Source organism: Mycobacterium sp. 852013-51886_SCH5428379 (assembly GCF_001665575.1).
GTDB lineage: Bacteria > Actinomycetota > Actinomycetes > Mycobacteriales > Mycobacteriaceae > Mycobacterium.
This window is the reverse complement of sequence record NZ_LZSU01000020.1, coordinates 1-48,070: the sequence shown is the minus strand read 5'-3', so window position 1 is coordinate 48,070 and position 48,070 is coordinate 1. Positions and strand designations below refer to the sequence as shown.

44 protein-coding genes are annotated in these 48,070 nt (G+C 69.5%); 24 read left to right on the top strand and 20 right to left on the bottom strand.

All coding sequences use genetic code 11. The features are described 5' to 3' along the window. Positions 1 to 424 (top strand): HNH endonuclease signature motif containing protein (locus A5757_RS09580; RefSeq protein ID WP_082929386.1); only part of this gene is annotated, 424 nt, incomplete at its 5' end. On the opposite strand, the gene A5757_RS09575 is transcribed toward A5757_RS09580, so the two are convergent. After that, positions 391 to 804 (bottom strand): nitrite reductase (NAD(P)H) small subunit, encoded by a 414-nt coding sequence (locus A5757_RS09575; RefSeq protein ID WP_066832423.1) that lies wholly within the window; start codon positions 802 to 804, stop codon positions 391 to 393. The two genes, A5757_RS09580 and A5757_RS09575, sit on opposite strands and share 34 nt — an antisense overlap. Continuing rightward, positions 801 to 3,371 (bottom strand): nitrite reductase large subunit NirB, encoded by a 2,571-nt coding sequence (gene nirB / locus A5757_RS09570; protein WP_066832420.1) that lies wholly within the window; start codon positions 3,369 to 3,371, stop codon positions 801 to 803. Before nirB ends, A5757_RS09575 begins: the two co-directional genes overlap by 4 nt. A gap of 150 nt (positions 3,372 to 3,521) precedes the next feature. On the opposite strand from nirB, the gene A5757_RS09565 reads away from it, so the two are divergent. Next, positions 3,522 to 4,442 carry an alpha/beta fold hydrolase gene (locus tag A5757_RS09565; RefSeq protein ID WP_082929385.1) on the top strand — a complete coding sequence of 307 codons (921 nt, stop codon included), beginning with the start codon at positions 3,522 to 3,524 and terminating at the stop codon, positions 4,440 to 4,442. Positions 4,443 to 4,445: 3 nt separating this feature from the next. Here A5757_RS09565 and A5757_RS09560 read toward each other — a convergent pair whose 3' ends face one another. Beyond that, complete coding sequence (locus A5757_RS09560; RefSeq protein ID WP_066832418.1) at positions 4,446 to 5,204, bottom strand: isocitrate lyase/phosphoenolpyruvate mutase family protein; 759 nt, start codon at positions 5,202 to 5,204, stop codon at positions 4,446 to 4,448. Between the two features lie 112 nt (positions 5,205 to 5,316). Here A5757_RS09560 and A5757_RS09555 point away from each other — a divergent pair, with 112 nt between their 5' ends. The 5 genes from A5757_RS09555 to A5757_RS23410 all read left to right on the top strand — a co-directional run bounded on the left by A5757_RS09555 (position 5,317) and on the right by A5757_RS23410 (position 9,532). Continuing rightward, positions 5,317 to 5,613 (top strand): hypothetical protein, encoded by a 297-nt coding sequence (locus A5757_RS09555; RefSeq protein ID WP_066832449.1) that lies wholly within the window; start codon positions 5,317 to 5,319, stop codon positions 5,611 to 5,613. A gap of 90 nt (positions 5,614 to 5,703) precedes the next feature. Then, the gene (locus A5757_RS09550; protein ID WP_066832416.1) at positions 5,704 to 6,543 is read left to right on the top strand and encodes a hypothetical protein; all 840 of its coding nucleotides are present in this window, start codon (positions 5,704 to 5,706) and stop codon (positions 6,541 to 6,543) included. A 73-nt stretch (positions 6,544 to 6,616) separates the two neighbouring features. Beyond that, positions 6,617 to 8,545 carry a fumarate reductase/succinate dehydrogenase flavoprotein subunit gene (locus A5757_RS09545; protein ID WP_066832414.1) on the top strand — a complete coding sequence of 643 codons (1,929 nt, stop codon included), beginning with the start codon at positions 6,617 to 6,619 and terminating at the stop codon, positions 8,543 to 8,545. Continuing rightward, on the top strand, positions 8,545 to 9,300 hold the full coding sequence (locus A5757_RS09540; RefSeq protein WP_066832446.1) for a succinate dehydrogenase/fumarate reductase iron-sulfur subunit: 756 nt from the start codon (positions 8,545 to 8,547) through the stop codon (positions 9,298 to 9,300). Before A5757_RS09545 ends, A5757_RS09540 begins: the two co-directional genes overlap by 1 nt. 61 nt (positions 9,301 to 9,361) lie before the next feature. Then, the gene (locus A5757_RS23410) at positions 9,362 to 9,532 is read left to right on the top strand and encodes a hypothetical protein (protein WP_197497304.1); all 171 of its coding nucleotides are present in this window, start codon (positions 9,362 to 9,364) and stop codon (positions 9,530 to 9,532) included. Positions 9,533 to 9,534: 2 nt separating this feature from the next. On the opposite strand, the gene A5757_RS09535 is transcribed toward A5757_RS23410, so the two are convergent. After that, positions 9,535 to 10,020 (bottom strand): flavin reductase family protein, encoded by a 486-nt coding sequence (locus tag A5757_RS09535; RefSeq protein WP_066832411.1) that lies wholly within the window; start codon positions 10,018 to 10,020, stop codon positions 9,535 to 9,537. A gap of 122 nt (positions 10,021 to 10,142) precedes the next feature. On the opposite strand from A5757_RS09535, the gene A5757_RS09530 reads away from it, so the two are divergent. Continuing rightward, the gene (locus A5757_RS09530) at positions 10,143 to 10,802 is read left to right on the top strand and encodes a GAP family protein (RefSeq protein ID WP_066832409.1); all 660 of its coding nucleotides are present in this window, start codon (positions 10,143 to 10,145) and stop codon (positions 10,800 to 10,802) included. Between the two features lies 1 nt (position 10,803). On the opposite strand, the gene A5757_RS09525 is transcribed toward A5757_RS09530, so the two are convergent. Continuing rightward, a complete protein-coding gene (locus tag A5757_RS09525; RefSeq protein WP_066832406.1) occupies positions 10,804 to 11,883 on the bottom strand; it encodes a dihydrodipicolinate reductase in 1,080 nt (359 codons plus the stop codon). 239 nt (positions 11,884 to 12,122) lie between these two features. Here A5757_RS09525 and A5757_RS09520 point away from each other — a divergent pair, with 239 nt between their 5' ends. Continuing rightward, entirely contained in the window at positions 12,123 to 13,958 is a 1,836-nt protein-coding gene (locus A5757_RS09520; RefSeq protein ID WP_066832404.1) for an acyl-CoA dehydrogenase, read from the top strand. Positions 13,959 to 14,189: 231 nt separating this feature from the next. Here the strand turns inward: A5757_RS09520 and A5757_RS09515 are convergent, their stop codons facing one another. Further along, positions 14,190 to 15,491 carry an acetyl-CoA C-acetyltransferase gene (locus A5757_RS09515; protein WP_066832444.1) on the bottom strand — a complete coding sequence of 434 codons (1,302 nt, stop codon included), beginning with the start codon at positions 15,489 to 15,491 and terminating at the stop codon, positions 14,190 to 14,192. Positions 15,492 to 15,601: 110 nt separating this feature from the next. On the opposite strand from A5757_RS09515, the gene A5757_RS09510 reads away from it, so the two are divergent. After that, complete coding sequence (locus tag A5757_RS09510; RefSeq protein WP_066832402.1) at positions 15,602 to 16,966, top strand: 3-oxoacyl-ACP reductase; 1,365 nt, start codon at positions 15,602 to 15,604, stop codon at positions 16,964 to 16,966. A 4-nt stretch (positions 16,967 to 16,970) separates the two neighbouring features. After that, entirely contained in the window at positions 16,971 to 17,816 is an 846-nt protein-coding gene (locus A5757_RS09505) for a MaoC/PaaZ C-terminal domain-containing protein (RefSeq protein WP_066832400.1), read from the top strand. 69 nt (positions 17,817 to 17,885) lie between these two features. Here A5757_RS09505 and A5757_RS09500 read toward each other — a convergent pair whose 3' ends face one another. Next, positions 17,886 to 18,491 carry a TetR/AcrR family transcriptional regulator gene (locus tag A5757_RS09500; protein WP_066832399.1) on the bottom strand — a complete coding sequence of 202 codons (606 nt, stop codon included), beginning with the start codon at positions 18,489 to 18,491 and terminating at the stop codon, positions 17,886 to 17,888. 18 nt (positions 18,492 to 18,509) lie between these two features. Beyond that, positions 18,510 to 19,709 (bottom strand): glycoside hydrolase family 3 N-terminal domain-containing protein, encoded by a 1,200-nt coding sequence (locus A5757_RS09495; RefSeq protein ID WP_197497303.1) that lies wholly within the window; start codon positions 19,707 to 19,709, stop codon positions 18,510 to 18,512. Between the two features lie 95 nt (positions 19,710 to 19,804). Between A5757_RS09495 and A5757_RS09490 the strand changes: the two genes are divergently transcribed. From A5757_RS09490 to A5757_RS09480, 3 genes are read left to right on the top strand one after another with little or no spacing between them, the layout of a single operon-like run. Continuing rightward, the gene (locus A5757_RS09490; RefSeq protein WP_066832395.1) at positions 19,805 to 20,293 is read left to right on the top strand and encodes a universal stress protein; all 489 of its coding nucleotides are present in this window, start codon (positions 19,805 to 19,807) and stop codon (positions 20,291 to 20,293) included. A 25-nt stretch (positions 20,294 to 20,318) separates the two neighbouring features. After that, positions 20,319 to 20,492: a DUF2613 domain-containing protein gene (locus A5757_RS09485; RefSeq protein ID WP_066832392.1), complete on the top strand. Its 174-nt coding sequence runs from the start codon at positions 20,319 to 20,321 to the stop codon at positions 20,490 to 20,492. A gap of 16 nt (positions 20,493 to 20,508) precedes the next feature. Next, a complete protein-coding gene (locus tag A5757_RS09480; RefSeq protein WP_197497305.1) occupies positions 20,509 to 24,813 on the top strand; it encodes an alpha-(1->3)-arabinofuranosyltransferase in 4,305 nt (1,434 codons plus the stop codon). Here A5757_RS09480 and A5757_RS09475 read toward each other — a convergent pair. Further along, complete coding sequence (locus A5757_RS09475) at positions 24,695 to 26,311, bottom strand: MFS transporter (protein WP_066832389.1); 1,617 nt, start codon at positions 26,309 to 26,311, stop codon at positions 24,695 to 24,697. The genes A5757_RS09480 and A5757_RS09475 overlap by 119 nt on opposite strands. Before the next feature lie 63 nt (positions 26,312 to 26,374). Further along, positions 26,375 to 27,508 carry an acyltransferase gene (locus A5757_RS09470; RefSeq protein WP_156618280.1) on the bottom strand — a complete coding sequence of 378 codons (1,134 nt, stop codon included), beginning with the start codon at positions 27,506 to 27,508 and terminating at the stop codon, positions 26,375 to 26,377. 225 nt (positions 27,509 to 27,733) lie between these two features. Here A5757_RS09470 and A5757_RS09465 point away from each other — a divergent pair, with 225 nt between their 5' ends. Both A5757_RS09465 and A5757_RS09460 read left to right on the top strand, forming a co-directional pair. After that, the gene (locus A5757_RS09465) at positions 27,734 to 28,936 is read left to right on the top strand and encodes a DUF3068 domain-containing protein (protein WP_066832384.1); all 1,203 of its coding nucleotides are present in this window, start codon (positions 27,734 to 27,736) and stop codon (positions 28,934 to 28,936) included. An 11-nt stretch (positions 28,937 to 28,947) separates the two neighbouring features. Continuing rightward, positions 28,948 to 30,645, top strand: a complete 1,698-nt coding sequence (locus A5757_RS09460; protein ID WP_231983937.1) for a hypothetical protein — start codon at positions 28,948 to 28,950, stop codon at positions 30,643 to 30,645. On the opposite strand, the gene A5757_RS09455 is transcribed toward A5757_RS09460, so the two are convergent. Continuing rightward, positions 30,607 to 31,803 carry a glycosyltransferase family 4 protein gene (locus A5757_RS09455; protein WP_066832379.1) on the bottom strand — a complete coding sequence of 399 codons (1,197 nt, stop codon included), beginning with the start codon at positions 31,801 to 31,803 and terminating at the stop codon, positions 30,607 to 30,609. The genes A5757_RS09460 and A5757_RS09455 overlap by 39 nt on opposite strands. Before the next feature lie 35 nt (positions 31,804 to 31,838). On the opposite strand from A5757_RS09455, the gene A5757_RS09450 reads away from it, so the two are divergent. From A5757_RS09450 to A5757_RS09440, 3 genes are all read left to right on the top strand, one after another. Beyond that, positions 31,839 to 32,654, top strand: coding sequence for a class I SAM-dependent methyltransferase (locus A5757_RS09450; RefSeq protein WP_066832376.1), 816 nt, complete (start codon positions 31,839 to 31,841; stop codon positions 32,652 to 32,654). A gap of 5 nt (positions 32,655 to 32,659) precedes the next feature. Beyond that, positions 32,660 to 34,138 (top strand): aldehyde dehydrogenase, encoded by a 1,479-nt coding sequence (locus A5757_RS09445; RefSeq protein WP_066832442.1) that lies wholly within the window; start codon positions 32,660 to 32,662, stop codon positions 34,136 to 34,138. A gap of 352 nt (positions 34,139 to 34,490) precedes the next feature. Beyond that, positions 34,491 to 35,108, top strand: coding sequence for a TetR/AcrR family transcriptional regulator (locus A5757_RS09440; RefSeq protein ID WP_231983936.1), 618 nt, complete (start codon positions 34,491 to 34,493; stop codon positions 35,106 to 35,108). Here the strand turns inward: A5757_RS09440 and A5757_RS09435 are convergent. The 7 genes from A5757_RS09435 to A5757_RS09405 form a co-directional block, all read right to left on the bottom strand. Next, entirely contained in the window at positions 35,098 to 35,634 is a 537-nt protein-coding gene (locus A5757_RS09435; RefSeq protein ID WP_066832373.1) for a dihydrofolate reductase family protein, read from the bottom strand. The two genes, A5757_RS09440 and A5757_RS09435, sit on opposite strands and share 11 nt — an antisense overlap. A gap of 1 nt (position 35,635) precedes the next feature. After that, positions 35,636 to 36,583, bottom strand: coding sequence for a helix-turn-helix domain-containing protein (locus A5757_RS09430; protein WP_066832370.1), 948 nt, complete (start codon positions 36,581 to 36,583; stop codon positions 35,636 to 35,638). A 66-nt stretch (positions 36,584 to 36,649) separates the two neighbouring features. After that, the gene (locus tag A5757_RS09425) at positions 36,650 to 37,480 is read right to left on the bottom strand and encodes an arylamine N-acetyltransferase (RefSeq protein WP_197497302.1); all 831 of its coding nucleotides are present in this window, start codon (positions 37,478 to 37,480) and stop codon (positions 36,650 to 36,652) included. A gap of 33 nt (positions 37,481 to 37,513) precedes the next feature. After that, positions 37,514 to 37,774, bottom strand: a complete 261-nt coding sequence (locus A5757_RS09420) for a hypothetical protein (RefSeq protein WP_066832364.1) — start codon at positions 37,772 to 37,774, stop codon at positions 37,514 to 37,516. A gap of 4 nt (positions 37,775 to 37,778) precedes the next feature. Further along, positions 37,779 to 38,423, bottom strand: a complete 645-nt coding sequence (locus A5757_RS09415) for a hypothetical protein (protein WP_231983935.1) — start codon at positions 38,421 to 38,423, stop codon at positions 37,779 to 37,781. Next, entirely contained in the window at positions 38,408 to 39,196 is a 789-nt protein-coding gene (locus tag A5757_RS09410; protein WP_156618278.1) for a crotonase/enoyl-CoA hydratase family protein, read from the bottom strand. Before A5757_RS09410 ends, A5757_RS09415 begins: the two co-directional genes overlap by 16 nt. A gap of 34 nt (positions 39,197 to 39,230) precedes the next feature. Then, positions 39,231 to 39,566, bottom strand: coding sequence for a hypothetical protein (locus A5757_RS09405; RefSeq protein ID WP_066832358.1), 336 nt, complete (start codon positions 39,564 to 39,566; stop codon positions 39,231 to 39,233). Between the two features lie 173 nt (positions 39,567 to 39,739). On the opposite strand from A5757_RS09405, the gene A5757_RS09400 reads away from it, so the two are divergent. Both A5757_RS09400 and A5757_RS09395 read left to right on the top strand, forming a co-directional pair. Further along, on the top strand, positions 39,740 to 40,483 hold the full coding sequence (locus A5757_RS09400) for a 1-acyl-sn-glycerol-3-phosphate acyltransferase (protein WP_082929387.1): 744 nt from the start codon (positions 39,740 to 39,742) through the stop codon (positions 40,481 to 40,483). A gap of 128 nt (positions 40,484 to 40,611) precedes the next feature. Continuing rightward, on the top strand, positions 40,612 to 41,850 hold the full coding sequence (locus A5757_RS09395; RefSeq protein ID WP_066832433.1) for an alpha/beta hydrolase: 1,239 nt from the start codon (positions 40,612 to 40,614) through the stop codon (positions 41,848 to 41,850). Here the strand turns inward: A5757_RS09395 and A5757_RS09390 are convergent. Both A5757_RS09390 and A5757_RS09385 read right to left on the bottom strand, forming a co-directional pair. Further along, positions 41,847 to 43,265: a wax ester/triacylglycerol synthase family O-acyltransferase gene (locus A5757_RS09390; protein WP_066832345.1), complete on the bottom strand. Its 1,419-nt coding sequence runs from the start codon at positions 43,263 to 43,265 to the stop codon at positions 41,847 to 41,849. The genes A5757_RS09395 and A5757_RS09390 overlap by 4 nt on opposite strands. A 27-nt stretch (positions 43,266 to 43,292) precedes the next feature. After that, complete coding sequence (locus A5757_RS09385; RefSeq protein WP_066832342.1) at positions 43,293 to 44,516, bottom strand: alpha/beta hydrolase; 1,224 nt, start codon at positions 44,514 to 44,516, stop codon at positions 43,293 to 43,295. Positions 44,517 to 44,683: 167 nt separating this feature from the next. Between A5757_RS09385 and A5757_RS09380 the strand changes: the two genes are divergently transcribed. From A5757_RS09380 to A5757_RS09370, 3 genes are all read left to right on the top strand, one after another. Then, positions 44,684 to 46,855, top strand: a complete 2,172-nt coding sequence (locus tag A5757_RS09380; protein ID WP_066832338.1) for an acyl-CoA dehydrogenase — start codon at positions 44,684 to 44,686, stop codon at positions 46,853 to 46,855. Between the two features lie 76 nt (positions 46,856 to 46,931). After that, positions 46,932 to 47,780: an alpha/beta hydrolase gene (locus A5757_RS09375; protein WP_066832430.1), complete on the top strand. Its 849-nt coding sequence runs from the start codon at positions 46,932 to 46,934 to the stop codon at positions 47,778 to 47,780. Positions 47,781 to 47,815: 35 nt separating this feature from the next. Further along, on the top strand, positions 47,816 to 48,070 hold a 255-nt coding region (locus tag A5757_RS09370; RefSeq protein ID WP_066832427.1), incomplete at its 3' end, for a DUF222 domain-containing protein.

Sequence of the window (48,070 nt, the reverse complement as noted above, 5' to 3'; positions counted from 1 at the left end):
GCAGCGCCACGGCCAACCCATCGGTGCGGCCCGCTCCACCCGCACCATCAACCGCCGCCTACGCCGCGCCCTGGAACACCGCGACCAGTCCTGTGTCGTGCCCGGCTGCGGGGCCACCCGCGGCCTACACGCCCACCACCTGCAGCACTGGGAAGACGGCGGACCCACCGAACTGAGGAACCTGGCCCTGCTCTGCCCGTTCCACCACCGCGCCCATCACCGCGGCGACATCACCCTCACCGGACCCGCCCACCGCCTCGCCATCACCGACGCCACCGGAAAACCCATGACCAACCGCGCCCTCACCCGGCCACCCACCAAGCCCCCACCGGAGGTCAAACCCTGCCCCGGACCGACCGGGGAACGCGCCGACTGGTGGTGGTACACCCCCTACGAGCCAAAACCACCACCGGCCGCCGCGTAGCCAGGCGCGATCTCCGCGTAGCCGTCGACGATGCGGGTGCGGTAAACCGGCAGCGACACCGCCGGATCGTCGAGGCAGCTGCCGTCGTCGAAGGCGAAGGCCTGCTTCTTGATCGGCGACTGTACGGTCGCCCGCCCGCCCCGGTCACCGGTGATACCCCGCGACATCACCGCTGCACCGGAGAAGGGATCGATATTGCCGATCGCACACAGCGATCCGTCGTCGAGGCGGAACAGCGCGGCCTGCGCACCATCGGGAAGCAGCACGCCCACCCCCCGGCCGGGGATCAGGAAGTCGTACCGGCACGCGCGCGTCCACCCCGAAACCTGGGACGAAGACTGCACGGACGCATCCTCGGTGCGGCTGTCGACAAGGGTCATGACGTCTCCTGGAGGGGTCGCACGGTGGGCATACCGATCGGCGTCGGGACCTTCCGCCCGGCGTTCTCGGTGAAGGTGACGGTCGGATCGGGCACATCAGGGGCGTTGACGAACGACACGAAGCGCGACAGCTTGTCGGGATCCTGCAGCACCCCCTTCCACTCGCACGCGTAGCCCTCGACGTGCCGCTCCATCGCCGCCTCGAATTCGCCTGCCAGGCCGAGGGAGTCGCCGCAGACGACCTCACGCAGATGGTCCAGGCCGCCCTGCAGCGCCTCCAGCCACGGCGCGGTGCGCTGCAATCGATCGGCGGTGCGGATGTAGAACATCAGGAACCGATCGATGTAGCGGATCAGCGTCTCGTCGTCGAGATCGCCCGCCAGCAGCTGCGCGTGCTTCGGGGTCATTCCGCCGTTGCCGGCGACGTAGAGATTCCAGCCGGTCTCGGTGGCGATCACGCCGACGTCCTTGCTGCGGGCCTCCGCGCATTCACGCGCACACCCGGACACCCCCATCTTGACCTTGTGCGGGGCGCGCAATCCGCGGTACCGCAGTTCCAGGTTGATCGCCATCTGCACCGAATCCTGCTGACCGTAACGGCACCAGTCGCTGCCGACGCAACTCTTGACCGTGCGCAGCGATTTGCCGTATGCCTGACCGGATTCCATACCGCCCTCGACCAGTCTGCGCCAGATCTCGGGCAGCTGATCGACGGTGGCGCCGAACATGTCGATGCGCTGACCGCCGGTGATCTTCGTGTACAGCCCGAAGTCCTTGGCGATCTCGCCGATCAGGATGAGGTGCTCGGGTTTGATGTCGCCGCCCGGCACCCGTGGCACGACCGAATAGCTGCCGTTGCGCTGGATGTTGGCCAGGAAGTGATCGTTGCTGTCCTGCAGCGCAGCCTGCTCGCCGTCGAGAATGTGGTCCGAACTCGTCGAAGCCAGGATCGACGCGACGACAGGTTTGCAGATGTCACATCCGCGGCCCTTGCCGAATCGCTCCAGCAGCCCGGAGAACGTCCGGATCTCGGTGGCGGAGACGATCTCGAACAACTCGGCGCGCGACTGAGAGAAGTGCTCGCACAACGACTTCGACTGTTCGACGCCCTCGGATTCCAGCAGCTGCTTGAGCAGCGGCACACACGATCCACACGACGTACCGGCCAGCGTGCACTTCTTCAGACCCGGCACGTCCGTGCAGCCGCCGCAGATGGCTTCCTTGAGATCCCCCTTGGTGACGTTGTTGCACGAGCAGATCTGCGCGATGTCCGGCAGCGCACCGACACCCAGCGCACTGGCCCCGCTTCCCTCGGGTGCCGGGGCGATGAGCGACAGCGGGTCACCGGGCAGCTCGCTGGCCACCATCGGACGCAGCACACCGTAGGCCGAGGCATCGCCGACCAGGATTCCGCCGAGCAGCGTCTTGGCGTCATCCGAGAGGACCAGCTTGGCGTAGGTCTGCTTGACCGGATCGTTGACCACGACTTCGAGGCTGTTGGGCGTATGTCCCTTGGCGTCACCGAAACTGGCAACGTCCACGCCCAGCAGTTTGAGCTTGGTGGACATGTCGGCCTCGGGGAACTCAGCCGAGCCGCCGAGCAACCGGTCGGCGACCACCTCGGCGCTGGTGTACCCCGGACCGACCAGGCCGTAGCAGCGGCCTTCGATCGCCGCGACCTCGCCGACCGCGTAGATGCTGGGATCGCTTGTCACACAGCTCAGATCGGTCAGCACGCCGCCCCGCTGGGCGACATCCAGACCCGCCTCGCGGGCCAGTTCGTCGCGCGGCCGCACCCCGGCGGCGAAGACGACGACCCCGGCGTCGATGCTGGTTCCGTCGTTCAGCGTCACCCGCACCGCATCGTTGGCGCGAGACCTGCGCAGCGGCTGGTTCCTCTGGGCGGGTTTGATGCTCTCGGTGCTGACCCCCGTGTGCACATTGATACCCAGACCCCTGACCATGCGGTTCAACACGGCGCCGCCGGCTTCGTCGAGTTGAGCAGCCATCAGATGGGGTGACATCTCCAGGATATGGGTGTCCAGACCGAAGGCGCGCAACGCATTCGCGGCTTCGAGACCGAGCAGACCCCCGCCGATCACCACACCGACCGGCGTCTTCGTCGTGATCGCCGCCTGTGCGCCGGCACGAATGGCATCCAGGTCGTCGAGGGTGCGGTACACGTGGCACTGCGGCAGGTCCCGTCCCGGCACCGGCGGCACGAAGGCGTAGGAACCGGTGGCCAACACCAGCGCGTCGTAGCCGAACGCGGTCCCGTCCGCAGTGGTCACCGTGCGCGCAGCGCGGTCGACAGCGGTGACCCGCTGGTTCAGCCGCAGCTCCACCAGGTCGTCGCCGCGGTAGTCGTTACCGGCCAAGGCGATCAGCGTGCGGTCCCAGTGCTCGGTGTAGCCGGTCAGGCCCACCCGGTCGTAGGCGGCGTCGGACTCCTCGGCGAGCACGGTGATGCGCCAGACCCCGGCGTCGTCGCGCGCACGCAGCGCCTCGACGAACCGGTGCCCGACCATGCCGTGCCCGACCACGACGACGTTCTTCGTTGACGACATGCGGATCAAGGTAGGGAGCCGATATTGCGACGATGTCGCCTCGTGTGAAACCCCCATCACGGTGTGCTCACCTGGGTCGCGCGGCGAATGTGAGCCGGTCGAGGCCCGCGGCGAGGTTTCGGGAACCCGACTTCGGTGTACGCGCCGCATATGAGCGAGATGAAATTCCTGGAACTTCACGGCGAACGGGTCGCCTACCAGGATCTCGGCACCGGCACGGAAGCGCTACTCCTGATCCACGGGATGGCCGGCAGCTCCGAAACCTGGCGCGAGGTGCTGCCCGCGCTGTCGAAGACGTACCGCGTGATCGCACCCGACCTGCTGGGCCACGGCCAGTCGGCCAAACCGAGGAGCGATTACTCCCTCGGTGCCTTCGCGGTGCTGCTGCGTGACCTGCTCGACGAACTCGGCGTCGCGAGCGCGACGGTCATCGGACAGTCCCTCGGCGGCGGGGTCGCGATGCAGTTCATGTACCAGCACCCCGAGTACTGCCGACGCCTGGTGCTGCTCAACAGCGGCGGACTCGGCCCCGACGTGGGATGGACCCTGCGCGTGCTGTCGGCACCGGGCGCGGAGTTCCTGCTGCCGCTCATCGCGCCGCCGGGTGTGGTGACCGTCGGGAACAAACTGCGTGCCTGGTTCGCCGCCCGGGACGTACGGTCGCCGCGGGCAGCCGAGATGTGGAGTGCCTACACGTCGCTGGCCGACGCCCAGACCCGCCAGGCGTTCCTACGCACCCTGCGTTCGGTGGTCGACTACCGCGGCCAGGCTGTCAGCGCCCTGAACAGGCTGCATCTCAGCGCCGAACTGCCCACCATGGTCATCTGGGGCGACCAGGACCGCATCATTCCCGTCGAGCACGCCTATGCCGTGCAGCAGGCCCTGCCGTCCTGCCGGCTGGAGGTGCTCGGCGGCGTCGGGCACTTCCCGCACGTGGAGCGGCCCGACGTCGTCGTGGACCTGCTCTCGCAGTTCATCGACACCACCGAGGGCCGGGCCCGGTCGCCGAGATCGACGAAATGCCCGGATCCTCTCGCACTTTCTCGCCCAAACGTTCATTTGGGCGAATAGGGGTCAGCCCCAGCGGCCGAGGATCTCTTTGGCCCGGGTCGCCAGCGCGGCCTGCAGGAACGGGCCGAAACTGATGCGCGCGACCCCCAGCGGGCCGAACGACTCCGGATCGTCCTGATCGGGGATCCCGATCGCGTTGACCGGCAGCGGCAGCTCCGAGGTCAGCCGGCGCAGCGTGTCGTCGTCGTGGCGACCGACCGGATAGAGCACGTCGGCCCCCGCGGCGGCGGCCTCCTTCAGCCGGGCGATCGCCCGGTCGACCCGGTCGGACTCATCGCCGTGTTGGCGCAGGAACAGGTCGGTGCGGGCGTTGACCACGACGTGCACACCGGCGGAGTCCGCCGCGGCGCGCAGACCGCCGACGAGCTCGGCGTGTTCGGCCGACTCGCGGATGCGGCCGCCCTCGCTGTGCACGGTGTCCTCGATGTTCAGGCCGACGGCGCCGACCTCGAGCAGGCCCTCGATGAGCCGCTGCGGCGACTCCCCGTAACCGGATTCGATGTCGACGGAGACCGGCACGTCGACCGCCTCGGTGATCTGGGCGACGCGGGTCAGGAGCTCGTCGAACGTCATGCCCTCGTTGTCGGCGCGCCCGATCGAATCGGCGACCGGATGGCTGCCGACGGTGAGCGCGGCGAAGCCCGCGTCGACCGCGAGCCGGGCCGACCAGGCGTCCCACACGGTGGGCAGGACCACGGGATTTCCGGGTCGGTGGAGTTCGAGCAGGGTGGTTGCTCGCTGAGCGAGTTGTGAGTCGGGCACCGCATCGTCCTTCCGGGTGGAGACGTGATCTGTCTCACTGTGAACTGTGTGATGTGGCTAGCATCAAGTGCGTACTGTGATCCGAGACACCCTTCAGCCCAAGGAGGTCGGTTTGTCAAGCACCACCGAATTCGCGGAACTGCACGAGCTCATCGGCGACCTGCGGCGTTGCGTCACATCGTTGGCGTCCCGCTACGGGGACTCGCCGGCGACGCGCCGCATCGTCAATGATGCCGAACGCATCCTCAATGACATAGATCGACTCGACATCGACGCCGAGGAGCTCGAGCTCGGCCGCGGGCTGAGCCGTCATCACCATGTCGGCGAGAAGATCGCGATCCCCGACACCGAGTACGACTCCGAGTTCTGGCGCGGCGTCGACGACGAGGGGCTCGGCGGCACCCGCTGAGTGTGTCCGCGGGCAGCCCCCGCGACGCTTCGAACCATCCCCCGCGGGTACCTGCCGGACTGCCCGCCGACTGATCTGCGAAAGGCCACTGTGAGCGCACCCACCGCCGACCGGGAAGGCAACGGCGTCTTCTCACCGACACGTGCTCAGATTTCGCAGCGCACGCTGCGCACCGACCGCTGGTGGCAGTCACCGCTGATCGTCGACCTCGGTTTCGCCGCGTTCGTCATCTACGCGACCGTGCGGGCGTTCATGCAGAAGTGGTACTACGTCGCCGACTACCACTATCTGACGCCGTTCTACTCGCCCTGCCTGGCCAAGTGGAACGAGGCAGAACAGTCCGGGTGCGTCCCGGAATCCAGCCACTTCGGCCAGTTCCTGCCCGACGTGTGGTGGCTGCCGTACGCAGCGCTGTCGCTGCCGTTCCTGCTGCTGTTCCGGTTGACCTGCTACTACTACCGCGGCGCCTACTACCGGTCGGTGTGGCAGGCGCCCACCGCCTGCGCGGTCGCCGAACCGCACGCCAAGTACACCGGCGAGACCCGCTTCCCGCTGGTGATGCAGAACCTGCACCGGTACTTCTTCTACATCGCCGCGGCGATCTCGATCATCAACACCTACGACGCGATCATCGCCTTCCACTCCCCCAGCGGTTTCGGGTTCGGCCTGGGCAACGTGATCCTGGTCGTCAACGTGGCGATGCTGTGGGTTTACACGCTGTCCTGCCACTCCTGCAGGCACGTGGTGGGTGGACGGCTGAAGAACTTCTCGAAACACCCTGTCCGCTACTGGATGTGGACCAAGGTCAGCGTGATCAACACCCGGCACAAGCTGTACGCCTGGATCACCCTCGGCACGCTGATGCTCACCGACTTCTACATCATGCTGGTGGCCAGCGGCGCCATTTCCGACCTGAGATTCATTGGCTGAATCAGGCTGGCTGACAGCCCGATTCAGCCCCGCACAACACACGATATGAACAGGCAAGTGAGGTCCCACGTACATGGCTGAGCCCGACTCGTCCGAACTCGAACGACACCAGTACGACGTCATCGTCATCGGTGCCGGCGGAGCCGGGTTGCGCGCGGTGATCGAAGCCCGTGAGCGGGGCCTGCGGGTCGCGGTCGTGTGCAAGTCGCTGTTCGGCAAGGCGCACACCGTGATGGCCGAGGGCGGCTGCGCGGCGGCGATGAAGAACGCCAACCCCAAGGACAGCTGGCAGGTCCACTTCGCCGACACCATGCGCGGCGGCAAGTTCCTCAACAACTGGCGGATGGCCGAACTGCACGCGCAGGAGGCACCGGACCGCGTGTGGGAGCTCGAGACCTACGGCGCGCTGTTCGACCGCACCAAGGACGGCCGCATCAGCCAGCGCAACTTCGGCGGCCACACCTACGCGCGGCTGGCCCACGTCGGCGACCGCACCGGCCTGGAGATCATCCGCACCCTGCAGCAGAAGATCGTCTCGCTGCAACAGGAGGACAAGGCCGAACTCGGCGACTACGACGCACGGATCCGGGTCTTCCACGAGTGCACTGTCACCGACCTCATCAAGGACGGCGATCGGATCGCCGGCGCGCTGGCCTACTGGCGCGAGAGCGGCAAGTTCATCCTGTTCGAGGCGCCCGCGGTCGTACTGGCCACCGGCGGTATCGGCAAATCGTTCAAGGTGTCGTCGAACTCGTGGGAGTACACCGGCGACGGGCATGCGCTCGCGCTGCGCGCCGGATCGACGCTGATCAACATGGAGTTCATCCAGTTCCACCCGACCGGCATGGTCTGGCCGCCCAGCGTGAAGGGCATCCTCGTCACCGAGGGCGTCCGCGGCGACGGCGGGGTGCTGAAGAACTCCGAGGGCAAGCGGTTCATGTTCGACTACATCCCGGACGTGTTCAAAGGCCAGTACGCCGAGACCGAGGAAGAGGCGGACCAGTGGCTCAAGGACAACGACTCTGCGCGCCGCACCCCTGACCTGCTGCCCCGCGACGAGGTGGCCCGCGCCATCAACACCGAGGTCAAGGAAGGCCGCGGCACCCCGCACGGCGGCGTCTACCTCGACATCGCCTCGCGTATCTCCACCGAGGAGATCAAGCGCCGGCTGCCGTCGATGTACCACCAGTTCATGGAGCTCGCCGAGGTCGACATCACCACCGACGAGATGGAGGTCGGCCCGACCTGCCACTACGTCATGGGTGGTATCGAGGTCGATCCGGACACCGCCGCGGCCGCGACGCCGGGGCTGTTCGCCGCCGGTGAGTGCGCGGGTGGGATGCACGGTTCCAACCGCCTGGGCGGCAACTCGCTGTCGGACCTGCTGGTGTTCGGCCGGCGCGCCGGGCTCGGTGCGTCGGATTACGTGCGGTCACTCTCGGACCGGCCGACCATCTCCCAGGAGGCACTCGACGTCGCGGTGAAGATGGCTCTGCACCCGTTCGAGGGTCCATCCGACGGCCAGCCGGAGAACCCGTACACCGTGCAGCTCGATCTGCAGGACACCATGAACGAGCTGGTCGGCATCATCCGCAAGGAAGACGAGATCAACGAGGCGCTGTCCAAACTCGACGAGCTGCGCGAGCGGTTCAAGAAGATGAAGGTCGAAGGCGACCGCCACTTCAACCCGGGCTGGCACCTCGCGATCGATCTGCGCAACATGATCCTGGTCAGCGAATGCGTCGCCAAGGCCGCGCTGACCCGCACCGAGAGCCGGGGCGGGCACACCCGCGACGACTATCCGGCGATGGACGCGGAATGGCGCAACACGCTGCTGGTGTGCCGCGTCGAGGGTGACGATCCCGTCGTCCCGGACGTCACCGTCGCCAAGGAACCCCAACCGAAGATGCGCGCGGATCTGCTCGGCTGTTTCGAGCTCTCCGAGCTGGAGAAGTACTACACCGATCCCGAGATCGCCGAGCATCCCGAACGGAGCAAGTGATGGGCACCTACAACGCGACCATGCGGGTCTGGCGCGGCGACATCGACGGTGGCGCGCTGCAGGAGTACACCGTCGAGGTCAACGAGGGTGAGGTCGTCCTCGACATCATCCACCGTCTACAGCAGACCCAGACCGGTGATCTGGCGGTGCGCTGGAACTGCAAGGCCGGCAAGTGCGGATCGTGCTCGGTGGAGATCAACGGCCGGCCGCGCCTGGCCTGTATGACCAGGATGTCGACCTTCGGTGAGGACGAGACCGTCACCGTCACCCCGCTGCGCACGTTCCCGGTGATCCGCGACCTGGTCACCGACGTCAGCTTCAACTACGAGAAGGCCAGGGAGATCCCGGCGTTCACGCCGCCCAAGGATCTGCAGCCCGGTGAGTACCGGATGATGCAGGAGGACGTGAACCGCAGCCAGGAGTTCCGCAAGTGCATCGAGTGCTTCCTGTGCCAGAACGTCTGCCACGTCGTGCGTGACCACGAGGAGAACAAGAAGGCGTTCTCCGGTCCCCGTTTCCTCATGCGCCAGGCCGAACTCGACATGCACCCGCTCGACGTGCACGGGCGCCGCGCCGAACAGGCGCAGGAGGAGAACGGCCTCGGCTACTGCAACATCACCAAGTGCTGCACCGAGGTCTGCCCGGAGCACATCAAGATCACCGACAATGCGCTCATCCCGATGAAGGAGCGCGCGGCGGACCGTAAGTACGACCCGGTGGTGTGGCTCGGCAACAAGCTGTTCCGCAGGAGCTGACGGGGTAGCCTCGGGACCAGCGGCTGTCCACCGCCGCTGGTCAGTGAGAAAGGCGCTTCCCATGGCGGCTACCAAGAATCTGAATACACACAGCGTCAACGACATTCGGACCGCGATCCGCGAGCTCTCGATCCGTGCGAACCTGGCTCGCCGCGAGGGCCGCACCGCCGACGCCGCGGAGCTCGACCGGCGCGTGCAGCACTACCGCGAGGAGTTGGCCGCCCGGCCGTAGCGTCAGCCGCCGAGGCGGCGGAAGGCGCTGCGGTGGAACACGATCGGTGCGACATCCGGATACATCACGATGTCCTCCACCCGCAGGATGACGATGGTGTGATCGCCCGCTTCGACGAGCTGGTGGATCGAGCTGTCCAACCACACGCTGGTCCCGTGGATGAAGACGGCGCCGTGGTCGGTCGACTCGGTCTCCAGACCTGCGAAGCGGTCCCCTGCCTTGGCGGCCAGCGTGCGCGCCGCGGCGTCGTGTGACTCGCCGAGCACGCTGATGCCCAGGCGCGGCAGATCCTTGAGCTTGGGCCAGGTGCTGGAGCTGTTCTGTACGCAGAACGACACCAGCGGCGGATCGAGCGACACCGGGACGAAGGTGCTGGCGGCCAGCCCGACGCGGACGCCGTCGACCTCGGCCGCGATGGCGATGACGCCCGTCGGGAAGTGACCGAACGCTTCGCGAAGCGTCGCCGGGCTCAGGTCTGTTGTACTCATAGCCGTTCGATCTTCACACACGGCCGGGCAGGCTGACAGGTCAGTGATCCCGGTGAGCCGAACGGAATTCGCCCGGGCGGTAACGTGTCGCCCATGGCCCGGCCGACCGCGGCAGTGCGCTGATGTGGCTGACGCTGTTGATGATGGCACTGGTCGTCAGCCTCGAGCCCTTCCGTCTCGGACTCACCGTGTTGATGCTTAACCGGCCTCGGCCGGTGCTGCAACTGGCGGCATTCGTTGCGGGCGCGTTCGCGATGGGGGTCTGCGCGGGGCTGGGCGTGCTGTTCCTGCTGCGGCCGACGATGCCCGCCGCGACGCACGTGACGCTGCCGCGGGTGCAGATCGCGATCGGGGTGGCCGCACTGCTGGCCGCGGTCGTGCTCGCCGTTCTGAAACCGGCCGTGCCGACCGACCGGCCGCCGCGTCATGCGGCGCTGCTGCTGCGTGCCCGCCGGCTCACCACCGGGAGCTCGCCGTGGACCGCAGGGGCGGTCGGGCTGGTGATGGCGCTGCCGTCGCTCGACTATCTGGCGGTGCTGGCGATGATCCTGGCGTCGGGGTCTTCGCCGCGCACGATGGTGGGTGCCGTGCTGTTCTTCAACGCGGTCGCGCTCGCCCTCGTGGTGTTCGCGCTGCTCGTCCACCTGGTCGCACCGGAACGCTCGCGCGCGGCGATGACGTCGCTCAACACGTGGATCCGGTCGCGGACCCGCCGCGACATCGCGGTGCTGCTGGCGGTGGTGGGAGTGGTGCTGGTCGGCGTCGGCCTGGCGGGATCCTGAGTCAGTCGGCCCAGCGCGCGGCTTCGAGTTCGGTCGGGGTGCTGTTGAGGGGCACGTCGAGGCCGTCGTAGATGCCCGGCTCCTGTCCGGCCAGCCACCCGATCGCCCCGAGCAGCCGGTTGGCGGCGGTGGTGTTGCCGCCGTCGGCGCGGGTTCCGCCGGGGACGTCGGCGCGCGAGACGATCGTGAGTTGTGGATCGCCGTCGACGACGACGCGGTGGTCGCCGGCTCCCTCATCGGGTTGCGGCCAGTCCGGCGCGCAGGACGGGTGGATGCGGGTGATGTGGTCGACGACGATGCGGTCGCGTCCGCCGGACCGGCCGATGACCTTGAGCCAGAACGCGCCCTGCGTGCCCTTCTCGAAGCGCCCCATCACGGTGTCGACGTCCTGTTCGAGCGGCAGGCGCTGCACGTCTTCGACGATCTCGTCGATCTCCACGCCCAGCCGGCGGCCGATGAGCCGGATGTTGCCGCCCCACACCATGGTCGGGATGGACGCCAGCAGCATCATCGGTGTCTCGTCCATCGGGCCGCCGAAACCACAGAGCACCTTGACCGCGTGCGGCTGGTCGTAGGTGGAGTAGTCGAAGATCTCCTGACAGTGGATGCTGCGAATCTGCGTGCACAGGCCCGCGGCGAGTACAGCCAGCGCGTCGTTGGCCCAGCCGGGATCGACGCCGCTCACCAGCAGCGCGGACCCGCCCTGCCGGGCGGCGGCTGTCAGGCGCTCCACCCATTCCACGGGCGCGGAGGCCGGGTCGTAGAGCGAGTACAGCGACGGCGTCACCACGTGCGCGCCCGCGCGCAGGCATCGCTCGATGTCGGCGACTGCCTCGTCGGGCCGGATGTCGCCCGACGCCATATAGGCCACCGCGTCGCTGACGGCCAGCGCCGCGTCGATGTCGTCGGTGGCGGCCACCCCGGTGCGGCCGCCGAGACCCGCGAATTCCCCGGCGTCCCGGCCCACTTTCGCGGCTGTCGAGGTGATGACCGCCGAGAGCCGCAGACCGGGGAATCCGGTCAGCGACCGGATTGCCGTCGCACCCATATTGCCCGTTCCCCAGACCGCCACGTTGCGCATCAGAACACCCTAGATCACCACCGAGTGACGCTTGTCACACCGGTCCTTTTTCGCTGGTCAGTGGTCCTGTTTCGGCGACGCGCGGGGCTCGGCCAACCGCCCGGTTGATTAGTCGGCGGAAATTGCTGCGCAGGTGTTTGCGTTGTAGTTACCGACGGGTATAGTCAGCCGCAGTTACTGGTGGGTAACTTCGACCGGAAGTACCCAACCGCAGGTGGCGCTTCATCGAGGAGGAAATCGTGGGCCACTACAAGAGCAACGTCCGGGATCAGGTGTTCAACCTGTTCGAGGTGCTGGGTGTCGACAAGGCCATGGGCCAGGGCGACTTCAGCGAACTGGACGCCGACACCGCACGCGAGATGCTCGACGAGATGGCGCGCCTGGCCGAGGGCCCGATCGCCGACTCCTTCGTCGAGGGGGACCGCAATCCGCCGGTGTTCGATCCCAAGACCCACACCGTCACGCTGCCCGACGGCTTCAAGAAGTCGATGCGGGCGCTGTTCGACGCGGGCTGGGACAAGGCCGGCATGTCCGAGGAGCTCGGCGGTATGCCGATGCCCCGCGCCCTGCAGTGGGCCCTGATCGAGCACATCCTCGGCGCCAACCCGGCCGCCTACATGTACGCCATGGGCGGCGGCATGGCGCAGATCTTCTACGACAACGGCACCGACGAGCAGAAGAAGTGGGCCCAGCTGGCCGCCGAGCGCAACTGGGGCGCCACCATGGTGCTCACCGAGCCGGACGCCGGTTCGGACGTCGGCGCGGGCCGCACCAAGGCCGTCCAGCAGCCCGACGGCACCTGGCACATCGACGGCGTCAAGCGGTTCATCACCTCCGCCGACTCCGACGACCTGTTCGAGAACATCATGCATCTGGTGCTGGCCCGCCCCGAAGGCGCAGGCCCGGGCACCAAGGGTCTGTCGCTGTTCTTCGTACCGAAGTTCCACTTCGACCCGGAGACTGGTGAGCTGGGCGAGCGCAACGGCGTCTACGTCACCAACGTCGAGCACAAGATGGGCCTGAAGGTCTCGGCCACCTGTGAGCTGACCTTCGGCCAGCACGGCGTTCCCGCCAAGGGCTGGCTGGTCGGCGAGGTGCACAACGGCATCGCGCAGATGTTCGACGTCATCGAGCAGGCCCGCATGATGGTCGGCACCAAGGCCATCGCGACGCTGTCGACCGGTTACCTCAACGCACTCGAGTACGCCAAGGACCGCGTGCAGGGCGCCGACATGACCCAGATGACCGACAAGACCGCCCCGCGCGTGAGCATCACCCATCACCCCGATGTGCGTCGTTCGCTGATGACCCAGAAGGCCTACGCCGAGGGTCTGCGGGCGCTGTACCTGTTCACCGCCACCTACCAGGACGTCTCGGTGGCCCAGGCGGTGCACGGCGTCGACGGCGACCTCGCACTCAAGGTGAACGATCTGCTGCTGCCGATCGTCAAGGGCGTCGGCTCCGAGCAGGCCTACGCCAAGCTGACCGAATCGCTGCAGACCCTGGGCGGCTCCGGCTTCCTCCAGGACTACCCGATCGAGCAGTACATCCGCGACGCCAAGATCGACTCGCTCTACGAGGGCACCACCGCCATCCAGGCGCAGGACTTCTTCTTCCGGAAGATCGTCCGCGACAAGGGTGTGGCGCTGGCACACGTCGCCGGTCAGATCGAAGAGTTCGTCAAGGCCGAGACCGGCAACGGTCGCCTCAAGGCCGAGCGCGCCCTGCTGGCGACGGCGCTGACCGATGTCCAGGCGATGGCAGCCTCGCTGACCGGGTACCTGATGGCGTCCCAGGAGGACCCGAAGAGCGTCTACAAGGTCGGCCTGGGCTCGGTCCGCTTCCTGATGAGCGTCGGCGATCTGATGATCGGCTGGCTGCTGCAGCGTCAGGCCGCGGTGGCCATCGACGCGCTCGACCAGGGCGCCACCGGTGCCGAGCGGTCGTTCTACGAAGGCAAGATCGCGGTGGCGTCGTTCTTCGCGAAGAACTACCTGCCGCTGCTCACCAGCACGCGCCTGGTTGTCGAGAACCTCGACAACGAGATCATGGAGCTCGACGAAGCGGCCTTCTGATCTCCATCACCCCCCTTACGCGAAACGCCCCCGCCGAGTGCGGGGGCGTTTTGCATGGGCGCCAGTGAGGCGGTCGGCCCGCACCTCGTGAACCCCTCGTACCAGAGGTGCAGCCGACCAAGAAGATGCCCCGTGTTGCCGTCGGGTCGGGGGGTCAGACGGCAACACGGAGCTATCCGGTGTATCGAGGCGCCGTGCCCCGGCGTTACAGCACGGCGTTACAGCGCGCGATCAGGCCTCGAGGATCGCCGCCACGCCCTGTCCGCCCGCGGCGCAGATCGAGATGAGTCCGCGCACCGGCTGCCCCGTCTGCTTCTTCTTCTCGGCCAACTGTTTGGCCAGCTGCGCCACGATCCGGCCGCCGGTCGCGGCGAACGGGTGCCCGGCCGCCAGCGACGAGCCGTTGACGTTGAGCTTCGAGCGGTCGATGGAACCCAGCGCACTGTCGAGGCCGAGCCGCTCCTTGCAGTACTCCTCGGACTCCCAGGCCTGCAGGTGCGCGAGCACCACCGACGCGAACGCCTCGTGGATCTCGTAGAAGTCGAAGTCCTGCAGCGTCAGCCCGTTCCGGGCGAGCAGGCGGGGCACCGCGTACGTCGGCGCCATCAGCAGACCGTCCTTGCCGTTGACGTAATCCACCGCCGCGGTCTCGCCGTCGACGTAGTACGCCAGCGGTTCGACCCCGTGCTGCTGCGCCCAGTCCTCCGACGCCAGCAGCGACACCGACGCGCCGTCGGTCAGCGGCGTCGAGTTGCCCGCCGTCATCGTCGCGTCGCCGAGCTTGACGCCGAAGACCGGCTTGAGCTTCGCCAGCTTCTCCGCCGACGAATCCGGTCGCAGGTTGTTGTCCCGATACACCCCGAGGAACGGGGTCACCAGATCGTCGAAGAAGCCGCGGTCGTAGGCGGCCGCCATGTTGCGGTGGCTGGCCTCGGTCAGCGCGTCCTGGTCGACGCGCTTGATGCCCATCTCCTTGGCCGTGATGGCGGCGTGCTCACCCATCGACATGCCGGTGCGCGGTTCGCTGTTGACGGGGATCTCGATGCCCAGCGCGGCCGGCAGCTTGCCCGCCAGCTTGAGCCGGTCGACGTTGGACTTGGCGCGACGCAGCCCGAGCAGCGCCTTGCGCAGATCGTCGCCGAAGGCGATCGGGGCGTCGGAGGTGGTGTCGACGCCACCGGCCGCCGCCGCGTCGTATCTCCCGGCGGCGATGCCGTCGGCCGCGGCGATGGTGGCCTGCAGGCCGGTGCCGCAGGCCTGCTGGATGTCGAACGCCGGCGTCGCCGACGACAGCGCGCTGCCGAGCACGCATTCCCGCATCAGGTTGAAATCCCTGCTGTGCTTGAGCACCGCCCCGCCGATCACCGCGCCGAGCCGCTCACCGTGCAGGTTGTAGCGGTCGATCAGACCGCCGAGCGCCGCGGTGAACATGTCCTGGTTCGACGCGTTGGCGTAGGCGCCGTCCGAGCGCGCGAACGGGATGCGGTTTCCGCCGATGACGGCCACCCGCCGCATGGTCTTGCTGTCAGCCACGTTTGCCTCCACAGTCAATCCGGCTATCTAAGACCCGATATTACCCACCGTTCTTACTCAGGAGTAAGTTCGGGTGAATCCACCACTCCGCGGACGAAAGGCAAGCTGAAGTGGCCAACGATCTCTATACCCAAATTGTTCACTCCGGCCCGGGTTCGTTCCTCGCGAAACAGCTCGGCATCCCGCAACCCGAGACGCTGCGGCGTTACCGCCCGGATCAGCCACCGCTGCCGGGCGCGTTGCTGATCGGCGGCGAGGGACGTGTCGTCGAACCGCTGCGCACCGCGTTGGCCGACGACTACGAAGTGGTGTCCAACAACATCGGCGGGCGCTGGGCCGACAAGTTCGGCGGGCTGGTGTACGACGCGACGCACATCACCGAACCCGCAGGTCTCAAGGGCCTCTACGAGTTCTTCACCCCGCTGCTGCGCAATCTGACCCCGAACGCGCGCCTGGTCGTGATCGGTACCTCGCCCGACGAGACGAGCAGCCCGCATGAGCAGATCGTGCAGCGCGCCCTCGAGGGCTTCACCCGGTCGCTGGGCAAGGAGATGCGCCGGGGCGCGACGGTGTCGTTGGTGTACGTGTCGCCGAACGCGAAGACCGCCGCGACCGGCCTCGAGTCGACGATGCGGTTCATCCTGTCCGGTAAATCGGCCTATGTGGACGGTCAGGTGTACCGCGTGGGCGCGGACGACGCCACGCCACCCGCCGATTGGGACAAGCCGCTCGACGGCAAGGTCGCTGTGGTGACGGGTGCGGCGCGCGGGATCGGCGCGACCATCGCCGAGGTGTTCGCACGGGACGGCGCCCAGGTCGTGGCCGTGGACGTCGAACAGGCAGCCGAGGATCTCGCCAAGGTCGCCGAGAAGGTCGGCGGAACCGCGCTGACGCTAGACGTCACCGCCGCCGATGCGGTCGACAAGATCGCCGAGCACGTCCGGGAACACTTCTCCGACGTCAATGGCGGCCGCCTCGACATCCTGGTCAACAACGCCGGCATCACCCGCGACAAACTGCTGGCCAACATGGACGAGGGCCGCTGGGACTCCGTCGTCGCGGTCAACCTGCTGGCGCCGTTGCAGTTGACCGAGGGTCTGGTCCAGAACGGCACGCTCGGCGAGGGCGGCCGCGTCATCGGCCTGTCGTCGATGGCCGGGATCGCCGGCAACCGCGGGCAGACCAACTACGCGACCACCAAGGCCGGGATGATCGGCCTGACCGATGCGCTCGCCGACAAGCTGGCCGAGAAGAACATCACCATCAACGCCGTCGCCCCGGGTTTCATCGAGACGAAGATGACCGAGGCCATCCCGGTGGCCACCCGGGAGGTGGGCCGCCGGCTCAACTCGCTGTATCAGGGCGGTCAGCCCGTCGACGTCGCCGAGACCATCGCCTACTTCGCCAGCCCAGCCTCGAATGCCGTCACCGGCAACACGATTCGGGTCTGCGGCCAGGCCATGTTGGGAGCGTGACGCGGTGAGCCAGCCATCCGGACTGCGTAACCTCGCGCGCGCCGCCGCGGGGGCGCTGCCGTTCATCCCGCGCGGCGAGACCCTGCCCGACCGGACGTTGACGGTCGACGAGTTGACGATCGATCCCGCCCACGTCTCCGACTACGCCGCCGTCACCGGGCTGCGGTTCGGCGACACGGTGCCCATCACGTATCCGTTCGCGCTGACGTTCCCGACGGTGATGTCGTTGATCACCGGGTTCGACTTCCCGTTCTCGGCGATGGGCGCCGTGCACGTCGAAAACCACATCACCCAGCACCGCCCGATCGCCGTCGACGACACCGTCTCGGCCCAGGTGCGCGCGGAGAACCTGCGTGAGCACCGCCGCGGGCTGCTGGTCGACGTGGTGACCGACGTCAAGGTCGGCAACGAGGTCCGGTGGCATCAGGTCACGACGTTCCTGCACCAGCAGCGCACCAGCCTGTCCGACGAGCCGAAGCCCCCGCGCAAGAAGCCCGAGAAACTGGGTCCGCCGAATGCGGTGCTGTCGGTGTCGCCGGGACAGATCAAGCACTACGCATCGGTCAGCGGGGATCACAACCCGATCCACACGAATGCGGTGGCCGCCAAGCTGTTCGGCTTCCCGACGGTGATCGCGCACGGCATGTTCTCGGCGGCGGCCGTGCTGGCCAACGTCGAGGGCCAGCTGCCCGGAGCGGTCCGCTACGACGTGCGCTTCGGCAAACCCGTCGTGCTGCCGGCCAAAGCCGGCCTCTACGTCGACCGGGCCGCCGAGGGCGGTTGGGATCTCACGCTGCGGCATCTGACGAAGGGCCATCCGCACCTGACGGGCAAGATCCGCCCGCTGTAGCCCGACGAGTCGTCGTCGAAACTGCTCACAGATCGCGTTTTCGCCGCGAATCGTGATCTGTGAGCAGTCTCAGCGGTCCTTTTCGGCCGGGGTGGCTCGCAGGCCGCGCCAGAACAGGTTGATCATCAGTTCGGCGGCCTCATCGACGTCGGCGTCGCCGGCACTGACGCGGGTCGCGATCGCCTCCCCCGCCCCCACCAGAGCGACCGCCATCATGTCGAAGTCGGTGTCCGGTTCAGGGTTGCGGGTGCCTGAGGTCAGCAGCCGGCTCACCAGGTCGATGATGCGTTCGCGGCCCTCCCGGACGGTGTGCGCGAATGCCTGCGAACTGGTGGCCTGGGTGTAGAGCACGATCCACGACGCCCGGTTGGTGTCGATATAGCTCAGGAACGCGCGAACGGCGTTGCGCAGCAGGTCTTTCGGCGCCTGGGTGAAGTCGATCTCGCTGCGCACCTGGTCGACGAAGCGGGCCAGTTCGCGGTTCAGGCAGGCACCGAAGAGCTCCTCCTTGGAGCCGTAGTACAGATACAGCATCGGCTTGCTGATCTGCGCCTCGGCGGCGATGGCGTCCATCGACGTCTCGTGATAGCCGTTGACGGAGAACATCTGCACCGCGGCGTCGAGCATCTGCTGCTCACGGACCGCCCGCGGTAGCCGCTTCGTTCCACCTGCCATCAGATCAGCGTAGGCAGGTCAGCCGCCGCAGAGCGGGCTCGGCCCCTTGACCGCCGCCATCCGCAGCACCGACTGATCCACCCGCGACGGGGACAGCTCACCGGATGCCAGCGCCTTCTCCAGCCGGTCGAGGACCGCGGGCACCTCGGCCGTCGACACCCACAGCGCGGTGTCGGCACCGGCCTGCAGGGCGCGCAGCGCGGCGTCGGGCACCCCGTAGCGATCGGTGATCGCCCGCATGCTCGAGATGTCGTCGGTGAACACCGGACCGTTGAACCCCGGACCCCCGTAGTCGCCGGAGCGCAGCAGTCCGTAGGCCGCGGGGCTCAGGCTGGCCGGATCGCTGCCGGTCAGACCGGGCACCTGCATGTGGCCCACCATCACCCCGACGGGCGGCTGCGCGGTCAGCGCGCGGTACGGGACCAGATCGCGCTCCTGCAGTTCGGCCAGCGGCGGCGTCACCACACCCTGGGCGTGCGAGTCGCCCGACGCGCTGCCGTGGCCGGGGAAGTGCTTGAGCACCGGCAGCACCCCGGCGTCGCGCAACCCGCGGGCGTACGCACCGGCGTACTCGGTGACCGTCATCGGATCCGAGCCGAACGCCCGGTCGCCGATGACGCTGGAGGCGTCCGCGTCGGTCACGTCGACGACGGGGGCGAAGTCGATCGTGATGCCGAGGCGGCGCATCGCCTGACCGCGCTCCCGGGCGATGCCGTAGACCTGCTCGGGGGTCGACGTGGCCGCCAGCTCGCGCGCCGACGGTTGGGCGCCGATCAGACCGGACAACCGCGACACCCGGCCTCCCTCCTCGTCCACGCTGACCGCCAGCGGCAGCGGTGTGGCGGAGGAGGCGATCTCGGCCAGCGATCCGTCCGAGAGCATCGACTTGTCGGTCCAGCTGGCGATCATGATGCCGCCGACACGATGGGCGTCGGCCACGGCGCGCGCGTCGGCGGCGTCGCTCACCCCGACCATCAGCAGCTGGGCTAGCTTGTCGCGGGCCGACATCCCGGCCAGCAGCGCCGCACCGTCACCGCACGCCGGCGCCCCGGGCGCCAGCGGCGCGGGCGCGTTCGGCAGGGCGCCGGGTTGGGCCACCGCGGTGTTCACCGGCGTCACAACAGGTTGGGGCGCCTCGGGTTGTTCGGCGGCGGGCGCGCAGGCGACCAGCAGTCCGGAGGTCGCCGCGAGTGCACACAATCCACGGGTCCATCGCATGGACCCCGACACTAACCGCTACGACCGCGGTAATCGATGCGCCCGGCCGTGGAACGGCCATCCCATAGGGTGGAGATCCGGACGAAGGAGGGCAGATGGCGCGCGAGCGGGCAGCGAAGACACCACCCGTCGAGACCATGGTCATCGCCTACGACGGCACCAGCAACGCCCGTCGCGCCGTGCAATATGCGGGCCGCCTCCTGGCCTTCCACCGCGCCGTCGTACTCACCGTGTGGTCGCCCGTACAACGCGGTCAGGCGCCTGCGGCGCTCGATCTGGACGGGCCACCGGACGTCGTGGACGACGACGACATCGACATGGCCTACGCCGACGCCCAGCGCACCAACGCCGAGGGCGTCGCCCTGGCCCAGAAGGCCGGGCTCACCGCCGACCCGCTGTGCGCCGCCATCCAGGGCACCGTGTGGGGCACGATCATCGAGGCCGCCGACAAGCTCGACGCCGCCCTGATCGTCACCGGAACGCGCGGAACGACCGGTCTGCGGTCCCTGATGCAGTCCAGCGTCGCCGACAATGTGCTGCGCCGCGGGCACCGGCCGGTGCTGATCGTGCCACCGGGCCGCTGACGTCCCCCGTGCTAGTTTTGGCGCCATGGAACGGTTCATCGTCCCCTCCGCGGCCAGCATCGTCGTCGGCCTGCTGCTGGGCGCGGCGGCCGTCTTCGGGGTGACGCTGATGGTGCAGCAGGACACGAAGCCCCCGCTGCAGGCGGGCGATCCGGCGTCCTCGGTGCTGAACCGGGTCGAGTACGGCGACAGGGGTTAGTTCGCCCGCCCCGCCGCTGTCGCGGCGCTGGCTGTGGGTAGCCGCCGCGGCGGCGCTGCTCCTGACGTTCGCCCAGTCGCCCGGACAGATCTCACCCGACACCAAGCTCGATCTCACAGCGAACCCGCTGCAGTTCCTCGCGCGCGCCGCCAATCTCTGGAACAGCGACCTGCCGTTCGGTCAGGCGCAGAACCAGGCCTACGGCTACCTCTTCCCGCACGGCACGTTCTTCCTCGCCGGTGACCTGCTCGGTGTTCCGGGCTGGGTGACGCAGCGGCTGTGGTGGGCGCTGCTGCTGGTCGTCGGGTTCTGGGGGGTGCTCCGGGTCGCCGAGGCACTCGGGATCGGCACCACGTCTGCCCGCGTCGTCGGCGCCGTCGCCTACGCGCTGTCCCCGCGGGTGCTGACCACGCTCGGCGCGCTGTCGTCGGAGACGCTGCCGATGATGCTGGCGCCGTGGGTGCTGCTGCCGGTGATCATGGCATTGGGCGGGCCGGCAGGGGTGGGAGTGACACTGCGGGGTGACCCTCGGATCCGGTTGCTGGCCGCCCGCTCGGCGGGCGCCATCGCGCTGATGGGCGCGGTCAACGCGGTGGCCACGCTGACCGGCTGCCTGGCCGCGGTGTTGTGGTGGGCGTGCCACCGGCCCGGCCGACGATGGCTGAAATTCACCGCGTGGTGGTTGGGCTGCTCGGCGCTCGCGGTGCTGTGGTGGGTCATCCCGCTGCTGCTGCTCGGCCGGATCAGCCCGCCGTTCCTCGATTTCATCGAGTCCTCGGGCGTGACCACCCAGTGGATGTCGCTGACCGAGATGCTGCGCGGCACCGGCAGTTGGACGCCGTTCGTGGCGCCCACCGCCACGGCCGGTTCGCCGCTGGTGACCGGATCGGTGGCGGTGCTGGCGACGGTGCTGGTCGCCGCGGCGGGGCTGGCCGGGCTGGCGATGCGGACGATGCCCGCGCGCGGCCGCCTGACGGTGATCCTGCTGGCCGGGGTGGCGCTGCTGGCGGCCGGCTACTCCGGTGGCCTCGGCTCACCGGTGGCCGCGCAGGTCCAGGCCTTCCTCGACGCCGACGGCACACCGCTGCGCAATCTGCAGAAACTCGACCCCGTGCTGCGGTTGCCGTTGGCGCTGGGGCTGACCCATCTGCTGGGACGGGTCCCGCTGCCCGGCAGCGTCCCGCGGCCGGTGTGGATCGACGCGCTCGCCCATCCCGAACGGGACCGGCGCGTCGCCGTCGGCCTCGTCGTGCTGACCGCGCTGGCCGCGGGTACGTCGCTGGCGTGGACGGGCCGGCTCACCCCGCCCGGCGCGTTCACCGCCATCCCGCCGTACTGGCACGACGCCGCGCAGTGGCTCGATGAGCACAACACCGGCGGCCCGACGGCGGGCCGGGTGCTGGTGGTGCCGGGTGCGCCGTTCGCCACCCAGATCTGGGGCAGCAGCCACGACGAGCCGCTGCAGGTGCTCGGCGACAGCCCGTGGGGGGTGCGCGACTCGATCCCGCTCACGCCGCCGGAGACCATCCGCGCACTCGACTCGGTGCAGCGCCTGCTCGCGGCGGGCCGGCCCTCGGCCGGTCTGGCCGACACCCTGGCCCGGCAGGGCATCTCCTACGTCGTGGTCCGCAACGACCTCGATCCGGAGGCGTCCCGCTCGGCCCGCCCGATCCTGGTGCACCGCGCGATCGACGGCTCCCCCGGGCTGACCCGCGTCGCACAGTTCGGCGACCCCGTCGGCCCCGGCACCCTGGAGGGGTTCGTCACCGACAGCGGGCTGCGACCGGACTATCCGCCGGTGGAGATCTACCGCGTCGCGACGCAGGACAATCCGGCGGCGCCATATCTGGTCGACGCCGACGCGATGGCCCGCATCGACGGCGCCCCCGAGGCGCTGCTGCGCATCGACGAGCGCCGGCGGCTGCTCGGCCAACCGCCGCTGGGGCCGATGCTGCTGACCGCCGACGCGCAGCGCGCCGGGCTGCCGGTGCCGGTGGTCACCGTGACCGATACCCCGACCGCCCGGGAGACCGACTACGGCCGCGTCGACGACCACTCGTCGGCGATCCGCACCCCCGACGATCGGCGCCACACCTTCAACCGGGTGCCCGACTATCCGTCAGCGGGCACGGATCCGGTGTACGGGCGGTGGAGCGGTGGCCGGCTGACGGTGTCGAGTTCGGCGGCCGACTCGACCGCGCTGCCGAACGTGGCGCCGGCGACGGGCCCGGCCGCCGTCATCGACTCCGACTCGTCCACCAGTTGGGTGTCCAATTCCCTGCAGGCCGCGCTGGGCCAGTGGCTGCAGATCGACTTCGACAAACCCGTCACCAACGCCGCGATCACCGTCACGCCGAGCGCCACGGCCATCGGCGCGCAGGTCCGCCGGATCGAGGTGGCCACCGTCAACGGCACGACGACCCTGCGGTTCGACGAACCGGGCAAACCGCTGACAGTCGCCCTGCCCTACGGGGAGACGCCGTGGGTGCGGCTGACCGCGACCGGCACCGACGACGGGTCCAGCGGTGTGCAGTTCGGCATCACCGATCTGTCGGTCACCCAGTACGACGCCAACGGCTTCGCCACGCCGGTCCAGCTCCGCCACACCGTCGTGGTCCCGGGACCGCCGGAGGGTTCGGCGGTGGCGCAATGGGATCTGGGATCGGAGATGCTGGGCCGGCCGGGGTGCGTGGACAGCCCCGAGGGCGTGAAGTGCGCGGCCACGATGGCGCTGTCCCCGGAGGAGCCGGTCAACCTGAGCCGCACCCTGACGGTGCCGACCGCGATGCCGGTGACGCCGACGGTGTGGCTGCGGGCCCGGCAGGGGCCGAATCTGGCCGAGCTGATCGCCCAGCCCGACGCGATCCGGGCGACCGGCGACTCCGAGGTGATCGACATCCTCGGCTCGGCGTTCGCCGCCGCCGACGGCGACCCCGATACGGCATGGACGGCGCCGCAGCGGGTGACCCAGCGCCGCAGCCCGCCGACGCTGACGCTGACGCTGCCCACCGAGACCGAGGTCGCCGCCGTGCGGGTCACGCCGAGCCGCACGCAGCCGCCCGCACATCCCACGCTGGTCGCCGTCGACCTGGGCAACGGTCCGCAGATCCGCGAGTTGCCGCCGGCCGCGAAGTCGCAGACCCTCGCGCTGGCCCCGCACCGCACCTCCGAGATCAAGGTGTCGCTGCTGGACTGGAAGGACGTCATCGACCGCACCGCACTGGGATTCGACCAGCTCAAACCGCCCGGGCTGGCGGAGGTCGTCCCCCTCGACAGCGCCGGCCGGCCGATCGGCGCGGCCGACGCCACGGCCAACCGCTCGCGGGAGGTGTCGCTGCCCTGCGGGCAGGGCCCGATCATCGGCGTCGCCGGGCAGTTCGTGCCCACCGAGGTCACCACCACCGTCGGCGATCTGCTCGACGGCGAGCCGGTGTCCGCCCGGCCGTGCCGGACCGAACCGATCGAGCTGTCTGCCGGGGAGCAGGAGTTGCTCGTCAGCCCCGGCAACGCCTTCGTCGTCGACGGCGTCCAGCTGACCGGACCGCTCAGCACGCAGATCCGTCCCGCGGGTACGACCCTGGCCGACACCGGCGCCTGGGGTCCGGACCGGCGGGAGGTGACGGTGCTCGGCGCGCAACGCGACCGGGTGCTGGTGGTGCCGGAGAGCGTCAACCCGGGCTGGCATGCGCGGACGGCCGACGGCGCCGAGCTCACCCCGGTCGTCGTCAACGGCTGGCAGCAGGGCTGGCTGGTGCCCGCGGCGACGACGGGCACCGTCACGCTGGCGTTCGCCTCCAACACGCTCTACCGCGCCGGGCTGATCGTCGGGCTGTCGCTGCTGCCGCTGCTCGCGTTGCTGGCCTGGCTACCCGCCCGCCGACGCTCCGCCGATCCCGCGGTCCGCCCGTGGTCACCCGGACCCGTGGTCGCGAGCGCCGGCGCGGTGGCGATCGGCGCCGTCGTCTCCGGGGTCGTCGGCGTGGCGGTGGTGGGCCTCGCGCTGGGCGGGCTGTACCTGCTGCGCCACCGGGAGCGGCTGCGGGACCGCCTGACCGTCGGCGTCACCGCCGGCGGGCTGATCCTGGCCGGGGCCGCGCTGGCCCAGCATCCGTGGCGTTCGGTGGACGGTTACGTCGGCCACGCGGCAGGCGTGCAGCTACTCGCGCTGATCTCGGTCGCCACCCTCGCCGCCTCCGTCGCGCTCACCTCGTCGGCCGGTCGGTCGGATGCACCGCGATCAGATGCCGCACCGTCGGCTCCCCCCGGACGAACCGCTCCACCGCCTGCTCGGCCAGCAGATCCTGACCCGTCTGCCGGGTGACGTGCTGGCGCAGATGCTCCTGCCACGACCGCACCACCCAGCCCTCGACGAAGGTGTCCGCATCCTCACCGCTGCGGAACAGCTGCCACTGTGACGCGCCGGTGCGCTGCCGGGACCGTCCGACGCGCGCCATCGCCGCGAGGAACCCCGCTTCGTCCTCGGGCGCGACGCAATAGGACCTGAGAACGACGACGGGTCCGTCGGGCGCCGCCGGTTCGAACACCAGCGCCGGTTCGGGCCAGTGCGCCGACGGGGTCACGTCGAGGTTGCCGGTGCTGCGGTGCAGCGGCCACCACAGCACCGACACCGCGCACACCAGCAGCAACGCGGCGCTGATCAGCAGCGCCGTCACACTGCTGGTGGCGCCCGCCACCAGACCCCACACCAGCGAGCCCAGCGCCTGGCCGCCCATGAACACCAGCTGGTAGACCGACAGACCCCTGGCCCGCACCCACGCCGGCAGGCTCAGCTGCATCGAGGCGTTCAGCGTCGACAGCGACATCAGCCAGCACAGGCCGCCCACCACCAGCGCGACCAGCACGACCCAGAACACCGGGACGAGCGCCAGCACCGTCGTCGCGGCCGCGAAACCGACCGCGGCGGTCGCCAGCAGGGCGGTCTGACCGAACACGGCCTGTAGCCGCGTCAGCACCACGGCCCCCGACACCGCACCGACCCCGAGTGCACCGAGCATCACCCCGTAACCCGCAGAGGACTGGTGTAGCTGCCGGTCGGCGATCACCGCGAGCAATCCCCACAGCGCGCTGCCGGGCGCGATGAACAGCACGGTCCGCAGCAGGATCCGGCGGACCACCGGCGAACTGCGGATGTACCGCCCGCCGGCGCTCAATGCGGCCAGCGGCCGCTCCGAGGGCATCGTCCGGTCGTCGGCGGGCCGGCGCCAGAAGGCGAGCACCACGACGATCCCCACGAAGGACACCGCGTTGAGCGCGAACACCAGCGTCGGACCCGACAGCGACACCAGCACCCCGGCGACCGCAGGTCCGATCGCACGCGCCCCGTTGACGCTCATACTGCTCAGCGCGGCCGCGGCCGGGATCTGCTCGCGCGGGACGAGTTCGGGCTGGATCGCCTGCCAGGCCGGCGCGGTGAGCGCCTGACCGCAGCCGATCAGGAACAGCAGGAGCAGCAGCACCGACGGCGTCGCCAGCCCCGTCCCGCTGAGGGTGGCCAGCAGTGCGACCGCCGACGCCATCGCGGCCTGGGCGGCGATCAGCAGCCGCCGCCGGTCGACCAGGTCGGCCAGCACCCCCGACGGCAGAGCGAGCAGCATCACCGGCAGCGTGGTGGCCGTCTGCACCAGCGGCACCAGCACGGCCGCGTCCGGGTCCCCGACGAGCATCCACTGCGCACCGACGGTCTGCATCCAGGTCCCCATGTTGGACACCAGCTGCGCGATCCACAGCGCGCGGTACACGGGCGAGGAGAACGGCGCCCACCCGGATACGGGCGCGGCCGTGGTGCGCGTTCTCGCCATGGGGACCTTCCGACGGATCGCCAGCGGATACCCCGCTCATGGTGGCCCCAAAATCACCGACGGTCAGCGCGAGATCGGCTCCGCCGCGTCGGTGACGCTGCTATCCAGCGGCGGCGCGTGACGGGCGGGCGTCGCACCGGATTTGCCTGCCCGCAACTCCCAGCGCCGCAACGCCTCCCGACACGGGCTCTCCACCAGCGCATAACTGACCGCGGCGATCGCGAAGCCGAACAACAGCGTCAGCGGCAGCACGGTCAGCATGTGCCCGCTGAACGCGAATTCGCCGATCAGCGGGAACACCATCGCCAGCGCCGCCAGATGCCAGATGAACAGCCCGTAGGACCAGCGGCCCAGCGTCACCATCAGGGGGCTGCCCAGGATGCGGTGCGGGGTGTCGGGCCGGTCGAGCACCAGCGGCGCCAACAGCGCGCCGGCCAGGATCGCGCCCATCACCGTCTTGAGCGTGACCTGGCCGATGGTGCCGGGCTGCAGCCCTTCCCGCCCGGCCAGCGGCGACGCCGCGATCGCGAACGCCGCCACCGCGATCGCCGCCATCAGCCAGCGCCGCCGCGCCATCCGGTGCATCCAGCCGACCGGCCGCACCGTCAGCTCCGCCAGGATCATGCCCGCGGCGAACCAGGAGAAGAAGGCAGGCGGCCAGTTCCACAGGTTGTGGCCCGAGGCGCCGTCGAACGGGATGTACACCCAGAACAGGCTGGCGATCGCGGCGATCAGGAGCACGGGTATCCGCGCCGCGACCGGGAACCGTCGCACCAGCAGCGCCAACAGAGGCAGCGCCAGGTAGAAGCTGACCTCGACAGACAGACTCCACATCTGAGTCAGCCCCGCCGTCAGCGTCAGCGGCACATAGATCTGCGTGAGCGTGAGGTTGGCCAGCCACACCGTCGGATCGGCCACCCGGTCGGGCAGCAGCGACATGATCACCACCACCGCGACCAGATAGCCCGGCATGATGCGCACCAGTCGCGAGCGCAGGTAGTGCCCGGTCGGCGGGATCGCGCGCAGGCCGCGGGCCGCGGCGGCATGGCCGCGCCACAGCAGGAAACCCGACAGCGCGAAGAACACCGCGACCGCGAGGTCGAAGCGCCCGAAGAACCGCCCGTCGACGCCTTCGGTGTGGCCGGTCTGGAACGCGACGTGGGTGACGACGACGCCGATGGCCGCGCAGGCGCGCATGCCCTCCACCGCGGGCAGGAAACTGCGGGTGCCCCCGATCTGCTCGTCCGTCGTCACCTGAGTCAGTGTGCCAGCGTCGTCGGCCGGGTTCGGCTCGCCACCAGGTCGGAGTAAGTCGCGCCTTAATGAGTGCTGTTAGTGTCGAACCGGTTTTTGCCTCCACTCCCGGGTCGGGGCAGGTGGCGGTGCAGTTCTGGGGCGTACCCGGGCCGAAGGGAGCACGGATTGAACCGCGCAGTTGCGCTGCGTATCGCAGCGTGCGGACTCATGGGGCTGGGAGCTGCCCTGCTGATCGCCGCGCTGTTGCTGTCGACCTACACCAAGGGCAAGATCGCGAAGGTTCCGCTGAACCTGGACGCCACCCTGGTCAGCGACGGGACCGGCACCGCGTTCGACCCGGCCTCGCTGCTGGGCGAACGGTTCGTGGTGGACCGCGATGTGCCGATGACGATGCAGCAGCAGCTCACCGTTGAATCACCGGCCAACGCCGAGGTCGTCACCCTGGAGGTCGGCAGTACGCTGCGGCGCACCGACAAACAGCAGGACAACGGGCTGATGCTGGCGATGGTCGACACCGTGACGATGGACCGTTCCTCGGCCATGGCCGTGTCCAGCGAGAGCAACCCGGGTGGGTCGGTGCAGAAGCCGCGCGCGATCGGCGACCAGGATCCACCCACGAGCATCGCCCTGCCGCACGAGGGGTTGACCTACCGCTTCCCGTTCGACACGGAGAAGAAGAGCTACCCGATGTTCGACCCGATCGCGCAGAAGGCCTACGACGCCAACTACGACGGCGAGGAAGATGTCAATGGCCTGACCGCGCTGCGCTTCACCCAGAACGTCGGCTACGACGAGGAGGGCGAGCTCGTCGAACCGGTGAAGTACTCGTCGCTCTACGAGGACGACGCGGACAGCCAGGTCACGGCGCGCGCCGGGCTGTGGGGCCTCGAGGGTGATCCCGAGGAACCGATCACCATGAGCCGCTACTACGCCGCGCAGCGCACCTTCTGGGTCGATCCGGTGTCCGGCACGATCATCAAGACCGACGAGCACGCGAACCACTACTACGCCCGCGACGCGCTGCGGCCCGAGGTGACCTTCGTGGACTACAAGATCTCCTACGACGAGGAGACCGTCGAGTCGCAGGTCGCGGCCGCCCGCAGCGAGCGGGACCGGATTGCGCTGTGGGGCCGCATCCTGCCGATCACCTTCACCGCCCTGGGGCTGGTCTTCCTGGTCGGTGGCGCGCTGCTCGGATCGTTCAGCCTGCGCGCCGAATCGGCGCTGGCCGACCCCGGTCTCGACGACACCGACAACGGGTTCTTCCAGCGTGACGACGCCGGACAGCCGGTGCCGGGCGCCGAGGCCAGAACCGAGAAACTCCCGGCGCAGCGGCCGACCGACCTACCGCCCGACCGACCGGTCTGATCGCCCGCCACCTGCCGCCGGTCTACGCGCTGGCGCTGTCGCTGCTGGTGACGGCGCCACTGCTGGCACCCGGCTATCTGCTGCTGCGCGACGCGGTGTCCACGCCGCGGTCCTATCTGTCCGACGCGGCGCTCGGCCTGTCCGAGGCCGCGCCGCGTGCACTGCCGCAGGACTTCGCGGTTGCGATGGCCTCGCAGGTGCTCGACGGCGGGATCGTGGTCAAGGCGCTGCTGGTCGCCGGGTTGTGGCTGGCCGGCTGGGGTGCGGCCCGACTGGCCGCGACCGTGCTGCCCGACGCCGGTGTGCCCGGCCGGTGCGTGGCCGTGACCGTGGCGATCTGGAATCCGTACGTCGCCGAGCGGCTGCTGCAGGGGCACTGGAGTCTGCTGGTGGGCTACGGCGCCCTGCCATGGGTGGCCGCCACGGTGCTGCGGCTGCGCGACGGTTCGGGCGGTTGGTGGCCGTTGCCGTTCTGGATCGCGCTGGCCGGGCTGACACCGACCGGTGCGCTGCTCGCGACGGCGGTCGCACTGGTCGGCGTGTGCGCGCCGGGCGCCGGCCGGCGACGGTGGCAGGTGGTGGCCGCGACGCTGGCCGCGCTGCTGGTGACGGCGGCGCCGTGGCTGGTGGCCGCAGCGGTGTCGAAGTCGCTGGCGGCGACGGTGTCTGGATCGATGGCCTCCGGGGTCGCGGTGTTCGCGGCCAGGGCCGAACCGGGGCTCGGCACGCTGGGCAGTCTGGCCGGCCTCGGCGGCATCTGGAACGCGGAGGCGGTCCCCGACTCCCGGACCGGGCTGTTCGCCGTCGTCGCCACGCTGGCGCTGCTCGCGGTGGTGGCGGTCGGGGCGACGGTGGCGGTGCGCAGGCCTGCCGCGGTGCCGCTGCTGGTGCTGGCGGTCGCGGCGGTGGTGTTCCCTGCGCTGATGGCCACCGGTCCGGGGCTGGCCGCCGTGGAGGCGATCGTGCGCGTACTGCCCGGGCTCGGCGTACTGCGCGACGGCCAGAAGTGGGTGGCGCTGGCGGTGCCGGGTTACGCCGTCGCGGCGGCGGGTGTGGTGGTGGCGCTGCGGGGGCGCGTTCCGGTAGCGGCGGTCGGCGCGGTGAGCTGTGCGTTGCTCGTCGCGGTGCTGCCGGATCTGGCGTACGGCGTCGGCAACCGGATGGTGGCGGTGCGGTATCCGGCGGGCTGGTCGGCGGCCGCGGACATCGTCAACGCCGATCCGCGTCCGGTCGCGGTGTTACCGCCGGACAGCATGCGGCAGTTCGACTGGGCGGGTTCGGCGCCGGTGCTGGACCCGCTGCCGCGGTGGGTGCGCGCCGACGTGCTCAGCACCGGCGACCTCAACGTCGCCGGGACGACGGTGCCCGGGGAGGGCGGCCGCGCGCGGGCGGTCCAGGATCTGGTGATGGACGGGGCGTCGGCGCGGCAACTGGCCGACGCGGGCGTGGGCTGGGTGGTGGTCGAAGCCGGTGGATCGGCGCTGGACCTGCCGGTGGCCTACCGCGACGACGATCTCGCGGTGTACCGGGTGGGCGGCGACGCCACGAGTTCGCCGCACCGCACTCTGCTCATCGCTGTGCACGTGGCGTGGCTGGCGCTGCTGGCCGGGTCCGGACTGGCGGGTTGCGTAACGCTGTGGCGGACGTCCGGTGCGAAGATCGCCGTACCGTTACGCAGACGGCTCCGACGTGGGCCACACCAGACCTGACACGTGACGGCCGGCGCACACCGCATCGAGCACCTCACGCATGGCCAGCCCGCTCTGCCGCCACGAGAACTCCCCGCTGCGGGCCTGCGCCTTGGTGCCGAGCTGCTCGCGCAGCACCGGATCGCCGAGCAGCCGGTCGACCGCGTCGATGAGCCCGTCGAGGTCGTCGACCAGCAGACCCGTCACCCCGTCGACGATCGAGTCGGTGAGCCCGCCGGAGGACCGGTAGCCGACCGTCGGCACCGAGTGCTGACCGGCTTCGGTCACCGCCAACCCCCAGCCCTCCTTGCGCGACGGCAGCACGTGCACCCAGGATCGTTGCAGCACAGCGTGTTTGACGTCGTCGTCGACGTGACCGTGGAACGTCACCGCGGCGCTGATACCCAGGCGGGCCGCATGCTCGACCAGGTTCGGCTGCCACCAGCCCCCGCCGACCACGTCGAGGTGCAGTCCGGGCACCCGGCCGCGCAGCGCGGCGACGGCGGCGAGGGCATCTTCGATCTGCTTGTGCGGCACCAACCGCGACAGCACCGCGATCCGCGGCGTCTCCGACCGCGGCAGCGTCAGCGTGTGCGCCGGGGCCTCGTCGAGCCCGTTGCGCACGACCGCGATCCGTGCCGCGTCCACGCCCAGCTCGTCGAGGTCGCGCACCGACGGCAGCGACACCGTCACGTACTGCGCCCGCCGGTGCACCCGCGGCGACAGCCACGATTCGACGAACCAGCCGATGCGGCCCAGCACCGGACCCGCGACCGGCCACTGCGCGCGATGGCAGTGATGCACCAGCACCGCGACGCGGCGGCCGTAGATCAGCCGGGCCAGGAACGGCAGCCCGTTCTGGGTGTCGACGACCACGTCCGGGCGCACCCGCCGCAGCGGACCCACCCCGACGCGGGCCAGCGCCATCGCCAGCAGCGCCCACAGGTACACGGTGTACGGACCGCCGGCCCGCGAGACGTGCACACCGTCGACGGTCTCGCGCCGGGCCGATCCGGGATAGCGCGCGGTCCGCAGGGTCACCTGAACGCCGGCGGCCGCCAGCTGCTCCCCGATCCGCTGCAGGTACATCTCGCTGCCGCCGCCCTGCGGGTGCCCGGTGTCGCGCCAGCACAGCAGCAACACCGAACGTAATGGCCGATCAGGCCGACGGGAGGACATCGTCAGCCAGCCTAACGGCTGGTTAGGGTCGACCGGTGGCAGCCACCGAGACCTTCGCCCGCCGGGCCACCCTGTCGCGGTCGGTGCGACTGCTCGGTGAGTTCCGCTTCGAGCAGCGCGATCCGGCCCGGTTCTACGGCGCCCTCGCGGACGACACCGCGGCCATGGTGGCCGAGCTGTGGCAGGCCGCCACGGGCGACACCCCGGCGGGGCGCACGGTGCTCGACGTGGGCGGCGGGCCCGGATACTTCGCGGAGGCGTTCGCCCGTCACGGCATGACCTATTTCGGGGTGGAGCCCGATCCGCGGGAGATGCACGCCGGAGCCGCCCCGGCGGCGGCATCCGGTGACAGCTCCCGCCGCTTCATCCGGGCGTCCGGGACGGCGCTGCCGATCGCCGACGGCAGCGTCGACATCTGCCTGTCGTCGAACGTCGCCGAACACGTCGCCGAGCCCTGGCGGCTCGGCGCGGAGATGCTGCGCGTAACCCGTCCGGGCGGGCTCGCGGTGCTGTCCTACACCGTCTGGCTGGGCCCGTTCGGCGGGCACGAGATGGGGCTGACCCACTATCTCGGCGGCGCCCGGGCCGCCGAGCGCTACACCCGCCGACACGGCCATCGGCCGAAGAACGACTACGGATCGTCGCTCTTCGCGGTGTCGGCCGCCGACGGTCTGCGCTGGGCTGCGTCGACGGGTGCGCTGGTGGCCGCTTTTCCCCGCTACCACCCACGTTGGGCGTGGTGGCTGACCCGGGTGCCCGGGCTGCGGGAGTTCCTCGTGAGCAATCTCGTCCTGGTGCTGCAGCCCCGAACTGCAACAGGTTCTCGTTCGGCCGGACCTTCGGTAGTGTGACCGCCATGACACAGACTGTGGAAACGTCGTATCAGACTTCGTACGACAAGCTGTTCATCGGCGGCAAGTGGGTCGAGCCGTCCACCTCCGACGTCATCGACGTCTTCTCGCCCGCGACGGGCGAGAAGGTCGGCCAGGTGCCGCTGGCGGCCGCGGCCGACGTCGACGCCGCGTGCGCCGCCGCCCGCAAGGCGTTCGACGAGGGTCCGTGGCCGAAGATGTCGCCGGCCGAGCGGGCCGCGGTGCTCGGCGCTGCCGTCAAACTGATGGAGGAGCGCGGCGACGAGCTGAAGTTCCTGCTCAAGGCCGAGACCGGGCAGCCGGCGATGATCGTCGACATGATGCAGTACGGCGCGGCCATGGCCGCGTTCACGTACTACGCGGGTGCGGCCGACAAGTTCACCTGGTCCGACATCCGCGACGGCATCTACGGCCAGACGCTGGTGACGCGCGAGCCGATCGGTGTGGTCGGTGCGATCACCGCGTGGAACGTGCCGTTCTTCCTGGCCGCCAACAAGCTGGGCCCGGCCCTGCTGGCCGGCTGCACGATCGTGCTCAAGCCCGCCGCCGAGACGCCGCTGTCGGTGTTCGCGATGGCGCAGATGTTCGCCGAGGCCGGCCTGCCCGAGGGCGTGCTGTCCATCGTGCCGGGCGGTCCGGAGACCGGCCGCGCGCTGACGGCCAGCGACGCCATCGACAAGTACACGTTCACCGGCAGCTCGGCCGTCGGCAAGGAGATCGGCAAGCTGGCCGCCGAGAAACTCAAGCCGTGCACGCTGGAGCTGGGCGGCAAGTCTGCCGCGATCGTCCTCGAAGACGCCGATCTGGACAGCACGCTGCCCATGCTGGCGTTCTCCGGGGTGATGAACTCCGGCCAGGCCTGCGTCGCGCAGACCCGCGTGCTGGCGCCACGCTCGCGCTACGACGAGGTGGTGGAGAAGCTGGCCAACTTCGTCTCCGCCATGCCGGTCGGCCTGCCCGACGACGCGAACGCCGCGATCGGCCCGCTGATCAGCGAGAAGCAGCGCGAACGCGTCGAGAGCTACATCAAGAAGGGCACCGAGGAGGGTGCCCGGGTCGTCACCGGTGGCGGCCGCCCCGACGGCCTGGACAGCGGATGGTTCGTGCAGCCCACGGTCTTCGCCGACGTCGACAACTCGATGACGATCGCCCAGGAGGAGATCTTCGGACCGGTGCTGGCGGTGATCCCCTACGAGGACGAGGCCGACGCGGTCCGGATCGCCAACGATTCGGTCTACGGGCTGGCCGGCAGCGTGTGGACGACCGACAACAAGAAGGCCCTCGAGATCGCGAGCAAGATCCGCACCGGCACGTACGCGGTGAACATGTACGCGTTCGATCCGGGTGCACCGTTCGGCGGTTACAAGAACTCGGGCATCGGCCGGGAGAACGGGCCGGAGGGCATCGAGCAGTACTGCCAGGCCAAGAGCACGCTGCTGCCGTTCGGTTACACGCCGGAGTAGGCCGATACGAAAAGGGCCCGCAGGCTGGTATTTCCCCAGCGTGCGGGCCCTTTCGAACGTTGGTGTGGCGCCCGCTCCGGGGCCGCCGGTTCGGGCGCCGCACCTATTATGACCATATTCATAGTTACGGCGCATCCCCCGGGGTCCGATATCCCGCTTGGTGGACCCGAGCGGGCTGTTCTATGCTTTCTGTCATAGAACAGGAGGACCGCCATGTGGATGGTCGAACTCAACATCGCCGGCCGGAAGTTCGTCCATTACCTCCCGCGCGGTCGCCGCTTCACGTTCCCCGCGCGACCGGTGTGGCGTTCCACGCCGCACCGTCCGCCTTCCGCCGCCTGACCTGGATCTGATGACCAAGACCCGCCCCCACCGAGGTGCCACGCGCACCAGCATGCTGATCAGCGCCGCCGATGTCCTCCGGGAACGCGGCGCGGCCGGCGTCACCATCGACGAGGTGCTGCAGCGCAGCGGCGCTCCCCGCGGCAGCGTCTACCACCACTTCCCCGAAGGCCGCAATCAGATCGTCTTCGAGGCGCTGAAGTACGCGGGCGAGTCCATCACCGCGGTCATCGACCAGGCCGCAGCCAAGGGCGGACTGCATCTGGTGCACCGGTTCGTCGAGTTCTGGACCACGCTGCTGTCCGACAGCGAGTTCACCGCGGGCTGCCCGGTGGCGGGTGCGGCCATCGGCGCCGCCGAGGACGAACCACAGCTGACCTCCGTCGCCGGGGCGATCTTCGAGCACTGGCGGGATGCGTTGACGCGGGCGTTCGAGGTCGACGGCAGCGAACCGGCCGAGGCGGCGTCGCTGTCGATCACGTGCATCGCGGCGCTGGAGGGGGCGGTGGTGCTGTGCCGCGCGACCCGCAGCGTCGACCCGCTGCGTGAGGTCGATGCGCAGCTCGAGTTCCTGATCAAGTCGCGGGAATTCATCCGCCGCTTCGGCGTGCCCGCCGTCAGCCGCTGACCGGTCTCACCGAAACCCATCGGGCACAGAGGAACTCGCCGTTGACGGCGGTTTCGGCGAGCGTCCACTCCGAGCGGACCGGCAGCACCGGCGATCCCGCGCCCAGTGAGCACGGCGCGTAGGTCACCACCATCTCGTCGACCAGGCCGGCGGTGACGAACTGTGCGGCGATGACACCGCCTCCGACCACCCACACGTGCCTGTCGCCGGCCGCGGCCACCAGCTCGGGATACAGGTCGCGCACGTCGCCGGAGAACGTGCGCACCGGATGCGCATCGTCGATGATGTGCGGCCGACTGGTCGTCACCCAGCTGGGCTGGGTGTACGGCCAGGCACCCTGCTCGTGGTGAACGATCCATTCGTAGGTGGCCGAACCCATCACCAGCGCACCGACACCGGCCGCGAAGTCCTCGTAGTGGAACGGGCCGTGGGGATCGATGTGGCGGCTCAGCAGCCAGTCGAGGCTGTCCGCGTCGTCGACGATGTAGCCGTCCAGACTGGAGGCCGTGTAGTAGATGCACGCCATATCAGTTCTCCCGCATCCATTCGAGTGGATCGCCGCGCCGGGTGGGCACGCCGAGCCGGGCCAGCATCGTCCGGGCCAGTTCGCGCCGGTGCCCGGCGTAGGTCAAGACGTGCGCGACGATTCCGTTGAGCTGGAACGACTCCGGCGGATCGCACAGCGCGTCGATGACGGTGTCGCCCATCCGGCCCGCCGCCGAGCACTCGGCCACCATCGCCGTCCAGCGCTGCCCCACCTCGCGGTGGTGTTCGGCGAGTTCGACGGGTGTGGCCGTCGCGGCCGACACGCGCTCCGGATAGTCGCGGCCCTCGATCGTCGCCAGCCACACGGCCTTGGTCCAGACCGTCGCACACAGCACCGCGCCGACTCCCGGTTCCGGTCCGTCCCAGTCCAGCACCTGGTGTCCCGGCCAGAGTTCTTGGCGCCATTGGTGTTCCGAGAGTGCGGTCGCGCAGTCGATGAGGTATGCGGTGTCGGCGATGTCGTGGGCGACCATCAGGCGGACGGTGTCGGGGGCCCGACCGCCGGGCCCGGCTTCGTCGTCTCGGTCGTCGCCATCCAGCCACAGCGACTGCGGCGGATGGAAATGCAGTCCGTTCGGCGCCGGTACCCGGAAGTCCACCTCGGCAGCCCGTGACGGCGGCACCCCGAACGTGCGGCGGAAGGCCCGCGAGAAAACCTCCGGTGAGGACCAGCCCTCCTGCGCGGCGACGGCGGAGACCGGTTCGCCGCGACGCAGCCGCCACGCCGCCCGCTCGAGGATGATGCGGCGGCGCAGCGCGGCAGGGGCTTCGCCGGTCAGCCTGCGGATCTCCCGGGAGAAGTGGAACTCCGAGGAGAAGCTGCTGCGCGCCATGTCTCCGACGGCCGCGTTCTCGGCGTCGACGACGGCGTCGAGCAGTTCACGCAGTCGGTCTCTGCGCGCAGGGGTCGCCGGCTCGCTCACAGCCATGAGTATGGTCCGGATCGCGCGGCAGGGACATGACGATTCCTGCTGGTGTCGCCCGGGGCGTGGCGCCTAGGTGTCGAGCACCTCGTGCACCCGCTTTTCGATGTCGGTGCGCTCCCCCACGTCGGAGAGATCGATACCGAAGCGCCCGACGAGGGTGTCGAGAACCTCTGCGGCCGTGTCGAATCGGGTGCGTTCGGTGCCACCGTTCGCGTGGACGGCGAGGTTGCGGCCGCGCATGTTCCAGCGGGCGTCGTCGGTGACGAGCGATGCCGTCAGCCCGACCACGAACACCGAATTCGGATGGGTCGAGACGTACCAGCTGCCGACCTCGAGGTCGATGCGCGGCCGCGGACGGTCGGAGAACAGATACAGCGGATGCCACGTGCCGTTGATCAGGGACTCGACGACGTAGTCCTCGGGCCCGTCGGCCACCGCCCGGATCCGGTAGGGCTCGTGGCGGGTGGGCTGTTCGGTGTCGGTCTCGAACCGCAGCGGCGCGGAAGGCGTCTGGCCCCCGAAGCCGACGTCGACCAGGAATCGGCCGTCGACGCCGGGCACCGTGACCGCCAAGAGCTGGTGGGTCTGGGCGGGCAGTACGCCGTCGTCCTTCATCCAGACCACCCGCGCGGCCAACCGCACCACACCGAATCCCGACGCCTCGAGCACATATCCGAGCAGACCGTTGTGCTCGTAGCAGTAGCCGCCGCGGCGGCGCTGCACGAGTTTCGCGGCCAGCGCCGGTGCGCTCAGATCGGCGACCGGTACCCCCAGCAGCGGATCGAGATTCTCGAACGGGATCGACCGGAGGTGTCCGGCGACGATCGCCTGCAGTGCCTCCAGGGTCGGCGGGGCCTCGCCGTGGAATCCGATGCGGTCGAGATAGGCAGCTGCAGTCACACGGTCATAGTGCAACCTCGAGCCAGGTTCAGGTCAAGCACCCGGCGGTTGCAGGTGCGGCAGCTGACCGTCGGTGCCCGCGGCGTCCCCGTCGGCACGGTGGGCGCCCGGGGTCTCCGGCAGTTCGTGCCGGCCCCCGCGGCTGCGCCGGCGCACCACCAGCGCCACCGCCGCGACCACCCCGGCACCGGTGAGCAGCACCGTCGGCCACATCAGCAGCTGCGCCAGCCACAGCCGTCGCTGCACCTTCACGATCCGTCGTTCGGCGCGTCCGATCTTGGCCAGGGTGTCCATGCGGTCACTGTTTCCCTCCGGCGCCCGGGCGAAACCCGGGCGCCTCGATGATGGTGGTGGTCACCGCGACGATCTGCGGGGTCGACGGGGCGGAGGCGAAGCCGAAGTCGACGGGCGGTTCGAGGCGGGTCAGCGCACCCAGGTCGGCGTCGCGGTAACGCCCCGACACCGCAACCACACGCCTCGACCGCCGCACGCCGTAGAACTCGCGTCGACCGTTCCCGGCCGTCCCGGCCGTGTGCACGCCGCGCACCATTCGCGACGCCACGGGATCGATGGCCCGCAGCCACCACGGGGCGACGGCCAGCCGGGCCGGCACCCATCGCAGCAACAGATCAAGCGGTGCGGGGCCGCCGATCGCTACGTCCAGGCCCAGGGGTGCGCTGCGCACAGTGAGCCGGTCGCCGACGAGCGCGCCGTCCACCGGGGTCACCTCGACGCGGTCGAAGTGGTAGGTGCCGGCGACGAAGTCGGCCACCTGCCGGGTGGGCGCGATCAGCACCCGCTGTCCGTCGGCCTGCTGCACCATCACGTCGGTGAAGGCGCCGAACGGGGACGTCTGCCAGCTGCCGATGACGAGCCGTACGCCCGCCTCGGTGCCGACCCCGGCGATGTGGCCGGTGAAGACGTGTCTCAGCTGCCGGTCCACTGGGGCGGACGCTTCTCGGCGAACGCGGTCGCACCCTCGATCGCATCCTTGCTGGCGAAGACCGGCATGAGGATTTTCATCTGCTCGGCGAACTGGTTCTCGGGCGTCCAGCCGCGAGATTCGACGATGATGCGCTTGGTGGCGGCGACCGCCAGCGGTCCGTTGGCGGTGATACGTCCGGCGAGCTCCAGCGCGGCGTCCAGCGCGCCGCGGGGTTCGGCCAGCACGTTGACCAGGCCGAGGTCGTGCGCCCGTTCGGCGGTGAGGTTGTCACCGGTGAGCGCGAGCTCCATCGCGATGGCGTACGGGATGCGCTGGGGCAGCCGCAGCAGTCCGCCGCCGCCGGCGACGAGTCCGCGTTTGACCTCGGGGATGCCGAACGCCGACTCCCGCGACGCCACGATCAGATCAGTGGCCAGCGCGACCTCGGTGCCGCCGGCGAGCGCGTAGCCCTCGACCGCGGCGATCAGCGGTTTGGTCGGCGGCCGTTCGGTGAACCCGAGCCCGCGGCCCTCGATGTCACACCGCTCCCCGCGGGCGAATGCCTTGAGGTCCATCCCCGCGCAGAACGAGCCACCGGCGCCGGTGACGATACCCACCGACAGGCCCGGATCTCCGTCGAGGCGGTCCATCGCGTCGGCCAGCCCCTGGCTCACCGCCAGGTTGACGGCGTTCTTCGCCTTCGGCCGATTGATGGTGACGACGAGGATTCGGTCGCGCTGTTCGACCAGGACGGCGGCTTCGGTTTCGGCTGCTTCGCTCACCCGGGTGATGCTAGCGTCCGGATTACAGTTTGGGCCGATCTTGTCATGTTCGGCCGCGCGCGGGGGTCTGGTTGGCGACGCCGTGGCGCAGCGGGGTATTGGGTTCGGCGGCCGTCTTCTCCTGCACCGTCGACCCGGTCGAGGTGGACGTGGCGCCCGGCGCGTTCCGTTGGTCGCCGCCGGACGGTTCGGCGCCCTGGTGCAGTTCCTTGAGGCGGGCGTGCAGGATCTCGAGCACCGGGATGCGGTTGCCGTGGGAGGTCTCGTGCTCGAACAGCGTCTGCAGCTGCGGCTCCTCGAGCGAGCGGATGCGGTGCCGCAGGTCCGGCAGGGCGAGCTGGTCGTAGTCGGCGAGGGGCAGTTCGTCGGGTTGAGCCATGGCCCACGGATGCCCGCGCGGCCGCGTCCAGAAACCGGCCGGGAAGCGACGGTTGGGAAACTGGGTGCCGGTCTGGGTACTCTAAAACTAGAACTTGTTCCAGTTCCGCTCGAGGAGGACACGTGGCGTCATCGGAGCTCGCGCACTACGACCCTGGATTCACCGAGCGGGTGATGAGTGTCCTGCGGCCGTTCCTCAAGACCTACCACCGCGCGGAGATGCACGGCCTGGAGACGTTCCCCGAGACGGGCGGAGCGCTGGTCGTGTCCAACCACTCCGGCGGTCTGTTCGCGATGGACGTCCCGGTGTTCGCCTCGGGCTTCTACGAGAAGGCCGGCTACGACCGTCCCGTCTACACGCTGTCGCACGACATCCTGCTCACCGGCCCGCAGGCGGGGTTCTTCCGCAAGATCGGGTTCATCGCGGCCAACCACGACAATGCCGACGAGGCGCTGCGCACCGGCGGTGTCGTGGTGGTGTTCCCCGGCGGCGACTACGACGTGTACCGGCCGACGATGGCGGAGAACCGCATCGACTTCGGCGGCCGCACCGGCTACGTCCGGGCCGCGATCAACGCCGGGGTGCCGATCGTCCCGACGGTGTCGATCGGCGGACAGGAGAGCCAGTTCTATCTGACCCGCGGTGAATGGCTCGCCCGCCTGACCCGCATCGACAAGCTGTTGCGCGCGAAGATCCTGCCCATCTCGTTCGGCTTTCCGTTCGGCCTGTCGGCGGTGCTGCCGGTCAATCTGCCGCTGCCCACGAAGATCGTGACGCGGGTGCTGCCTCCTATCGACATCACCGCCGGGTTCGGCGACGACCCCGACATCGACGAGGTCGACGCGCACGTGCGCCGCGTCATGCAGCAGGCGCTCGACGAACTCGCGGGTGAACGCCGGTTCCCGGTGCTGGGCTGACGACCATCAGGGTTTCGGTGGCCTGAGCCCGGGTTATCCCCCGGGCACCGACACCGCACATTCGAGAGAATCTGGCTGACTGCACTGTGCCGAGAGACAACACGAGAATTGCCCGGCTGCCGCGCGCTCTGCGCCCGTTGTTCACCCCCCGTCCCCTGCTCACAGCCACTGTCGAATTGGCCAACGCCGCCAACGGAGTTCAGCCGCTCGGCCGTCAGGGCTATCCGACCATTCCGGCGTTCGCGTTCGGCTGGCCGACCTCTGAACTCGCGCCGCTCTATCTGACCGGCTCGGTACTCGACACCGTGCGCCGCGCGCTGCTCGGGCACTTCTCGACCCGTTCTGGCCGAATCGCGTTGGTGGTCAAGGTCGTGACGTGGGGGCTGCTCGCGCTCATCCAGCGACGCAACGTGACGTCCGAGAAGTACTTCGACGCCGGACTGCGCGAGGCCCTCGGCGAGGACTACGCCGCGGTGGCGGCGGGATCCGATCCGGCGCGCAAAGCCCGCCGCCGGGCCGGGGTGTTCGGCACCGGGTGGTCGCGGCGCCGCTACGTCACGAAGAGCAGTACGGTGCGCTACGGCCCGCACCGCGCCAACGTCGCCGACATCTGGCGGCGGTCAGATCTGCCGCGCGACGGCAAGGCGCCGGTGCTGCTGCAGGTGCCCGGCGGCGCCTGGGCGATCGGGATGCGCCGGCCGCAGGCCTACCCCCTGCTGAGCCACCTGACCGAACGCGGGTGGATCTGTGTGTCGATCGGCTACCGGGTCAGCCCCCGCCACACCTGGCCCGCCCACATCGTCGACGCGAAACGGGCACTGGCCTGGATCAAGGAGAACATCGCCGACTACGGCGGCGACCCCGAATTCGTCGCTGTCAGTGGCGGTTCCGCCGGCGGCCACCTCACCGCGCTGCTCGCCCTGACCGCCAACGAGCCGCAGTGGCAGCCCGACTTCCCGGACGCCGACACCTCGGTGGTCGCCGCCGTCCCGGTGTACGGCCGTTACGACTGGTTCACCACCGAGGGCAGCGGCCGCCCGCAGTTCATCGCATTCCTGCAGAAGTTCGTCGTCAAGAAGCCGTTCGCGCGCAACCGGCAGGTCTATCTGGACGCCTCGCCGATCACGCGGCTGCGTCCGGACGCGCCGCCGTTCTTCGTGCTGCACGGCGCGGACGATTCGATCATCCCGGTGCCCGAGGGCCGCGAGTTCGTCGAAGAACTGCGCAAGGTGTCGACAGCGCCGGTGGCGTACTCGGAGATCCCGCACGCCCAGCACGCATTCGACTTCTACGGCTCACCGCGCGGGCACTACACGGCCGAGGCGATCGAGCGGTTCCTGACCTGGGTGCACGCCCAGCGCGGCTAGGGCGCCATCGCGGTCTCGATGACCGTCAGCTCCTCGGAAAGCCCTGCCGCGCGGCGGATCTCGATGAACGCCTCGACCATCGCGTCGGTCAGTTCATGCGGATCGTCGAGGGTGGCGCCGTCGGTCAGCACCGAGATGTTGAGTTGGTCGACGTAGCTCCAGACCGTGATGTTCAGGCCACTGCCCGTGGTGAGCGGCCCCACCGAATAGATCTCGGTGACCAGCGCCCCGCCGACCCGGCCCGGTTCGCGCGGACCCGGGACGTTGGAGATCGGCAGATTCAGCACCTTGTTCTGGCCGTCCTTGGTGGCCAGCCACCGGAACAGCGCCTCGGCGGGGGCCGGCGGCATGTAGGCCGACCACCGGCTCACCAGCTCCGGACCCATCAGGTGGTGGGTCTCCTTGGCGTCGACGGCGGCGTCGTGCACGGCTCGGATCCGCTCGAGCGGATCGGCCAGCTGGATGGGCACCGTCATCATCACGCCGGTGAAGTAGTTCCCGGAGATCCGGTCGCGGGAGAAGTCGAAGCTGACCGGAACCGACGCCAGTAGTGGATGCTTCGCGTGCCCGTCGTACTTCAGCGACAGCGTGCGCAGCGCGCCCGCCGAGATGCCGAGCACCATGTCGTTGATCGTCACGCCCAGGTGCTTGGCGGTCTGCTTGATATCGGCCAGCGCGAGGGTCGCGGTCGCGAATCTCCTTGTGCTGTCGACCATGTGGTTCATGAAACTCGGCGGTGGGGTGAACGGCCGGGTCAGCTCCGGGGAGAGCTTCTTGTTGCTCCTGCGCACCCGCTGCAGCCCCTGCGCGGTGTAGCGCATGGTCGCCGGCACCTTGCCGATCTGCCGGAGGTGATCGCGGAAAGCGGTGCGCACCAATTCACTTCGGCTGGGCGGCGGATCGGTGGCGTAGGAATCGCGGTCGCGCTGCGGCCCGGTCTGCAGATCCATCCCGCGCGCCATCAGGTTGGCCGAGGCGACACCGTCGGCGAGCGCATGATGGATCTTGCCGAGTACGGCGATCCGGCCGCCCGCCAGGCCCTCGATGAAGTACATCTCCCAGAGCGGTTTCGACCGGTCGAGCGGCTTACTGGCGATGCGACCGACGGCCTCGTCGAGTTGCCTTCTGCCGCCGGGGCTTTCGACGCGGTACGGACGGACGTGGTACTCGAGGTCGACCTCGCAGTTCTCCCGCCACATCGGGTGGTGGAACTTGAACGGGATGTCGACGAGCTCGTACCGGAACGGGTCGAGCTTGTAGAGCCGGCTGTGGATCACCTGCCGGAACTCCTCGACACCGAACTTCCGGTCACCGAGGTCGTCGAGTTCGATGACGGCCAGTTTGAGCGTGTGCATGTGCACATTCGGTGATTCGCTGTACAGAAGTACCGCGTCCCACCCACTGAGGCGTTTCACGTCGTGCGCCCTTCTCCCGGAAGGGAGCTAAATTACCTCTTGCGCGCCGACGAGTGCACGGTTGCGGTGAACTTCGCGCAGGAACAATCCGACGGCCGTGGCCATGGACTTGGTGCGCGCCCCGTCGAGCATGTCGAAGGCATGTCCGGCGCCGGGCAATTCGATGTATCCCACCACCGAACGCGACACCGAGCGCAGCCGCTCGACGAAATCACGGGCCTGTTTGACGGGGATGATCGTGTCACCGCTGCCGTGGATCACCAGGAACGGCGGGGCGGCCTGATGCACGCGGGCGATCGGCGAGGCCTTGCGGAAGATCTCCGGATGACGCTCAGCCTTGCGGTTGACGACGACCTTCTCCAGGAACTCCATGAAGCGGGCCCGCTCGGCCGTCGAGCGATCCTCCCAGCAGTAGCGCCCGTACAGCCCGACGACCGCGTCGACGGTGGTGTCGGAGCCTTCGGGCAGCTCGGCCTGCAATTCGGGGTCGTTACCGGTCAAACCGGCCAGCGCGGCGAGATGCCCGCCCGCGGACGAACCGGAGATCGCGACGAAGTTCCGGTCGCCGCCGAATTTGTCCACGTTGGCCCGCGCCCAGGCAATAGCGGTTTTGACGTCGATCAGGTGGGACGGCCAGCGATGGTGCGGCGCCACGCGGTAGTCGATGGACAGGCACACCCAACCCATCGAGGCCAGATGAGCCATCATCTCGTAGCCCTGCAGCATGCGGCTGCCGTGCACCCACGCCCCGCCGGGGACGAAGATGAGGACCGGCGCCGGCTCGGTCGGCAGCTCCTTGGGCCGCCAGACGTCGAGCAGCTGCGAGGGCAGCGGACCGTACTGCACCGAGGACCGGTACACGTTGCGGCGGTGCTCCCGCATGTTCCACAGCGGCGGCTTGTTCTCCGGCGCGGGCCAGGTGATGGCGAGGTCCTCGTCGGGGACCACGCCGCGCAGCGCGGCCTCGGACACCGCGTGGGTCTGATCGCGTTCGCGTCGCTTCACCTCGCCGATGCCGGGGGTCAGCATCGAACGCGCCGTCGTGGCGACGAAATCGGGGGCGATCCGCAGTCCGAAGATGCTCATCGCGGCGGCCACGCCGAGCGGCTCGAGACGTTTGCCGACAACGGGCAGTGACGCTGAAGCGACGCTCATGGCCAGGAGGTAATCCGCAGGACGCGCCTCCAACAGCCACTTGGCACGCGACCACGGAGTAGGGCCTGGGTACCGGATGTCCGGTCGCACGGTCATGCGGCGAACGATACCCCCGTTACGGCCTTCCGAACCGCAAGATCGGAGGTTTGTTTGCCGCCGCATAAGTGCCGTAATCGTGATCTGGCTCATAATTCGGGCTGACCGGCGGTTATGCTCCGCCTGCAGCTCTCGACAACCGTCAAATTGCGACAAGGACGTGGACCGTGGGGATTTCAGCGCTGGCCATCACCGACGAACACCGCAGTCTCGCCGACGCCGCACTCGGCACCCTCGGGCGCGCGGGCGCACGGGCCGCCGCCCGCGCGACCCTGGACGGCGGCGCGTCCCATCCGGACGAGATCTGGTCGGCCGGCACCGCGCTGGGCTGGCCCGGACTGGCGGTCGACGAGGCGTTCGGCGGCTCCGGTTTCGGCCTCCCGGAGCTGGCGATCGTGCTCGAGGCGCAGGGGCGCGAAATTTGCCCGGGCCCCTTCCTACCGACGGTCGCCGCGGCCGTGGTGCTCGACCGTTGCGCCCCGGAGGCGCTCCGGGCGGAACTGCTGCCGGGTCTGGCCGGCGGGACGACGGTCGGCGCGCTCGGCACGACCGGTTCGGTGACCGCCTCCGCCGGCCGCGCCGACGGCGAGTGCCCCGCGGTGCTGGGTGCCCCCGACGCCGCAGTGCTCGTGCTCACCGCCGGTGACGACGTCGTCGTGGTGGACGCGGCCGCCCCGGGCGTCACCGTCACCGAGACCCCGTCGATGGACACCACCCGCAGCATCGGCACCGTGACCCTGCAGAACGTCGCCGTGGCCGCCGGGCGGGTGCTGCGCGGGGCGGCGGCCCGGGCGCGGACCGTGCTGCGCATCCTGGCGGCGGCCGAGGCCGTGGGCGTGGCGTGGGCCTGTCTGGACATGGCCGTGGAGTACGCCAAGGTGCGGGAGCAGTTCGGTCGCACGATCGGCACGTTCCAGGCGGTCAAACACCATGCGGCCAACATGCTCGTCGACGCCGAGCAGACCACCGCCGCGGTGTGGGACGCCGCACGTGCCGACGACCTCGACGGTGCGGCATTCCCGGCCGCGGTCGCCGCAGCGCACGCACTGCGCGCTTCGGTGAGCAACGCGCAGAACAACATTCAGCTGCACGGCGGGATCGGGTTCACCTGGGAGCATGATGCGCACCTGTACCTGCGCCGGGCCCGGGTGCTGCATGCGGTGCTGAGCGCGGGCGCCGATCCGCTGGTCGACATCGTCGCCGCCCAGCGTGCGGGCAGGGCGGCGGGTGCCACGTTCACGCTGCCCGAGGAGGGCGAGCGGTACCGCGAAGACGCGCGGGCCGCCGCCGCCGAATGGCGCAAGCTGCCCGTCGAGAAGCGACGCGACTTCCTGGTCGACTCCGGATATCTCGTCCCGCACTGGCCGCGGCCGTGGGGCCGGGCGGCCGGGCCGCTCGAACAGCTGGTGATCGAGGAGGAGTTCCGCTCGGGAGGCGTCGATATCCCCGACATGGGCATCACCGGCTGGGTCACGTTGACGATCGCCCAGGCAGGCTCCGACGACCAGCGCGACCGCTGGGTCGAACCGGTACTGCGGGGCCGGGAGATGTGGTGCCAGTTGTTCTCCGAGCCGGGCGCGGGCTCCGATGCCGCGGCGGTGCGCACCGCGGCCAAGAAGGTCGACGGTGGCTGGCGGGTGACCGGACAGAAGGTGTGGACCAGCTTGGCGCACCAGTGTCAGTGGGGGCTGGCGACTGTGCGCACCGACGTCGACGCCCCGAAGCACGCGGGGGTGACGATGATGGCGATCGACATGTCGGCGGACGGGGTACAGGTCAACCCGCTGCGCGGTATCACCGGCGACTCGCATTTCAACGAGGTGTTCTTCGACGAGGTGTTCGTCCCGGACGCCGACGTGGTCGGTGAGGTCAACCGCGGTTGGCTGGTGGCGCGCGCGACGCTCGGCAACGAGCGGATCTCGATCGGCGGCGGTTCGGGCGCTCCGACAGGGTTCGGCCCGAAGCAGCTGGTGGAAATGCTGGACGCGGCGCCAGCCGAGGTCGCAGCCACCCGCGTGCGGACCGTAGGGGCGGTGATCGCCGAGGCTCATACGCTTCGGCTGCTCAACCTGCGCCGGGCCAGCCGCGCGATAGCCGGAGCCGAGCCGGGTCCGGAGGGCAACGTCACCAAACTGCTGGTCGCCGAGCAGTCGCAGCACATCACCGAACTGGGGATGGAACTCGCCGGCGCTGCGGCGGTCACCGACGGCGATCCGGCTCTGGCGCGGGCCTATCTGGGCAACCGCGCCATGACGATCGCCGGCGGCACCTCGGAGATCACGCGCAACACGATCGCCGAGCGGATCCTGGGCCTACCGCGTGACCCGCTGCTCAAATAGGGCAATACGGGGTAGAACTTGTCGGGTGCCCGCCACCACCGATTTCCATCCCGATCTACGCAAGGTCGCCCGCTACATGCCCAAGCAGGCCGTCACTCCGGTGACGCTGCCGATCATGCGAATGGTCACCCGCTTCATCGGCAAGAACACCCCGCCGGACATCGAAGAGCTGACGTTGTCCTCGGGGGTGACGGTCCGGTTGTTCCGGCCCAAGGGGATTCCCGTCCCTGCCCCCGCCCTGCTGTGGATCCACGGTGGCGGGTACGTCATCGGCACCGCCGCCCAGGACGACGAGCTGTGCCGCCGGTTCTCCAGCGAACTCGGGATCAGCGTGGTCTCTGTGGATTACCGGCTGGCGCCCGAGCATCCCTATCCGACGCCGTTGGAGGACTGCTACTCCGCGTTGACGTGGCTGGCGAAGCTGCCGTCGGTCGACCCCGAGCGGGTGGCGATCGGCGGAGCAAGCGCGGGCGGCGGGCTGGCCGCGGCGCTGGCACTGCTCGCCCGCGATCGCGGTGAGGTGCCGCTGGTCCATCAACTGCTCGTGTACCCGATGATCGACGACCGCACGGTGGACCGCAAAGATCTGGACAACCCCGGCCACCGGTTGTGGAATCAGGCCAGCAACCGCTTCGGCTGGTCGGCCTATCTGGGTGACGCCGATCGCGACGTCGCGGTGCCCGCGCGGCGCGAGGATCTGGCTGGGCTGCCGCCGGCCTGGGTGGGCGTTGGCAGCCTGGACCTGTTCCACGACGAGGATCTGGCGTACGCCGAACGGTTGCGGACCGCCGGGGTGCCGTGCGAGGTCGAGGTCGTCCAGGGCGCGTTCCACGGATTCGACGGGATCGTGCCGACGGCCGACGTGTCGCGGAAGTTCTTCCGCAGCCAGTGTGATGCGTTGCGAAAGGCCTTCGCCGGCGACTGAGATTTTTTGTCGGTGGCTGCTGCTTGAATGGGGTCATGTCCAGCGCGGCAGTGCCTTTGGTCAGTCGGGTCAGCCCGAAAGACCGCCTCGAGGTGCTGTTCGACGAGTTCGCCGAGCTGTCCGGTCAGCGCAACGCGATCGACGGCCGGCTGATCGACATCATCGCCGAGATCGACCGCGACGAGCTCTGGGGGATGACCGGCGCCCGCTCCGTGGAAGCGCTGGTGGCCTGGAAGACCGGCGTCACCCCCCGCAACGCCGAGGTCATGGTCACCGTCGCCCGCCGCGCC

Bases quoted from the DNA above. Each gene is read 5' to 3' on its own strand.
- nirB (WP_066832420.1), bottom strand. From the start codon at position 3,371: ATGTCGTCAACGAAGAACGTCGTCGTGGTCGGGCACGGCATGGTCGGG.
- A5757_RS09455 (WP_066832379.1), bottom strand. From the start codon at position 31,803: ATGTCCTCCCGTCGGCCTGATCGGCCATTACGTTCGGTGTTGCTGCTG.
- A5757_RS23410 (WP_197497304.1), top strand. From the start codon at position 9,362: ATGGCGGCTACCAAGAATCTGAATACACACAGCGTCAACGACATTCGG.
- A5757_RS09530 (WP_066832409.1), top strand. From the start codon at position 10,143: ATGTGGCTGACGCTGTTGATGATGGCACTGGTCGTCAGCCTCGAGCCC.
- A5757_RS09475 (WP_066832389.1), bottom strand. From the start codon at position 26,311: ATGGCGAGAACGCGCACCACGGCCGCGCCCGTATCCGGGTGGGCGCCG.
- A5757_RS09485 (WP_066832392.1), top strand. From the start codon at position 20,319: ATGGAACGGTTCATCGTCCCCTCCGCGGCCAGCATCGTCGTCGGCCTG.
- A5757_RS09565 (WP_082929385.1), top strand. From the start codon at position 3,522: ATGAGCGAGATGAAATTCCTGGAACTTCACGGCGAACGGGTCGCCTAC.
- A5757_RS09495 (WP_197497303.1), bottom strand. From the start codon at position 19,709: ATGCGATGGACCCGTGGATTGTGTGCACTCGCGGCGACCTCCGGACTG.
- A5757_RS09385 (WP_066832342.1), bottom strand. From the start codon at position 44,516: ATGACCGTGCGACCGGACATCCGGTACCCAGGCCCTACTCCGTGGTCG.
- A5757_RS09500 (WP_066832399.1), bottom strand. From the start codon at position 18,491: ATGGCAGGTGGAACGAAGCGGCTACCGCGGGCGGTCCGTGAGCAGCAG.
- A5757_RS09420 (WP_066832364.1), bottom strand. From the start codon at position 37,774: ATGGACACCCTGGCCAAGATCGGACGCGCCGAACGACGGATCGTGAAG.
- A5757_RS09445 (WP_066832442.1), top strand. From the start codon at position 32,660: ATGACACAGACTGTGGAAACGTCGTATCAGACTTCGTACGACAAGCTG.
- A5757_RS09470 (WP_156618280.1), bottom strand. From the start codon at position 27,508: ATGCGCGCCTGCGCGGCCATCGGCGTCGTCGTCACCCACGTCGCGTTC.
- A5757_RS09400 (WP_082929387.1), top strand. From the start codon at position 39,740: ATGAGTGTCCTGCGGCCGTTCCTCAAGACCTACCACCGCGCGGAGATG.
- A5757_RS09435 (WP_066832373.1), bottom strand. From the start codon at position 35,634: ATGGCGTGCATCTACTACACGGCCTCCAGTCTGGACGGCTACATCGTC.
- A5757_RS09535 (WP_066832411.1), bottom strand. From the start codon at position 10,020: ATGAGTACAACAGACCTGAGCCCGGCGACGCTTCGCGAAGCGTTCGGT.
- A5757_RS09545 (WP_066832414.1), top strand. From the start codon at position 6,617: ATGGCTGAGCCCGACTCGTCCGAACTCGAACGACACCAGTACGACGTC.
- A5757_RS09490 (WP_066832395.1), top strand. From the start codon at position 19,805: ATGGCGCGCGAGCGGGCAGCGAAGACACCACCCGTCGAGACCATGGTC.
- A5757_RS09540 (WP_066832446.1), top strand. From the start codon at position 8,545: ATGGGCACCTACAACGCGACCATGCGGGTCTGGCGCGGCGACATCGAC.
- A5757_RS09375 (WP_066832430.1), top strand. From the start codon at position 46,932: ATGCCCAAGCAGGCCGTCACTCCGGTGACGCTGCCGATCATGCGAATG.
- A5757_RS09525 (WP_066832406.1), bottom strand. From the start codon at position 11,883: ATGCGCAACGTGGCGGTCTGGGGAACGGGCAATATGGGTGCGACGGCA.
- A5757_RS09405 (WP_066832358.1), bottom strand. From the start codon at position 39,566: ATGGCTCAACCCGACGAACTGCCCCTCGCCGACTACGACCAGCTCGCC.
- A5757_RS09430 (WP_066832370.1), bottom strand. From the start codon at position 36,583: ATGGCTGTGAGCGAGCCGGCGACCCCTGCGCGCAGAGACCGACTGCGT.
- A5757_RS09440 (WP_231983936.1), top strand. From the start codon at position 34,491: ATGACCAAGACCCGCCCCCACCGAGGTGCCACGCGCACCAGCATGCTG.
- A5757_RS09575 (WP_066832423.1), bottom strand. From the start codon at position 804: ATGACCCTTGTCGACAGCCGCACCGAGGATGCGTCCGTGCAGTCTTCG.